We start from the raw sequence: 46,390 nt of genomic DNA, 5'->3' as shown, positions 1-46,390 counted from the left end.
CATGGTTCGCCCGCGCTGGCAACCGACGGTGCCGAAGCAGCCCGAGCCGTCGGTCAACTGGTGCGCGCTCGCATCACGGTGCAGACGTCGGACGCCGGCCCGGCGATCTCGCATGATCCGGCCGGCGAGGGTAGCGACACCTCGGTGCGCCATCAGGAGATCGACGTCCTGGCGTCGTTCTACGGCCCCCGCCAAGCAGTACGCGCAGCAGCTGGTGGACGGCCTCGGCATCCCGCAGAACCTCGAACAGCTCAAGGCCAACGACATGCAGTCGGTCGGTCGCTGAGGGCTCGATCCGCGGCGCGCCGGATCTGCTCAGCGAGCAGTGGGTTCGGCGCTATGACGTCGTGCTGAGCTTCCGCCGCAAGATCACGCGCACCTACGCCGTGCTGAACGTCAAGTCCGCCGGTGTGGAGGTGCAGACGCCCACCACCACGGCGCCAGTCAGCGTCACCCCGTAATTCCCGATTCACCCCTTCGACAAGCCCGCGCGCGCGGGCTTTCTGCATTTGGAGCGGTCCATGCCGAATACTCTGCCGGTCTCGCGGCTTATCAACGTCACGATCAACATGTCGCCGCAGGCGGCCCAGGGCGCGAATCTGAACACGGGCCTCGTGATGGGCGCGTCTTCGGTCATCGACCCGGGCGAGCGGTTCCGGGCCTATGCGTCCGCCGCGGCCGTCGGCACCGACTTCGGTCTGAGTGCGCCGGAATACCAAGCGGCCGCGCTGTACTTCAACCAGACCCCTCAGCCGCAATCGCTGCTGGTGGGCCGCTGGGCGAAGACCGCCACGTCGGCCAAGCTCAAGGGCGGCTTGCTGGCCGCTGCCGCCCAGGCCATGGCGAACTGGACCGTCATCTCGAACGGCGGGTTCAACGTCACGGTCGACGGCACCCTCAAGACCGTCACCGGGCTGGATTTCACCGCGCAGACGAACCTGAACGGCGTGGCGTCCGTGATTTCGACCGCCCTCGGCGCGGCCGCCAGCTGCGTCTGGAACGCGAACTACAGCCGCTTCGAGGTCACCAGCGCGTCGGCCGGCGCGGCACGGCCGCCGGCGGCACCATCACGCTGACGGGCAATCCGGCCGCCAACGACACGGTTACCATCGGTGGCACGGTCGTCACCTTCGTGAGCGCCAACCCGACCGCCAACCAGGTGCTGCTGGGCACGACCGCCGCGCAGACCGCCGCCAACCTGCAGGCCTTCCTGCAGGCGTCCGCCGACGTCAACCTCAGCAAGGCGCGGTACTCGACGACGCTGGGCGTGGTGACGGTCACCTACGGCGCGCTGGGCACCGCCGGAAACAGCTTCACCCTGGCCAAGTCCTCGACGAACATCACCCTGTCCGGCGCGACGCTGTCCGGCGGCGTGAACGCCTCGACGATCACCTACGCCACGTCGCCGGCAGTGGGCACCGACGTCTCGGCGCTGCTGGGCTGACCACCGGCGTCGCGTCGGCGCCGGTCAACGGCGTGGCCGCCGAGCAGCCGGTCGACGCGGTGAACGCCATGGTGACCAACTTCGGCCGCCAGTTCCTGGGCATCACGTTCGCCGACACCACGGTCACCAACACGCAGCATCTGGCGGTGGCCGCCTTCGTGGAGGCCGACCAGGCCCACCTGTATGCGGTGACCTCGCAGGAAGCCGCGGCGGTCGACCCGACGCAGACCTCGGACATCGGCTACCTGCTCAAGCAGCTCGGCTACAAGTACAGCTTCCCGCAGTGGTCGAGCACCAGCCCGTACGCGGCCGCGTCGCTGCTGGGCCGTCTGTTGACCGTGAACTTCAACGGCAACCGGACGACCATCACCCTGATGTACAAGACCGAGCCGGGGGTGGTGGCCGAGTCGCTGAACACGACCAGGCCAACGCCCTGGACGCCAAGAACTACAACTACTACGTCAACTACGACAACAGCACCGCGATCATCCAGAACGGCGTCACGCCGAGCGGGATCTTCATCGACTCGATCTACAACGCGATCTGGTTCCGCAACCGGGTGCAGACCGACCTGTACAACGCGCTGTACACCAGCCCGACGAAGATCCCGCAGACCGATGCTGGCAACCAGGTGCTGGCCACGACCATCGAGTCGTCGTGCGCCGCCGCAGTGAACAACGGCTATCTGGCGGCGGGGGTCTGGAACCAGGCCGGTTTCGGCGCCCTGAACCAGGGCGACACGCTGTCGAAGGGCTACTACGTCTACACGCCGCCGATCTCGTCCCAGTCGACGTCGGACCGCCAGGCCCGCAAGTCCGTCCCGTTCCAGGTCGCAGCCCTGGAAGCCGGCGCGATCCACTCGATCTCGCTGACCGTGAATGTCCAACGCTAAGGTGAACCATGGCCTCGTATAGCTTCAAAGACGTCTCCGCGACGCTCGTCGGCCCGACCGGCGCGATCTCGCTCGGTTACGGGTCCGCCGTCGCCGAGGAGGGCATCGACGTGGCGGCGGCCGGCGACAAGAACACCATGACGGTCGCCGCGGATGGGGAGGGCATGCACAGCCTGCATGCCGACAAGTCCGGCCAGATGACGGTGCGGCTGCTCAAGACCAGCCCGATGAACCAGAAGCTGATGGTCGCTTACGACGCGCAGTCGCTGAGCGCAGCGCTCTGGGGCAAGAACATCATCACGATCTCGAACACCGCGGTGGGCGACCTGCATGTCGCGCGCGAATGCGCCTTCAAGAAGAAGCCCAACATGAAGTACGCCAAGGACGGCGACATCATCGAATGGGTGTTCGACTGCATCAAGATCGACTCGGTGCTTGGCACCTATTGAAAATGGCAAACGAGATCGAACTGAAGGGCGTCCGCTACTCGATCGGGCGCATGGCGGCGATGACGCAATTCCATGTGAGCCGGCGCTTGGCGCCGGTGCTGGCCCCGATCGTCACGGCCTACTTGCAGCTCACCAAGGTCGACGGGCCCTTGAACGAGGCGTTGCCGCAGGTGGTCGCCGACATCCAGCCCGTTCTCGATGTGGTCGCAGCCATGAAGGACGCGGATGTCGAGTACGTGATGAACGCGTGCCTGGCGGTCGTGCAGCGCAACCAGATGAACAACTGGGCACCGGTGTTCGTGCAGGGCGGCGGCGTGATGTTCGACGACATCGAATTGCCGGGGCTGCTGCAGCTCGTCACGAAGGTGCTGGTGGTGAACCTGGGGCCTTTTATGCCAGACCTCGATATGAGCCAGCTGGAGGGTCTGGAGGAGACGCAAGCTGGCTCCGAAGCCTCCCCGGAGAGGAAGACTGGCTCCTGGCTCCAGTCCATGCTGGCCTCTGCCGGTATGAGTCACTGATCGATGGCACGCTCGGCCTCGCCGATGTCGCGCTGATGAACGACTCGCTGCAGGTGGAGGGCTGATAACCAGGCGGAAGCCGAACGACGACAGAGAGTGCAGCATGGCCGATAGCAGCACAATCCGCGAGTTCCTGGTCGGTTGGGATTTCGAATCGACGAGGCCGGCCAGAAGAAGTTCAAGGACGGCGTCGAGGACGCGACCAAGCAGACTGAGAAGCTCGACCAAGGCGAATCAGGAGGCCGGCAAGCCATTCTGCGGTTTCGGCGCGAGCTTCCTGGCCGTCGGGGCGATGGTCCAGTCGCGGCGCCCTGGATTTCGCCGGCAAGCTGGAAGACCTGCACTTCGCTTCCCGCCGTGTTGGCGCCTCGGCCAGCAATCTCCGCGCGATGGCCAATGCCGCCAAGGACGTGGGCGTTTCTGCGAACGAGGCCTGAGCAGCGTGGAAGGGGTGGCGCGCTTCATGCGCAACAACCCGGGGGCGAGTCCTTCATCCAGGGCCTGGGGTACAGACCGGAAGGCGAACGGTGAGCTGCGCGACACCGTCGACATCGTCAACGACCTCGGCAAGGAGCTGGCGAAGCGCCCGCAGTGGCTGGCGCAGAGCTACGGCAGCGAACTCGGCATCAACGAAACCCATCTGCTGGGCATGCGGAACCCCGAGTACTGGAAGGAGTTCGAGAAAGTCGCACGAGAACTTCCAGCGCAGCGGTATCGACAGCCAGTCCGACAAGGCCACGGCCTGATGAAGCAGTGGCGCGACTTCACGGGAACATCGAGGGTACGCTCGGCCCCACCGGGAAGTGGGCGGCTGGTACGGGACTCGGCGTGGTCGGGCAGCGTGCTTGCCTACTTTGCCGCGAAGTCGGCCGTCCAAAGCGCAGTCGGCGCCGCGCTTTGGCGGTTCTGCTGGCACCGGCACCGGTGCTGCGGCGGCTGCGGCCGGCGGCGCGGCCGGAAATGCTGCCGGTGCCGCGGCAAGCGCAGCGGGCGGCACTGCGCCGGTGGGGCGGCCACAAGCGCCGGCGTCCTGAGCCGGGTGCTGCCGTGGTTCGGCCGACTCTTTGGGGGTGCGGGCCTGATGCTCTATAGCCGCCGGCCACCAACGAGGCGAAGCCGAAGAGCTCGCCAAGCGGCGCGACAAGGGCCCCACGATCAGCACTGGTTCGCAGCTGGCGTCATCGGAGTTCGGTCGGCTTATCGCGAAGGGCGAAGGCGACTACAACAGCGTGAACCTGGGCAAGCGCGGAGGGTACCGGGCCGGCACCGCCGACCTGGAGAAATGACCCTGGACGAGGTCATGAAGCCCAGCGTGAGGGCAGATTCAATGCGGCGGGGCGGTATCAGGTCGTGAAGGACCGCTCCTGGAGGCGGCCAGGAAGATGGGGCTGGGCGGTTCCGAGAAGTTCGGGAAGGACGCTGCAGGACCGGCATCTTCGAGTACCTCGTCACGAGCAAACGCAGCGCCATCGGAAACTACCCTCACAGGGAAGGGATCGAGCCTAATGGAGGCCATCGGAGCTGCCGCCAAAGAGTGGGCGAGTGTCGCCAATCCCGCGACCGGCCGCAGTTACTACGACGGGGTCGGCAGCAACAAGTCCTCGATCACCGTCGAGCAGATGGAACGCAGCGCTTTCGAATACGCGTGCCGCTACTCTGTCTGGAAGGGACATCGCGGGCGCGCGAGGTGGGCTGTTGGCGAGAGACGGCGAAACCGCAGACGGTGAATTTGAGCAGAAAGACTGAGATCAAGGTGATCGGGGCGTCTAATCCGGCGCGCGTGGCTACAGAGGTCGCCCAGCGCCCAGGGGGACGTGAACGAGGAACTGTTCCGCAACTTCGAGAGTGCATCGTCATGAGTTTCCTTGACATGTGCTCGTCACCAGCAAGCAGATCGGAAATATCACGATCACGGTATCGATCGAAGAGACGGCCATCGACGAGCTGGAGGTGACGGAACACCCCGTTGCGCGCGGCGCCCGATTACGGATCACGCCTTCCGCCGGCCGGCCGAGCTGATCATGCAGTGCGGTTGTCGAACTCGGACCTGAGAGCGCTGCTCGCCAACACCCAAGTCCAGTTCGCCGCGGGGCGGCGAATGCCGATTACGTCTCCGGCGTCTACAGCCAGCTGTTGGCGCTGCAGCAGTCGCGCAAGCCCTTCGACGTGGTCACCACCAGGCGCGTGTACAACAACATGCTGCTCACGGGGCTGACCACGGTCACGGATGCCAAGACGTTCGCGGTGCTGATCGTCAAGGCTACGCTGCGCGAAGTAACATCGTCGATACCGCGGAGACGACGCTTCCGCCGAGCGAGAACCAGGTCAGCCCGGAGAAGACCGCCGAGATGCCAGAACGCGGGGACAAAGGCGGCGATTCCTGGGAACCCCGGTGCCGGGCGGCGCGGTGCCGTCGACGCAGTGGGGTAGCCCATGAACATCTATGAGGTGCCGCTTTCCCCGACGCCGCAGACATTCCTCATCACGCTGGGCGGCGTGGACTATCGCCTCACGCTGCAATATCGCGCCGTGGGTGATGCTGGCTGGGTGCTGGACATCGCAGACGCGAGCGGCAACCGACTACTGTCAGGGTGCCGCTGACGACGGGGGCGGACTTGCTCGCGCCAGTACCGCTATCTAGGGTTCGCCGGCAGCCTGTGGGTGCAGGGACTGAGAGTCGGACGATGTGCCGACGTTCGATGATCTGGGTGTCGGCAGCCATGTGTTCTGGGTCACCAGTTAGTGCTTCGGCAACACTGGTTCGGCGTTGCATCTGCAATACCCATCATTGGCGCATGCGCATATCCAGGGTGGCCGTGAGGCGGCGCCTTATGCCAGGAGAATCTCTTGCCATCGTTCTTTTTGCAGATGGGGCAAACATCCCCATCCCGCATGAACGCCAGATGTACTGCTTTGAGCCGATGGCCAGGGCATTGGCCTTGTCTCTTTCGAAGGCCGCGATGTGATTTTTCCTAACTTCAGTGGCAAAGCGCTGCTGTGCGACTTCGCGTTCTTCTGGGCTCATGCCCTTTGTTCGGGGGCGCTGCACCCTCTTGAGAGCGACGGGAGGGGGTGGTTCGACGGTGCGTTCGCGTTGTCTTCTACTGCGCGCCCGGTGGAGCAGCGCGAGCAGTATGGCCGCAGCCAGAGGGACGACGATCCAATTGCTCAGTAGCGTCATGGCGATCGTGAGGAAAGCTTAGATCAGGCTGCTTGGTTCCATGCGGTTCGGAGGGGTCAGTCCTCTTCGTCGTCGTCTGTAGCGCCTCGGCCGATCCGTATGGAAATCAGGCCTGGCGGGTAGCGGTCCATCAACTCAGAAATGAGCTCGCCGGTGCGAATGTCCTTGACGTTGGGGGGATGCCTCTGCCGTCTGCGTTGCCCCGAACGACCGCTCAAGGCGGTTGACGATCTCCGACGTGAGAGAGCGGCCCGCGTCTCGCGACGCCTGTTCGAGGCGGTCCTTGAGATCGGCCGGCATGCGGAGATTTACTTGGGGGTCACTTCTAGCCATGTGCAGAGAATAATGCATCACGGTGCTTGACATCAATGAAGCACGGTACTACATTGGCATCAATGAAGCACGGTGCTTCAAATAGCGGAGAAGGTGATGAAGGGATCGCGAGACTTGGCGTCGTCGCCGGTGCGACTGCCGGTTGATCTGAAGAACTGGCTCAAGCACAAGGCTATCGACAATGGGCGCTCGTTCAACAGCGAAGTGGTCATGCGGCTGCAGGAGAGCCGTCAGCGCGAAGAGGCGGCGAAGAACGCAGCCTGAAATGGAAAACGCCCCAGCAGTTGCAGCTGCTGAGGCGTCGGATTTGAAGTGACCCTCGGAAAAGGAACACATCGAAATGGATCTTAGCACGCAAGACCGGGAATGCAATCCCGACGCCAAGGGGAGGGTGCAGTTCGCCAGCGACGTCCTCTCAGAGGAAAGCCGATTCATGAAGGCGATCTTCGCCGCGATCTCGGAGCTGGCACCGCGCCCCGATATGACGAAGACGGTCGTTGAACTGGCCAACTGCGGCCAGTGGATCTCCGACAACCTGAACTGCAAACGTTGACTACTGGACTGACCAGGTCATCAGCAAGATGCGCGGGGTGGCAGCATGAGAACGATCCCTGTCGACTTTGCGCGGGACTTCCCTGTCTGGCAGAACAGGCCCCACTGGTTCAATGCCTCGGCGATCGAGGTCCTTCTGCCGCCGAGTAGTCTGCCGGAACAGAAGAATGGCAACCGGGCCGAGCGTCGTGCCGCCACGAAGGGAGCTCGGTGATGGAACTCCTCAAGCTCAAGATCGTGGGCACCTCGCCCCTGATGATGCACAGCGACCGCCTGGCGAACCCGCTGCTGCCGGAGACGAAGGCGCACAAGGCGCTGACCGCCAAGCGCAAGAAGACCGACGAGGACCACGTCGCCATTGCGCGGTCCGAGTTCCTGGCTGGGCTGTACTGGAGCGAGCGCGACGGCGTGTTCGTCCCGGGGCAGAACTTCGACGCGACGTTCCTCGCTGGCGCCAAGCTGCAGAAGCTCGGCACGCACTGGAAGCGCGGCGCGGTCGTGCTGACGGACAAGGCGAAGCTGTTGTATGACGGCCCGAGCGAGCCGGAGGCGATCTGGTGCGATCCTCGCTTCGTCGACTGCCGCGGTGTGAAGGTGGGCACCGCCAAGGTGATGCGGTACAGGCCGTTCTTCATCGAGTGGGCTTGCGAACTGGAACTGGCCTTCAACCCGGACGTGCTGAACGAGGAGGAGGTGCGCAAGGCAATCGCCGACGCAGGCGCGTTGATCGGCGTCTGCGAGTACCGGCCCCGATTTGGGCGGTTCAGCGTTCGTTACGCGTGAGGGTGATCATGAGCGAAATCACTCTCTATCCGGTGTGGCGCCAGGCCGTGAAGGACTTCATCGACGCGGGCATTTCCGATGGCGACATCCTGCCGCATTCCTGGCTGGAAGAGCGCTTCGGGATGAAGGCGCTGGACGATGACGACGTGCTGACGCCGGCGGCGTTCCAGGATCGCCAGTTCGCATGGCTGCGCAACCTCGAAGCCTTCCGGGCGCAGTTGCTGGAGAAGCATCAGATCTTCCTGCAGAGCGTGCACGGGCGCGGCTATCGCGTGGTGCCGGCGCGCGAGCAGACGGCGGCCGCACAGGAGAAGTTCGAACGCGAGGCCACCAAGGCTTTCCGCCGGGCGGCCACCACGCTCAAGAATGTTCGGTTGGATGAGCTGTCCGACACCGAGCGGAAAGAGAACACCGACGCGATCGCGAAGCTGTCCATGCTGCGCGGGATGCAGCGCGGGGCGTTGGAGTAGGGCTGGCTTAGGCTAGGCACGGCCCGGCGGGGCCTGGTAAGACATGGGCTGTCAACAGCGGGGTGCGCCTTCGACGAGGGCGCACTTCGATGGTGAAAGCCATCTAAGGCTCGACACGGTTTGGTAAGGTCCGGCAGGCCCCGGAACGGCAACGCAAGACTTGGTCGGGTATGGCGTGGGCTGCGAATGCAGCGGGTAGGCGGTTCTCTGAGCCGTCCTCCCGGTGCGCTTGCGCATCATATGGCACCGGCGTGGCGCGGCAAGCTTTGGTTAGGTCCGGCCTGCCTCGGCCCGGTTCGGCGCGGTGCGGTATGGGCAGTACGGCGGCTCCCTTCGGGGAGCCGTTTTCATAGGGGACTCGAATGACGCAGCAGTACCTCCGCAAGGCTTCCCTCATCATCGGCGAGGACGGCGGCAAGGCCATCGACCTGTCGTCGCTGCGCTTCCAGTTCGACATCCGGCGGGGGGACATGCAGACCCCGAACTCAGCCCGCATCCGCGTCTACAACGTGGCGCCGGAGACAGCCAACCGCGTGCGCGATGAGTTCACGCGCGTGGTGGTGCAGGCTGGCTACGAGGGAAACTACGGGATCGTATTCGACGGAACATTGATTCAAGCCCGGTACGGCCGCGAGAATGTCACCGACAGCTGCTTGCATCTCACGTGCGCTGATGGAGACCGGCCGTACAATTTCAGCGTCGTGAGCGCAACGCTTGCGGCGGGCTCCACGACCGATGACCACGTCAATGTGTGCCTCAGGTCGATGGAAAACTATGGCGTCGGAACAGGCTACATCGCGCCTGCGGTTGGCAAGCCGCTGCCGCGCGGCAAGGTGATGTTCGGGATGGCCAAGGACTTCCTGCGGCTGGCGGCCAAGACGACGTCGAGCGTCTGGTCGATTCAGGACGGGAAGCTGAACATGTACCCGGAGACGGCCTACATTCCGGGCGCGATCCCGAAGATTACCCCCAGCAGCGGCCTGGTCGGTTTCCCCGAGCAGACGCGTAACGGAGTGTCGTTCCGCATGCTGCTAAACCCCAGCATCAAGATCGGCCAGATCATTGAACTCGACAACTCGACTATCCAGCAGTACGAGTACGGCCTGTCGCGGGCCGAGCAGGTGGACAACGCGCGCATTCAGCAGCAGAACGGGCTGCAGGGCGCCGGCTTTTACTATGTGATGCGGGCCGATCACGTCGGTGACACCCGCGGCAATGCATGGCACACCGAAGTGCTGTGCATCGCAGCGGATGGGACGGCGATACCGACCTTTCAACTTGAAAATAGCTCGACAATGGGTGTAACCGCGCCCGTCCCGAACGCGATCAAATCGTGGGTCTAGCGCTTCTTGCGCGCGTTGGCGGAGAGCGCTGTGATCGTTGCCGAGCCGTCTTCCCGCACATCGGCTTTGTGCAGGGCTTCAAGGGGGGCTGTGAATGATTCGGCATGCGGCACGACGGTGAACAGCATGTTTTCGATGGTCATCCCCCAGCAGCCAACCTCGTTGGGGCCGTCCTTGCCCCGATAGAACATGAAGCGCCGCATGTCCTTGGCATTGACCAAGGGCAGATCGCACTTTCGCTTCAGATAAAAGATCCCTTTGCTTTCCAGGCGCGTCTGTTGCCCTACGGCGGACTCGCCGCTGGGCGTGATCAAGGCCTCCTCGGCCAAAACCGGCAGCGCGACCAGCGCGGCCACAGCGAACGCAAGCTTCCTCATTCAGACCTCACCATGGATAGACGACAACGATCGGACGATCAGGAGACCGCCATGCGGGCGGCCTTCGACGGGCTGCGAAGCGGTCTCTGGACGGCGATGCCCGGCATCATCCAGTCCTTCGAGGCTTCCGCCGACCGGCCGCCAACCGCGACCGTGCAGCCGGCCATCAAGATCCCGATCCGTGGCGCCGACGGCACGATCACCAGCGTGGCACTGCCGCTGCTAGTGGATTGCCCGGTGCAATTCCCATCAGGTGGGAATTGTACGCTCACGTTCCCGGTGGCCCCGGGCGACGAGGCACTGGTCGTTTTCAGTAGTCGGTGCATCGACGCCTGGTGGCAGTCGGGCGGTATTCAGGAACAAGCCGAGCTGCGCATGCACGACCTGTCGGACGGGTTCGTGCTGCTGGGCTTCCGGTCGAAGCCGCGCGCGCTCGCCAGCGTGAGCACCAGCACCACCCAGCTGCGCAGCGACGACGGCGCCACCTACGTGGACCTGGACCCGGCCGGGCAGGTCGTGAAGGTCAAGGCGCCGGGCGGCATGGTGCTCGACACGCCGACCGTGACGGTCACGGGGGTGATGACGGTGGAGAACGCCGAGGGCGCGCCGACTGCCTTTTCGATTAGCGGCAAGACGCAGTTCACGGGCCAGGTCTGGGCGAACGGCCGGCGTATCGACGAGACGCACGAGCACACGGGCGTACAGCACGGCACCGACACATCCGGCCCGGTGGCCTAGGAGTCCGCATGCGATACCGGAAACTCGACGCCGACGGCGACTACGTCTTCGGCAACCAGCAGGCGGACTTCTACGTGAACAGCCCCGACGCGGTCGCCCAAGCAGTCGTGACGCGCCTGCGGCTGTGGCAGGGCGAATGGTTCCTGGACACAACCGCCGGCACACCTTGGAACCAGGTGCTGGGCAAGTACGCCGGCGGCACGTATGACGCCACGATCCGGCAGCGCGTTCTCGGCACGCAGGGCGTGCAGGCGATCACGGATTACTCGAGCACGGTGGACAGCGAGGCGCGCACGCTGACCGTCTCGGTCACGATCAATACCATCTACGGCACCACCCCGGTGCAGGTGACGCTCTAATGACCATCACGACGACCGCGCCGACGATCGACGAAAGCGGCATCACGGCGCCGACCTACGCCGACGTGCTTGGCTACCTCAAGTCGAAGTACCAGGGCATCTATGGACAAGACACCTACCTGGAGGAGGACAGCCAGGATGGACAGATGCTGGCGGTGTTCGCCTCGTGCATCAACGACGCGAACTCGGCCGCGATCTCTACCTACAACGGTTTCTCGCCGGCCACGGCGCAGGGCGCGAACCTGTCCAGCGTAGTCAAGATCAACGGCCTGCGGCGCAATACGCCGAGCAACTCGACGGTCGACCAGATCATCGTCGGCGTGGCGGGCACCGTGATCACCAATGGCGTGACGCAAGACGCCAATGGCAACAAGTGGGCGCTGCCGACGGCGGTAACGATCCCGCCGAGCGGCACCATCACCGTGACGGCGACCTGCCAGACGGCCGGCGCGGTGCAGGCTGGGGTCGGCGCGGTCAACCAGATCGCGACGCCGACACTGGGTTGGCAGTCGGTCACCAACGCGAGTGCCGCCCAAGCCGGCGAGCCAGTCGAAGCCGATTCCCAGCTGAAGGCGCGACAGGCCACGTCGACGGCGCTGCCGTCGCGGACGGTCCTGGAGGGGACGGTCGGGGCGGTGTGGGCGGTGCCAGGCGTGACCCGCATGACGCCCTATGAGAACGACACGAGCGTCGTCGATGCCAATGGCATTCCCGCCAACAAGATCTACCTGGTGGTGGAGGGCGGCGACGCCACGGCAATCGCCCAGGCCATCGCCGCCAAGAAGGGGCCTGGCTGTGGCACCTACGGTACGACGACCATCTACGTGACGGATGCCTACGGCATCGCCCACCCGATCAGCTTCTACCGGCCGACGTACGACGCCATCACCTGCGCGATCACGTTGAAGGCGCTGGCCGGCTACACGTCGACCGTCGGCGCGGCGATCCAGGCCGCGGTGGCCGCATACATCAACTCGGTGGTGATCGGCGGCGCGCCAAGTGGCTTCGTTGAATGGGATTCCGCTCTGGCGGCCGCGAAGACCGTGGCTGGCAGCAGCACGTTCCGCATCACGTCGCTGACGCTGAGCGGGCCCGGCGGCGTCGGCGCGCCGGACGTGCCGCTGGCCTTCAACCACGCCGGCCAGGCGACACCTGCGAGCGTGACGATCACGGCGACATGACATGGCACAGGCATCCGACTACACCGCGCTGATCACCACGCAGCACGCGGACAAGCCGAAGTTCATGGCCATGGTGGCCGTGGTCGCGCAGTGCTTTTCCGACCAGATCAATGTCATGCAGTCAATCCCGGCGGCGTTCGACCTGGACAATGCCGTCGGGGTGCAGCTCGACGCCGTCGGCCTGTGGGCCGGCATCAGGCGGCAGGTCCGGACGCCGCTGAACGTCTACTTCTCGCTCGACACCGTCGGGCTCGGTTTCGACCAGGGAAATTGGCAGGGGCCGTTCGATCCCAGCACCGGCCTGACGTCGCTCGACGACGGGACGTACAGGACGCTGATCCGCGCCAAGATCGCGGCGAATAGCTGGGACGGAACGGTGCCCGGCGCCGCTGGCGCCTACGCGAACCTGTTCGCTGGGTCGGCCAGCAACATCTTCATCCAGGACAACCAGGACATGACGATGACGGTGGGTGTGTCGGGGGAGATCCCGAGCGCGCTGCTGCGCGCACTGTTCTCCGGCGGCTACCTACCGCTCAAGCCGGAAGGGGTGCTTGCCAACTACGTCGTGCCGTCCGCCAACAATACGCCGCTCTTCGGGTTCGACGTTTCCAACCAGTACATCGCCGGCATGGACGCCGGCTCGTGGGCGGTCCCCGCCTGACCTCACTGCTGCCACACAAGCCGCCTTCGGGCGGCTATTTCTTTTCCGGAACCCTAATGCCCATCCAGAACGACTTTCTGCCCTTCGCTGCAGGGGCGGGCGCCAACGTGCTGACGCAGGCCCAGTACGCGGCGCTCACCTCCCTGATCGCCAACGGCTTTTCTGCCGGCGTCGCGCCCTCGGCGCAGCTCAACAAGGTCTGGCGCCAGAGCAGCATCATGACGGCGGTCCTGGCGCAGTTCATCGTTGCCAACACCGGCCAGACGGCCATCGACGATGGCACGACCGCGACGCTGCTGGCCAATCTGGCGACGGCGATCTCGGTGACCGCGCGCCAGAATCCAGTTCTGGCCGACACCGGTGCGGCGAACGCCTATGTAGTGGCCAACCTGGCCGCCTTCTCGGCCTACCCGACGTCGTCCGGGTTGACGCTCGACGTGTCGATCGCCAACGCGAACACCGGCGCGTCGACGCTCAACGTCGACGGACTGGGCGCAAAGCCGATTCTGGGGCTCGGTCTGCAGCCACTTCAGGGCGGCGAGCTGCCTGCGAAGGGCGTCGCATGCCTGCTGTACGTCGTCGCGTCGACCGTCAACGGTGGGAACGGCGCCTGGGTCGTGATGGAGTGCACGGGCGGCGCGCAACAGGTGACCCAGGGGACGCAGAGTAATCACGCTGTGACCGTGGCGCAAGCGGCCGGCGTCGTTGGCCAGGCGCGCAATCTGAAGGTGAACAATGCCGTGGCCTCTGCGACGGCGGCGCTCACGGCCGACGAGATCATCGTCGAGACCGCACTCGGCGGCGCGCGCTACTGCCTGCCGAACTTCAACAAGACCATCAACCTAGCCGCCACCGGGGCCGGCGGCATGGACACTGGCACTGCGCCGGCCTATGGGTACGTGGCGCTCTACGCGATCTACAACCCATCCACCGGGGCGAGCGCGCTACTGGCGGTCAACGCGACCTCTGCGGTCGCCCCCAGCGTCTACGGGGGCGCGAACATGCCGACCGGCTACACCGCATCGGCGCTGGTATCCGTGTGGCCAGTGGATGGCAATGGGAAACTCGTAGCGGGTGCCCAGCTCGATCGCGAGGTGTGGATCCCGGAAGTGGCGATCCTGACGACCTCCACGGTTGCGTCGACGCCGACCTCCGTTTCCGTCAGTACGATCGTCCCTCCGAACGCGCGAGCAGTGCGCGGGACCATGGTCGTCAACAACAACACGGTGAATGGCGGTAGCAATGCCTCCTTCGTTGGCAATGCGCAATCCGTGGGGTCGATCCGCATCGGTACGACCGCGCCCGCGTCGGGTGCGGGCGCGGCATATTCCTTTAGCGGCCTGCCGATTCTCGTGAGTCAAACGATCTACTACACACTCACCAACGTTTCCGGCTCCGGGACGCTGTACGGGTTCATCTCTGGCTATTCGATCTAGGAAGGCGCCATGCTCAACGTCCAATTCTCCGACGGCACGCAGTCGACGATCGTGTCGTACTTCGCGTCCCCGCAAGACAGTTCGGTGTTCGCCAACCTGGGCGAGGTCGATGCGAGCGACGCGCGGTGGGCCGCATTCTATGAGTCGCTGCCAGAGTTGGCGCGGTCTGGGATGCCGGTGCCGACCAAGTAGCCGGCTGATTCGAACGACACAAGCCGCCTCCAAGCGGTCTTCTCATGCCCGCGTCGAGCGGGCTTTTTCATTTTCGGGGGTCAAATGTCCGAACCAATCAGCGGCACCGTCGCAACCGGCGCAGCTGTCAGCGCCACCGCCAAACTCTTCGGCCTGCAGATCGGCGCCGGCGCCGTCGCAGCCGCGCTGGGCTTCATGGTGCTCTGGCCGAAGACGAAGCGGGAAGGGTTCGCCCGGCTCGTCTCGTCCGTCCTGGCGTCGATCGTCTTCGGCCCGGCGCTGGTGGCCTACGTCAATGCCAAGGCGCCGGATCTGTTCACGTCGGCGCGTGCCATGGGCGTGACCTTCGGCGTCCCGCCGGAATTCGGCGTGCTCTACGCCAGCGCGCCGTTCCTGGTCATCGCCGGCCTGCCGGCCTGGTGGGTGATCGGCGCCGTCGTGCGGTGGTTCGAGAAGCGCCGGGGCAAGGACATCGGTGAGCTGATGGCCGATGCCCGGCAGGAGCTGACGCCATGACGACTCCTGTCGCTCCCGAAACGAAGCCTCGCCGCGGACTGGTCGCAATCGTCGGCGCAGTCGCCGCTGCTGCACTGCTGGTGGTGGTTCCCAAGAACGAAGGGACCGTGCTGACGACCTACCGAGACATGGGGGGCGTGCTGACGTACTGCACCGGCGCCACCGAGGATGCTCAGTGGGGCAAGACCTACACGCCAGACCAATGCCGGGCTCAGCTTGACAAGGATCTGGAGCTGCATGCCGAGGGCGTCATGGCCTGCGTGCGCGCGCCGCTGACTGACGGTCAGAAAGTCGCCTTTGTCGACACCGCCTACAACATCGGCGTCTCCGCCTTCTGTGGCAGCAGCATGGCCAGGAAGGCGAATGCCGGCGACATGGCCGGCGCTTGCGCGGCGCTGTCGCTGTGGGTCAACGTCAATGGTAAGCCGGTGCGCGGCCTAGTCAATCGACGCGCCCTGGCGCGCGAGTACTGCGAAGGCCGGCGCGCCGTCTGAGCCGTCCCCACATCACCTGAGAGCCCCGCCTTGCGGGGCTTTCGCATTCCTGGATCCCTATGGCTGATCGCTTGGACTTTCAGATTGACCAGGGCGCCGATTGGAACGTCCAGCTGGTTCTGCAGAACGACGACAGAACGCCGCTGAACCTGACCGGCTGCCATATCTACCTCAAGTGCCGCGCGTCGCAATCGAGCCCGACTGCGCTGATCGACCTCTCGACGAAGGCGGGGACGATCACGCTTAACGGGCCCCTGGGCCAACTGAACTGGACCGTGCCTGGCGCGTCGACAGCGCTCTATTCGGGGCAACCGTACGCCTTGCCGCAGTTCGGGGCGATGCCGTTCGGGGTCTATGACCTTTTCGTCGAGACGCCTGGCGGCGGCCTCATCAAGTACCTCTGCGGCCAGATCCTGCTGGCGCTGAGCGAGACCCCTCCATTCTGATCACCGGAGCTTTGCATGACGGTAATTCTGGCAAGCACGCCCGGCCTGCAAGGGCCGCCCGGTGTTGGCATCAATCCACGCGGCGCGTGGTCGGCGACGACCACCTATGCGATCAACGACTGCGTGACCTACAACGGGTCGGCATACACCGCCCTGACGCCGAGCGTCGGCGCCGAGCCGGACATCACGCCACTGCAGTGGAATCTGCTCGTCGCCGCTGGCCAGCTCAGCCCGGCGGCCCAAGCGTCGGTCGCTGCCGCCCAGGCTGCCGCAAACATCGTTACGGCGTCGCTGTCGATCTCCGGGCAGAAGGTGGGCATCGTTGGCGTTGGTGACAGCATCTCGGCGATCGCCTACTCGGGCCTGACCAACTGGCTGCGCGACCTGTGCTACCTGAGCGGTCAGACGTATCGCTACCGCTACGGCGCGGACTTCGCTGTGTCCGGATCCACCGCCGAACAGGCGCTGGCGACTCAGATGCCGCAAGTTCTGGCGATGAACCCGTTGCCCAATGCGTGCGTGATCGCCTGCGGTTCGAACAACTACGGATCGAGCGCGACGATCGCGAGTGGCTTCGCAGCAGTGACGACCATGATCGAGCAACTGCTGGCGGCCGGCATCCAGCCGATCTTATGGACCGTGCCGCCGCGGGGCAATGTGTCGGGCAGCCAGGCCGGAATCAACAGCTGGAACGCGCTGGTGTACCAGATGCAGGCGCAGTACGGCTTCCCGCTGGTGGATTGCAACGCGGCGTTTCAGGATCCCAACAACCCGGCGTACCTCAATGCGGCGTACACCTTCGACGGCACGCACCCGACCGTGCTGGGTAGTGGCGCCCTGGCGGCCTACGTCTTGGCCGATCCGAAGTTCACAGCTCGCGCGCGCAAGGATGCACCGCCCTGGCTGGTCACCACCAACTCGGACGCGAACAACCTGCTGACCAACGGCCTGTTCAACTCGGCGAGCAACAGCACGACGGTGGCCGATGGTGTCACGCTCGCCAATGGCGTATCCGGTCTGCTGGTCAAAGACTCCCTGGCCATGGGCAACTGGCAGCGCTTCACGCGCCCGGCCAACGCTGGCGCAGTGGGCGCCTCTTCCGTGGCGTTCGGCGGCGTCGTGGCGGGAAGCGTGATCGAGGTCTGCTGCCGCCTGCGAGCCAGTTCGCCGGCCGTCACCTGGGGCACAACTGACGCCATCACCGGCCCGTTCACCCAGATGCTGGGCGTCGCCTGGCAGAACGCGAACTGGAGCCAGACCATCGGCACCGCCTACCTGCGCCAGACGAACACCGGCGCATCCGAGGTCGGTGTCATCTGCGAACGCCTGCTTGTGCCGGCCGGCGCCGCCAACGTCTCCGTTCTGATCGGCGCCTCGAACGCGGGCGGCAATACGCAGGCGATCTCCGTCGACATCGCCCAGTTGTCGTTCCGGCAGATCTCGCCGCCTGCTGTCTGAGCTGCACTACCTCGACCACAAGCCCCGCCGCGTGCGGGGCTTTTGTATTTCTGGAGGGCCTATGCCGATAGTCCAACACCTCATCGATGCCGCGAAGGGCAAACACCCAATCTCCGCCGCGCGCTCCGGGCACTGGCCGGCGGTGCGCGAGCAGCACCTGAAGCTGCAGCCGGTCTGCGCGGTGTGCGGTGGCAAGACGAAGCTGCAGGTGCACCACATCCGGCCGTTTCACCTACATCCGGATCTCGAGCTGGACCCGAACAACCTGATCACGCTCTGCGAGTCGGGGGAGGGCGGCGTCTCCTGTCACCTGCACTTCGGCCACCTCGGAAACTTCCGCAGCTTCAACGTGGACGTGGTGGCCGACTCGGTCGAGTGGCGCAACAAGATCCAGCATCGCCCGCAGCCATGATCCGCGCCGCAGCGCTCGCCGTCCTGCTGCTGCCCGGCTGCGCGGTGGTCGAGCACGTTCAGGTCGTGCCGCTGGTCGACCAGAGCCTGCACGTCAGCTGCTGCCGCGCCTTCGTCGAGATCCCGCCTTCCACCCAGATCACAGCCACCTTCGACCGCGCCGGCCGCCTCGTGATCGGCACCAGCTGGATTTTCTGAGCAGTCCCATCCCGCCGCACCAGCGGCATTCACCTGTAAGAGGAACGTCACATGAAGAAGCTGATGCTGCTGTGCGCGGTAGGAATCGTCGCGCTCGTCTCCCTGGCCGGCTGCGCCGGCGCGCCCCAGGCCGCCGCCGCCTTCCAGGCCCAGGTCGTGAAGGCCTGCGCGGTCGTGCAGCCGACCCTGCAGTCGGTCCAGGCCATGACGGTCGACGATCCGGCCAAGCAGGTCATCCTGGCGCAGCTGGTGAAGGACAACGGCGCCGTGTGCGCTGCCGGCGCGTCGGTTGACGCCTCGAGCGTGCAGTCGCTGGTGAACACGTCGGTGCCGGCCGCCATCCAGGTCGTGGGCCTGCTGCCGCTCGACCCGGCCGCGCGCAGCGGCGTGCAGATCGGGCTGATGGCGTTCCAGGTGGCGCTGTCTGCCGCGCTCGCGCAGTACGCCGCGCCGGCGGCGAGTTCGACCCCGGCGCCGGCCAGTGCTCCGGCCGTGGCCGGCGGGGCGACGTCGTGAGCCAGTTCCTGACCAAGCTGGTCATGGAGAATGTCACAGACCAAGATGACGGTCTGTGGCAACTGGTCGAGCCGCTGGTCTACCAGTCGGACGTGGCCGGGCAGACCTTCGAAGTGCCGCCCGGGTTCGAAACCGATCTGGCGTCCGTGCCGCGGCTGCCGGTGGTCTTCCTGCTGGCCGGCGGCACGTCAAACGAGGCGGCCGTGGTGCACGACTTCCTGTACACCATGCACCCAGTGCCGCGCGCAGTGGCGGATGCCGTGCTGCGCGAGGCCTCGTCGGTCACCGGCGTCCCGGCCTGGCGCCGGTGGCTGATGTACTGGGGCGTGCGGCTGGGCGGTGGGTCGCACTGGGAGCCGGACCAGGCGCGGGCCTAGGGCTCAGGACGCATCTTCCGGTACGGTAGCACGCGCCGCGCCTTCTCCAGCACCCGCCGGTGCTTGTCCTGGGCCTCTTCCCAGGTGGGCGAGCAGAAAATCCTCAGGTCGGTGCCTTGCTGAATGCAGGTCCAGAACTGTGGTGGCCCGGGCTGCATGGGCGACGGATTCCCCGGGAAGTAGGTGCATACCGTGACGTTGTGCTCGGGAATCTTGTCTTCCAGCCGGAAGGCCTTCCCTGGGCCGCTGACCCATTTGATGTGCACGGTGAGATCTTCGACGCGCACGGGCCGGCCAGCCTCATCCAGCACGTAATAGCGGTAGCCGTCGGAGTCGCTTGGCGGGGGAGGCGCGGAGGGCTCGGACATGGGACGGCGATTCGTATACTGTATGGATATACAGTATAACGCGGAGCCAGCCAATGAGTGTGAGCCGGATGCGATGGCCACTTCCGGGGCATCAAGCGGTAGGCGTTCACACGGGAATGGCAGAAAAACCCACACCCCCCTGCCTATTTCCTCTTGCTGCAGCCCCCAGCAAAATGCCTGAAACCCTTGTGGCGGAAAGCAGTAGGAGTCGAACCTACCTGGGAACGGCTGACGCCCCCAACCGGGTTTGAAGCCCAGAATGCCTGTACATCGATACAGTGGTATGGCCTGTATGCCACGGAAACGTGGGCCTTCCAGGGGTGCCAGATGCTGTATATGCAGACAGTATTTGATGGTGCTACGGCAGAAAATCCCACACCCCTATTTGCTCTTTCCGATCTTGCTGACGGCATCTGCCAGGCGGTCCGTAAGAAGGTGTGCATATCGCTTTGTGGAAGCGGGAGTCTTGTGCCCCAGCACGCCTCCGACGGTGTAAAGGTCCACGCCGCCGTTGATCATCTCCGACGCCGCGCTATGCCGTAGATCATGGAATCGTAGATCAGGATACCCCGCCTTTGTGCGGGCCTTGACCCATTCGTCCTTGACCTTCTGGGGCTTGATCGTGAACCGCACGCTCCTTGCGATGACCGCTATCCGACGATGGATCGGAACGATGCGCGGCCGGCCGTTTTTCGTCCGCACAAGAGAGTACCCGTCCCTGGTTACCGCGGCGCGCAAAATCTCGCTCAGGCGCATGCCGGAATAGAAGGCCACCCTTATCGCGGCGCGTACCTCACGATGTGAGCATGCTCTTGCGATCTCAAGCATCGTGCGCCGGTCTTCGTAGATGTGCCGCTCGTTATCGAAGTTGGGTATTACCATGCGACCGGTCTCGTCGTGCTCGATCAAGCCCTTTTTGTACGCATACTTGATCGCGGCGCGGACATAGCCCAGGACATTGCTTATCGATTTGTCCGCGAGCGGCTTTTTCCTGGTGCCATTGTGATCGACGTTCGAGCGCAAGTAGCTCGTGAAGCGGATCGACCAATCATAGAGGTCCATGGCGTCCTGCCCCTCGTACTCTGGGGCATACTTCTCCATGATTTGAGAGCGCGAACTCAAGTCCTTCCAGCTGGCGCCCTTGTCGGTGAAATGGAGCTGCACACATTCGCCGATCGTGACGGTGCGCTTCTTGACGCCGGTTTCTAGGGCGTAGACTTCGGCATCCCACTGGCGGCCAAGCTTGTCCGCTTCTGCCGCAGAAACTCCCGCAGGGATAATCTTTGTCTTTCTGATTCGCTTGCCTTCGATGGTGCGCTCGAACGTCCACCTGTAGCGCCTGCGTCCATTTTTGGTGATGGTTTCGATTGGCATGATGCGAGGTACTTGTAGAGAGAATCGAGGTCGTAGACGTAGGTTTTATGCCCGAGGCGAAAGCGCTGAATGATGGAGCAGCCTCGGTCGATTCGGCTGATGTTCTGGTATGGAATGCCCAGGATCGCCGCTGCTTCCTTGGCGCTCACACGTGTTCCATTCTGAAGGTTCATTTGACTCCCCAGCTTCTGCGGGTCAATTCGATGATGCGTGCTGCTGCTTCGGTCATTGCTGAAAGGGCTGCGGCCGCGTCTTGGCCGCGATGTAGAGCGGGTGCTTCGGGCTGCCGTCCTGGTTCAGCCCGAGGTGATTGAGCAGCTTCCCGCGGCCGCACATCCGGACGATGCGCAGGACCTCCGCCGCGCGCGCCGGCGCCGCCTTGTGGGCGCCCCAGGCGCAGATGACCATCGCGCACCGGTCGATCGCGTCCATGATGGCGCCGTCGTTCTGGTCCGCGCGTTCGCCCAGCGGCGCCGGGTGTGTCAGCAACCCATCCGGGTCGGTCGAGCGCAGCGGGAAGAGGTTGACCACCTCCAGGCGGCCGTACTTGCCGGCGATCGCGCGCTGCAGGCAGCGGGTGATGGTCGGGTCGTCGACCTGGTGGTCGGCCGTCGACGGGTTGAGCATGATGAAGCCGAGCGCCGGCCGGCTGCTGTCCCACTCGCGCCAGAGGCGGTAGCGGTATTGCTCGCAGTCCGAGAGGATGGCGCCGGCCTCGCCGACGAGAGTCTGGGTGATCAGGCGCTTCATGCTAGGATCCTTCGAACCATTAGGAGACAGCGATGACTGCGACTATTGCCCCCGGCACCCAGCCCGTGACCGATGGCGTCACGATGACGGTAGCGTTCAGCGTCGCGGATGCCGGTGCTGTGCAGCATTTCGGTATCTCGTACGAGGCGCTCCGGGACCATTTCGGCGCGGCCAGCAATGAGCCCCGCGACATCTCGGCGGCATTCGAGCGAGGGAAGGCCGCGATCGTCGGCAAGGCGGCCAATATGATGCGAGCCGGCCAGCGCAGTACGAGCCGTATCCTGCTGAAGACCGAGAACTTCTAGGTTCAGCATTTCGCATCCTCCCTGAACTCCACCACCCATACCCAGGGATTCGCTTCCCAGGCGTCGGGGCCATTGAGGCTGTTCCAGAGCCAGCGGTACTGCTCGCGCGGAGTCGCGCTGTAGGGATAGTCGGGGATAGACCCGTGGCCGCCGGCGCAGCCCTCGGCCCGGCAGTCAGCCTCGCTGATGTCCTGCAGCCGCTCAACTCGCACGCCGGTGACCTCGAGCAGGATGCGCGAGGCCCAGCGGGGCATGTGGATTGATGGCCTCCAGCCTTGACGCAGGTTGTCCTCGGCGTCCATGAATTCCGGGGGAGGGCCGCCGTCGGCTGCGTACTCGCAATACTTCGGCGAGTGCGGGTCTTCCGGGCGATCCTCCCAGTCTCCATCCCACATCGGGCCTTGCCAAGTCTCGCGCACCCACAGGCGGTCGCCGGGCTGGCCGTACGGGCAGCCGAAGCGGGGCAGAATCTCCCCAATCAAGTAGTCCCGAGGCCCGCTGAATGACCGACCGCCGTACAGCACCACGCAGTCGTCGCCGCCGCGCAATTCCGGCTGCGGCTTCACCACGCGCCGCGTCTGCGTCTTCCGGCCGTCGAGGACGGCGCGTACCATGGCGCCAGAAAAGAGAATAGGGAGTTCACGCATGGCAGGCATCCTGAGTTGGATCGAAGCGCATCCTGCACTGGCTGGATGGGTTCAGGCGGTGGCATCGGTCGCGGCTATCTGGTGGGCCGGGCATACCAGCGTCAGGTTGCAGCGCTCCGACAGGCAGCACGCGCGCAAGACTCTTGGCGAAGCGGTGCAGAAGATTGCTGAGGCTGCGCGCGACACTGCCGGGCATGTCATCAAAGAGATCCCTGATCGTCAGGCCGTATACGACATCGCCCAGGGCAACAAGCATTTTGACCAGCAGGTTCTCGTGCAGATTGACCGCAGCGTGTCGGGCATCCCTCTGCACGAGCTCAACACCGCGAACCTCGTGACTTTTGTCATCATGCTGGGGTCGCTGACCCGGCAACTGGAGGAGCAGGTGGCGGCGGCGCTGGAGTTCCATCGCGAAATGGACGCGGCGCAGTTTGAAGCCTTCTTCAAGGCGCTCAAGCAGATGCGAACTGCCATCGAAGACATTCGAGGCAAGATCGAAACCGAGGTGAAAAATATTCACTAACATCAAGCAGCCTCCGCCTGTTGCGCAACGGAGAGCGCAATGGCCACCGGGCGCACCCAAACCGGCGTGGCCGACAACATGAATGTCTCGCCAGTCTCGGCCAGCAGCAGCGTGGTGCCCATGACTTCGGCGATCGCCTGGGCGGCATCCGGCGGCACCGCGTTGCCGATGCGCTCGCGCCAGGCCTGGTCGCTCTCGCCGTCCAGCTTGAAGGCCTTGGGGCCAAGCATGGCGGCGCGGTTGTGCGCGTCGAAGGTATCGATTTCCCGCTGTACCTTCGGATCCGGCGACCACATCTCCTCGGGGTCGATGAGGCTTTGCAGAGCCGCCAGCTCCAGCGTGGTGAAGGGGCGGTGCCAGGTTCCATCCAGGGCGCGGATGACGGCTACCAGCTTGTCGTTGGCCAGGGGCAACCGCGGGTCAGCGACCGACCATCGCCCGTTGTCATGACCGGCAGCTGCCGAAACAGCGCCGCTGTGCTGATCCCAGCCGACCACGCCGTAGTGACCGCCGGTCAGGTAGGCGTCGCCGCGCTCGCGGCGCATGCCCGGGCGCGGGTCGGCCACAGCAAATGCACCCTGGCCGGTGTCGCTGCGCGCGATGACCGTGCCGGCCGGCTCGCCGTAGCCGGTGACGCGGTACTTGCCAGCGCCTTCGAAGCCGGTCGAAGCGCGCGGATCCTGGACGCACTGCCCGGTGCCGTGTGCACTGGTAACGGCGCCAGCAGCCTGCTGCCACGGCACGATCCGGAATTCGTTGTTGTGCTTCGGTGTGCCGTCATGGCGTGGATCCGCGACGCTGAACGTCCCCTGTCCGGGATTGGTCCCGGCCGTGATGGCGCCAGATGCTTCACCCCAGCGGAGAACCCCGTACTGCTGGTATTGGGCCGCGCCGGCCACGTGACGCGGATCTGCCACCGAGAACGCGCCATTCGTCGGCAGTGATTCGCCTGCGACGGTGCCTGCCGGTTCGTGCCAGTCCACGACGCCCAGATGGCCGCCGCGGCGTTCGGGCAGGATCAGGTAATCGCTCAGGTAGCCGTCCTGAACCGCCAGCTTGTTCAGGCTGCGCCAGTCGCTGCCGGCCTCGACAAAGGCCAAGCGCACCCACGTCTTCCACTGCAACGCTGGCACGCGGTGCATCGGGCCGCCGGCAGTCGCTCCGGGCAGCGGCATGCGGCCGAGCACTGTACCGACGCCTTGCAGGCGTCGCACAGGCGGCTCGTACAGGAAGGCCGGTACCTTCGCGGTGTGCCGCGCGACCAGGAGGAACCGTTTGCGGCTCTGCGCCAGCCCGCCAATCACACCACAGTCGTGCGTGGTCTCGTTCACCGCGTAGCCGTAGTGCCGCAGGATCTGGCCGATCTGGTCAAGCAGGTGCCGGCCGCGCGTAGCCAACCGTGGCACGTTCTCGAAGACGATCAGCTCGGGCGGGTCATCCTTCCATGCCTCGCACATCAGCCATACGCAGCGCAGCGTCAGTTCGTTCAGCGCCTGGTACTTTGGCGTGCGACTCAGTGCCTCGGACAGGAGGCCTGACGCGCCTTTGCACGGCGACGAGATGAACACGCAATGCGGCCGCTCATTACCGGCGGCGCGCCGGATGTCGACCGGCGTCGCTTCGCGCCAACCGGCCGGGGGCTCCTTGTCCCAGAAGGCGGTGTACTGCTGTCGCGTGAACAGGTCCATGACCGTGCATGGCACGCCCACGAGCATCTCGAAGTCCCGAGCCGCAGCCGGATCCACATCGATGCCCCCGATGCAGCGCCAGGTCGCGATCATGTTGCCAACGCGCGAGGCAGCCTTCTTGAAGCCCTTGGCACCGCCGCCAAGGCCGCAGCAAAAGCCGAACGTTCTATACTCGCGCCGGATCATGCCCCACCTCCTTGAAGCACTGCTGTGCTAGCCTTCGCCCCTCTATAAAAAGAAGGGGCAGCAATGTTGATCAGCCGGATCTGGGTCGGGCTAGCACTCGCGAGCGTGGCAGTAGGGTGCGCAGCGCAGCAGCGCGATCCGCGCCCAATCGGGCAGATTCGTTGTACGCCGCCGAAGCCGGTGTACCCGTCGGGCGCCAGGGCTGACCGGGTGCAAGGGCGCGCGGTGGTACGGATGATGATCGGCACCTCAGGGGAGGTGGACTCGGTCATCATCGAAGAATCATCCGGCGATGCAAGGCTCGACGGCGCAGCAGCAGCAGCGGTCGCAAAAATGCGCTGCACTGCGGCCGATTCCGAGACGCAGCGAACTCTGCTGCCCGCTACGGCAAGCCAAGCGATCGCATTTGAGCTGTCGGATTTGCCGGAGAAGAAGTAACGGCGAAAGATCATGCTGCATCTCCCTCGCGCACCCAGCCCTTGCCGGTGTGGCGGATCTTTCCGGCCTTGCGCAGGGCCTGCAGGCGGCGGTCCAGAATGCGCCAGCCATGAATGTCGCGCCACTTCGGGAGGCCGCGCGCCTTGTTGTCTTCGTCCGCGATGCGCTCGCATTCCTTCTTGACGTTCCGCTGGTAGATCGAGTTGAAGTCGATCGGGCTGCCAACGATGGCGGCGATGATCAGGGCGTCGAGCTTTTCGTACTTGGTCTTGGTGGTGGTCATGCTGCGTCTCGCATCCGTTTCAGAAGATCGGCCTCGGGCCCGAAGTTCACCCAGCGGCTGAGCGCCTGGAAGGGGCTCTTCGCCGCGGCCCGGTTGATCGCTGCCGCCAGCCGTTCCAGCTCGAGCACGCGCGCCGCGGTGAGGACCGCCGACTCGCGGCCGATGGCGAGCAGCTGCTGTGCTTCGTCACGCTGGCGCTCGGCGGTGGCCACGCGCTGGTGCAGGTCGTTGATCAGGGTCTGGTCCATGGTCAGCCTCGCGCCAGCATGCAGAGGTCCGAGAAGCGTCGCAGGCTGGCTTCCCAGCCGCGCAGCTCGCCGGTGCCCACGATGCGCGTCGGCCGCTCGCGCAGCTCTTCCGGCGCCGGGATGAAGAACATCCGCGTCTTGCCGTCGACCATGCGGCGGACCTGGCCAGCCTCGAACAGCTCGGTCAACATCTCGCGCGCCTGGTCGGTCGGCCGATTGAACAGGTGGCCGATCTGGGTGGGCGTGTAGCGCTTGCCGGCGTTCTCGCGCAGGTGCGCCAGCACGTTGGTGCGGGTGAAGTGGCGGGGGAGCTGCATCAGTGGCCCCCGCGCGTGGCCAGGATCTGCTCATCCAGCCACTGCTGGACCTCTTCCTCGACCCAGCCGCTGGCGCGGCCCATCTTGATGGGCCCGGGGAAGGTGTGCGCCTTGATGCGGTCGTAGATGGCTGTCTTGCCCAGTCCGACCATCTGGCGGACTTCGGGCATACGGAGGATGCGGCGTTGTGGTTGGGTGCTCATGCGAAATGCCTCCCGTGGAGCTCGTCCAGCTTCTCGACCTGGTCGCCGCTGAGCTTCGTCACCTCGCCAGCGTGCATGCGCGTCGCCAGCGAGCGCACGAAGCTCTGTTCCGAGGTGTTCAGGTCGTCGGTGCCGAGCAGCCCTTCCAGGCGCTGGATCATGGTGGTGGTGGTGACCATCACGCCGCCTCCCGCACGGTGCCGACCTGGTGGTCCTGGACCCAGAAGGGGGTGATCCCCTCGGGCAGCCCCGTCGGCATGCTCTTGAGGCTCATGAACACCAGCGCCGTGTCGATCTCGCCGGCATCGGCCAGGTCGGCCAGCCACCAGAACAGCCGGTCGCGCTCGGCGCCGATCAGCACGTCCGCGCGGTCGAGCACCAGCAGGCGCAGACCGGTGAGCTTGCCGATGGCGTAGGCGATCATGGCGTCCGCGCGCCACTGCTCGGATTCGGACAGCAGGGCATAGGGCCGGCCGTCGCCGGCGGTGATGGTCATGTCGCGCTCGATGCCGACGCGGAACCACTCGGACAGGTTCGCCGCGGCCGCCAACTGCTCGTTGATGGGGCCCAGGGCCTCGGCCAGCAGGTCGGCCGGGATGCCGCTGGGGCCCAGGGCCTCGGCCAGGGCGTCCCAGGCAACCACGTCGGCGTGGTGCTGGCCGGCCTTGCGGGTCAGTTCGGCGGCCTCGCCGGCGGCGCGCTGCGCCGCGCGCGCGGCGGTCAGTTCTTCGCCGACGCCCTTGATGGCGTCCTGCAGGGTCTTCAGCTCGCCCTCGATCTTCCCGCGTAGCTCGGGGTCATCGCCGGCGTCCGCCGCGGCGTCCTTGCGCAGCAGCTCGGCCTGGTTCGCGGCCGCCGCGGCGGCGTCGCGCTCAGCGGTGCGGCTCTTTAGGGCGTTCTCCAGCACGGTCAGGCTGCGCTCGTACTCGGGCAGCCGGCCGGCGGCGTCCGGGTCGGCCTGGGCGGGCGCGCGCTGCGCCAGCTGGCCGGCCAGGTATTGCAGCAGGGCGCCGCACTCCGGGCAGGTGCACGACACGCCGGCCTGCTTGCCGCCGGCGGCGGCGCGCAGCGCTTCCACCTTGGGCAGGAAGGCATCGCGCTCAGCCAGGGCGCGCGCGACGGATTCTTCGGCCTTCGGCAACTGGTCGGCCTTGGCCACCAGCCCGGCGATCTTCTCGGCGCGCTGCCGGCGCTGCTGCTCGGCAGCGTCCATCTGGCCCAGCTGGCGCTGCAGATCGCCGGCGTCGCCGGTAGCCTCCGCGATCTCTGCTTCGAGCTCGGCGATCGCAGCGGCGGCATCCTGGGGCGCCGGGCCGCCGGCGGGGACCGGCGCGGTCCAGTCGGCCGCCTTCACGGCGCCGTAGTTCTCGTTCGTCAGCGCGCGCCAGGCGCCCTTGGCGGCTGTGGCCTTGGTCTGCGCTTCCTTGGCGGCCGCGTCGAAGCCGGCGCGCACCAGCGGCAGGACCGCCTCGATCTTCTTGGCGTCGCAGCCGCGGGCGGCCAGGCGCTCGCGCACCAGGTCGGTCCCCAGCTTCAGGCCCATCAGGTCGAAGAGGAACGCGCGGCGCGCCTTCTCGTCCAGGCTGGCGAAGCGCTGGGCGTCCAGCACGTAGGCCAGGCGCGGATCGTCGGGGAGCCCGTTCTTGGCCTTGCCGGAGGGCAGGGGCACGCTGTTGGCCTGGGGGCCGACCGAGACGACGATCGAGCCCGTCTCGGCGCCGTCGTGGAGCAGCTGGCCGTAGTCCTTCTTCAGGCCAACGCGCACGCTTTCGCCGGCCAGCGCCAGGCGGACGGCTTCCTGGATGCTGGACTTGCCGGCGCCGTTCTGGCCGCAGATCAGCGAGACCGGCGTGGCCGGGATGATGTCGGCGGCCTGGATGCCCAGGAAGTTGCGGATGTGGATGGCGGTGATCTGCATGATCGGCTCACCCTTCCTGTTCCTCGGTGCTCTTGAGCACCTTGCGCTTGCCTTCGTCATCCATGGCGCTGACGACGCCGTTGGCTTCCAGCTGCTCGATCAGGCGTGCCGCGCGGTTGTAGCCGACCTTGAAGCGGCGCTGCACCATGGTGATGGAGACCTCCTGCGACTCGACCACCAGGGCTTCGACCTCGGCGTAGAGCGGGTCTTCGGTGCCGCCGGACTGCTCGTCGTGCCAGGCCTTCCAGCCCTTGACCCAGGCGATGCACAGCGGGCCGGCCATCGTCGGGCAGTCGCTCTCAGCCTTGCCTTCCCGCGCGGCTTCGTAGCCCTGCTTCTGGGCGGCATCCAACTCTTCCTGCAGCGGCTGATGCTCGATGCCAATAGGCCGCCATTCGGCGTCGACTACGTTGTCATCTGCGCCTGCGGCGGCGTCCGGCATGCCGTCGCCGTCCTGGTCGGTGTATTCCTTGCCCAGGTCCAGGCCGCGCTGGTCGGACTCGCCGCGTACTTCATCCATGCCGCCGGTGTACTGCGAGCCGTCGCCGCTCAGCACGAGCAGGACGGCCTGCCCCTGGGCCTCGGCCAGCTCATGCAGCGCGCTGACCGACTTGCCGAACTTGATCAGCACCTGGGCGCCATCCTTGATGGTGATCTTGTCCAGGTCGCCCTGGACCACCGTGCGGCCGTTGGCGGCGATCAGGTGCGCGGCCATCTTCACCGAGGCGTCGACGCGGCTGCGCAGGCGGTCGAGGATGTCGTCCTGCTTCTTCTGCGACAGCTTCGCCCACGTGTCCGGCAGCATCTTCAGTTCGAGCACCAGGGCGCTCAGCAGATCCTTGCCGAGCGTGGTGGCGGTCATGTTCAGGGTCTCGCGCATTTCGGGGGAGTGGCTCATTTCGGTGTCCTGTCTCGGGTGCGGTGTGCAGGCCCGACTAGGGCCTGTGCTGGCTCGTTGTGTTTGGGGCGGCTAGATGTGGCAGTCGACGACGGTGATCGTGGTGTCGTCCGGCAGGCCGTCCAGCAGCTCGTTGACCTTGCGGTTCCAGTCGCTCTCGCTCGCGTGGTCGTTGGAGAAGCCGAACCAGCCCATGTCGCCCCTGGCGATCCACTCGCCGTCCTTGAGCACGGCGTACAGCACGGTGGCGCCGTCACGGGCCTGCTGGATGTATTGGTCGCGCGGCGTCAGGTACTCGTCGACGCCATCCCACGGATTGCCGAGTGCCTTGGCGACGGCCTTCATCACCTCCTGCGCGTTGTAAGCGTCGCGCGCGGCCGCGATGTCGCCGGCGTGCAGGACGTCGCGCACATGGTCCCAGGTGAGCCACGTCTCGCCGTTGCTCGCGGCGGCAGCTGTAGCCCACCGATCAGCCGCCTTCTGCCCAGCTGCGTCGCGCATGCCGTCGAAGTCGATGTCGCCTTTGCGCACCACGTCCGCGCGGCCCGGGCCGTCGTCAGCGCACGAACCAAGCGCGCCGCGCTTGCCCAGCAGGCCCGCGCGCCCGGCCTTCAATTTCAGGAAGCCCGACCAGCGACCGCCGATCGTCCACCAGTCCCATTTCTTGTTGGGGTTGGTGCGGTCGACGGCCTTGATGAGCTTCCCGTCCTTGACGACGGCGTAGCCGTACATGTGGGAGGCCTGATCGCCTTGGGTTTCAGCTTGGCTTTCGTCTTCGATCGTGCGCTCGCCGAGGCCGTAGTAGTCCAGGGCACCCTCGAGCGTTTCGCCTTCGTCGATGGCGCTCTGTACGTTGGCTGTGATGTCGACGTTCTGCACGAACTGGTCGTTCGTGCCGGTGCATTCGAACTCGTGGAAGGGCTGCAACTGCTGTTCGACGTTCTCGCCGATCACCATCACTGCGAAGTGGCTCATCTTTCTGTCCTGTCTCGGTTGTCTCGCGGGCCGCGCCTCAGCATTCGGCGGCGCGGCGCTGGTCTTCCTCCCGCGCTACAGCCGTCCGCGCGGGCAGTCGCTTTCGCTGGGTGTTTAGTCGGCGTTCACCGGGGTGCGCGAGCGCCGCGTCGTCTGGGCTGCAGCGGCCGGCTCGGCGTCCGCCGGCGGGGCCAGCTCGCGCATGCGGCGCGCGGCCACTTGGTTGAGCGCGGCCTTTTCCTTCTCGTCGGCCACGTCGCGGATCAGGCTGCGGGCGTAGTCGAGATCCTCGACGGACTTCGCGCCCAGCAGCTCGCGGTTCACTTCCTGGAAGGTACGGGCGCCGGCGGCGTCGGTGGTCGTGCCCGGGTCGCCTTCGTCGGGCGGCAGCAGGTCGTCTTGCTGGCCGGACTCGGCGGCGCTGGCCGGTTCTTGCTCTTCGGCGGCAGTGGTGGTGGCCGGTGCGTCGTCTTGGGCCTCGACCACCTCCGCGCGCTGTGCCGGCTGGGCGGCGGCCTGGCGCGCCGCGCCGCGCAGCTCGTTGACCGAGGCGGCGGGCACCGTGTACGAGCCGTCCGGGTTCAGGTCGATGATTTCCTGGGCTTCCTCGACCGACTGGAGGCCCATCAGCAACTCGGGGGCGTAGAGCTTGCCGAAGAAGCTGGCCGTGCGGTAGCGCAGCATGACCTCGTCCATGGTCTGCCACTTGCTGCCAGTCTTCGTGTACCAGCCTTCCTTGACGGCCATCTCGATGGTCACCGGCGGCGATTCCAGGCGCTCTTGCGTTTCCCGCTCGATCGCCCAGGCGACGCACACCTTGTCGATGATGTCGACCTTCTTGGTGACCATGCTGCGGTTGCCGTTCTCCCACACCGTCTCGGTGCGCTCGACGGTCTTCTTGCCCAGCGCCTTGATGTCGAAGCGCAGCGGCGAGAAGCGGCCGCAACCATTTACCGCAGCGATGATCCACTGCGACGACCAGGACGGGCGGCCCTCGACGATGTAGAGGTTCTGCATCACCATCAGCGGGTCGGCGCCCATGCGTTGCGCCATGTTGAGCGCGACGACGGCATTGGCCAGGGCGTTCGGGTTCTCGCGCGATTCCTTCACGTTGCCGTACTTGTCCAGCTTCTCAATCACTTTCCGGTAGGCGGCGGGCACGAGGGTGGACGAGGCGAGCAGGTTGGCGGCGCGCTGCATCAGCTCGAAGGACTGCGAGGTGGCGAAGCCCATGGTGATCACGGGAGCGGGCTCGCGCACGGCAGGCGCGCGCATTTGTTCGAGGGTGGCGGTTGCGGCGGACATAGCGGTGGTCTCGGTCTGGAAGCGGGTGATCAGGACTTGTAGGGGCAGGTGGCGTGGCGCGGGCAGTACTTCGCCGAGCACAGGAAGGACTTGCCATTGCCGTAGAAGGCGCCGGACTGGATCAGGCGCGAGGCATGCTGCAGCAGGCCCGGCTGGTCCTCGGTGCCCAGCAGCGCGGTGCGCGGCGATTCGATCTCGCCGGTGCCCACGCGCTGGCCGGCGGCCGTCTTGCCGGTGTTCATGCCGACGATCTGCGCCGGTGCGCTGATGGGGATGCCCATCGCGTGCTCGGCCAGCAGCTCATAGACGCCCAACTGCGGCCCGTGGCCGGCGGTGACCGCCACGCCATCGGTGCCGACGGCGCGGCCGCCCGTCTTGAGGTCGCTGATGCCGGCGCCGGCCTCGGTGGTGCGCACGCGGTCGGTGGTGCCGGTCAGCGCGAGGCCCAGCTCGGGGATCTCCAGGCGCTCGCATTTCACCTCGACGCCGATGTAGTGCTGGCGCGGCGCGATCTCGACGCAGTAGCGGGTGTGCAGGGCCAGTGCAATGCGCTCGGCGGTGGCCGGGTCGCTGTCCTCCCAGTCGACCTCGGCATCCTTGTCGTGGATCGAATCCACCACGGCGGCGGCCGCGTCGTCCGCGGTGATGGGCGCGCCGTCCAGCACGGCCTGATCGAAGGCGGCCGTGCCGGCGTGCACCGCGGTGCCCAGGTGCGATGCGCCGCTCGACGGCATGCGCATGCCCAGGATGTGCTTGGCTTCAAAGCGCGCCGGGCAGTCGAATAACTCTGCCAGCGAGCTGGCGCGGATGGTGACGATGTCCATGGTGGTTCCCTCAGTGGATGCGAATCAGCTCAGGCTCACCGCTGGCAAGCCAGCGGCCGGTAACGTGGAAGCCGGCGGCGCGCTGCAGCTGCACCCAGGCCTCCCAGGTGATGTCGGGATTCATACGGTCCTCACGTGCTTGGCGGGACGGACCGGCGCGGCCGGCGCGTTCGTGGCGAAGAAGTAGGCGAGGGCGACCACCACGATCACCGCGACGGTGACCATGTTCAGCCGGCGGTTATTGCGCGCGATCTTCGCGGGGTCGTGGCGAGGGGTCACAGGTCACTCCCGAAGTCGGAATCCGGGACGATGACGACCGTGCCGCGGATCTGGTGCGTGGTGCCCGGGCGGCAGATCTCCCAGTACAACTGCGTGGCCTTCTCGTTGACGGGCAGGCCCTTCGGGTGGCCGAAGTCGTCGACGATCATCACGTGCGCGCGGTCGCGCAAGCGCACCACGTCCAGCGCGTCAGCGCCGATGCGCAGGCGGATCTGCTCGATCGTGCGCGGGCCGTCCAGCGTCACTTCGGTGCCGTCGGCGTGGATGACCTTGCGGATAGCGGCGTTCATGCTCGCTCTCCGGTGGCTTTGGCGATGGCCGAGAAGGCGTCGTAGCCCTCATGCCAATCCTTGCCTTCAGCCTGAAGATTGCGAGGCTGACCGTTCTTAGATGCGTAGTAGCCGCGCGAAAACTCTGGGTCGTAACGGAGGCGGGAATTTGCGCTATCGGCCAGTGCCTCAAGCAACTCCGGCGCGGCGGCCATCAGCTTGGCTTTCGCGCTGGCGCCTTCGGTGTTCGCGGGCACTTCCGCGACCAGAAAACCGGCGCCGCTGTCTGCCGTGCGCTTCTCGCGGATCAGGTTGCTGCAGGCCTCCCAGGGGCCGAACTTGGCATTAGCCATGGCTCAAGCCCTCCCTTCCGTCAGGAACTCGATCGCCAGCCGCTCGAATTCGGCAACCGACATGGCCGTGAAGAAGTCGACCAGCTCGGGGCCCTGGCTGCCGTCGGCGTTGACCATGCGGATGCTGGCCGCGATGAAGGCGGGGGCCTGGCCGGGCCCGGGGGTGGTGAACTCGCCGATGACCGACCACCACTCGCCGGCGGTCAGGACCACGGCCGATTGCTCGTCGGCGCGCGGAAGGCGCGGCGCGGTGGCCGGTGCGAGGAAAGCCGGCGCAGGCTGGCCGGCGGCGCGCTGGCGCGCCTCATAGGCGTGCTGGTACGCGGCGGCGGTGGGAACGGCATTGGGCATCTCTGTCTCCAGCGAGCCGCTGCGGATGTGAGCGGCGTGGAACAGAGTTTAGATCGCTAATCTAAGAAAGTAAAGAAAGCTAAACCAATTTTTGTTTAGACCCCTCTACCGTTGGGTGTAGCTTTGGGGGGGCAGCGCGGAGAGCATCTTGTGGGCGCAGCTGGCCTAGACTGCTTTGATGCGAGGGAAAAGGGGGACGAGCATGGACCCAGACGACGTGATCCGCAGGTTCGAAGAGCTTGCGCTCGACGACGACCAGGATCTGGACGTGGATGACGCGATCGCTTTGCTGGCGGCGCTGCTGGCCGATGACGCGATCGAGGGGAAGGAGAGGGCGGCGCTAGAGCAGGTAGGGGCTACGCTCTACCGCGTGGGGCTGAATGAGCGGGTGATTGCGGCAGCGAAGCGGCGGCGGTAGGCAACAAAAACCCGCCGGGTGGCGGGCTCGATTAGTCTGCACTATGGCGCATCCTGAGGTGAATCTTCATCGCCGAACTCAAGCACAGTCTGCTTGGGCTTGAGTGGAAGATCAGCAGTGGCGATTGCCTCGATTCCTAGCCTTGCCGCTTCGCCGGCCATATCTTCGTCGTCCGTGTATATCGTCTTCACGTTGTGCTGGCGCGCAATAGCAAGAATCTGTCGATCAACCTTTACGCCCTGCCAGGGCGCTTTGGAGGAGCCTTTTTTCTTGCCCGAGGCGATTGCACCGCGGAAGATAAGCGACGCTTCGAAGGCGGCAACTTCATCGAACGGGAGAATTCGGATAGATCCACGCTTCTTGAGCGCGTTGACGACGTCGCTAGTAGCCACGTCCGCACCGCAGAGGAATTCTGCCCAGGCGGGCGATGGTACGCCTATGACCGTTCGAGCGTTGACAATATCTTGGATGAGCCCAGCGATCTTCTCGTACGCGGGGTCGTTTTCAGAAAGACTAGATACGGAAATTAGAATGTTAGCATCGAAGATAATCACTTAGTCCCCTCGCATTTTTTTCCATTCTTCTATCGGGTCCTTCTTCGATGCCCAGCCATTGCCTTTGATCGCTCTAAGCTCGGCGAGCACTACATCGAGCGGCACATCATCGATTTCTTCGTACGATTGAATGTAGAGCATATCGAGCTCCCATTCTCCGTTCGCATAACGTATCCATTTCCCTTGGCCATGGAATCTCAGGGGGGATTCTAGGTAGTGACGCGAGAGTTCTTTCGCATTTGCCTTTCCGCGGATCTCGGCTCGGAAGGTACGTCCCTCTTGATCCTGAAGCAGCACAGGAATGGTCTCGTCACGCCCACCAATCTTAATGACGGTCCCATCGATCGTCGTCGGTTGCTGAATGGTATGCGTCTCAGCTACTGGGAGTTTCCTGCCCGGGAATTCAAGGATCTTCCCGCCGGCATTCGGGCGCGAGAGCGTGCCAACGGCGTTGTCTTGTCGAAGCAGCCGGTCGATGGCCTTGAAGGCCTTCTGAGCATCAGGGTCCGGATCGCCAGTCTTCACGCTCTGAAGGCGCTGGTAGACCTTGGGGAAGGCGGGTTCCTCGATAGCCACCTGAACGATTGCGCTGCCCTTCTTGAGCTTTTCGAAGTGCACGCGCTCCTCACTTCCATAGAGCTGCGCAAGCTGCGCGAGGTACTCCGCGAGGCGCGACATCGGGAGTGTCTCTGGGGTAAAGCTATCAATTCGGAAGCTGAGTCTTTCTCGCGTGTCCATGGCGCCCTCTCCCGGGCCGGTCTGCACCGACCGATGTGCGGTCTCATGCATCTTGTGTTGTCCTATTCTGACATTTTGGCAGGTATTGGCCGTCGTGGTTGACGTTCGTCACGTTGGCCACGCAATTTCAGTTCGTGCCGCTAGGCATCGCTCCATCAACAGGTCGCGCCAGATGCTCGTGCTGCCTGCAGCGATGGCGATAGGCCCCGGCAACCTCAATTCTTGGCAGGCTTGTACGGCTTGAGCTCACCATTCATGGCGTCGGCCATCACTGCGGAAATGACGGCGGTCCCGGGATTGCGCATAGTCTCTGTCTTCACGACCTGGCCGCGCAGCTTGACCTGGCCCTTGATGAACTCGCAAGGAGCCTTGCACGAGAAGACGTTGGTTACCGCGCCGTCTGTGATTGAAACGCTATGCGTTCCATCCTTCTCCCCGAGATAGCGAACCATCAGGAGGGAGTTTGCGGTTCTCCCAGAGCGCCGCTCATCCTCGCTGACAGCAGGCTCGTAGCCGTATTCGCCGTCCTCTTCCATCGAGTAATTGTGGGTTGGTCTGGCCGGTGGCGGGGGAGGCGGGGGCGCTTCGGCGACTACCGGCTGCTGCACTGCGGTCGTCTTGGGGGCTTGGCTCTGCTCATTGCTTTTCCCGCAGGCCGCCAGCGCGGCGGCCGCGGCAAGAGCTACGGCGATAGAGGCCAGCTTCTCATCGCGCATGTTATTGATCTCCCCTGTGTCATTTAGCCCATAAGCCTATAGATCGACCTCGGGCCATCACTACCCTTCCGATCGGTGGTTCAATCCGGCACCCAGGCCGATGCCTTGACGATGGCCTCGATGAAGTCGAGCTTCTCGATGTCGCCGTTCGGAATCTTCACGATGCCGTGCTTCTGGTTGACCGACAGGAAGCTGGTGTAGCCGTCCCGCGCGAAGCCCAGGATCTTGATCATCACGCGGCCGTCCTTGGACTTGACCAAGACCTCATCGCCGTTCGTGACCGCGTGGTTGGGGGCAGCCACGACGAATTCACCGTCCTTGATCCGCGGCTCCATCGAGTCGCCCACGCAGCGTAGGCCGTAGGCATCCGGGTCCGAGCTGAAGAATTGCAGGTACCCGTCGCCGTGGCCGACCGGGTACTCCATGTCGCAGAAGTGCCCGTTGTCGCCGAGTTGTGCCATCGCCACTACCGGAATTTTCCTGATGGAGCTTGCTGGGATCGGAATGGGGTTCCAGTCATCGTTGTGCTGGATGGCGGCCTTCTTGGGCCCCTTGTCCATGACGATCCAGACGGCGTTGTATCCGTAGGCCTCCTGGATGCCGACGGCGTACTCCAGCTTGATGGACTTGATCTGCCCGCTCAGCCATTGGCTGACCGCGCCCTTCGTGACGCCGGCCGCCTTCGCCAGCGCAACTGCTTCGGCGCCGGTTTCGTCCAGGATCGTCTGTATTCGCTCGCTCAAGGTCATTTTAGAAATCTAAACGAATGTTGGTTTAGAGGGCTTGATGCGCGTGGTTTAGGGTTCTATACTTCGTGGCATGAACGCACGCGAACTCATCCAGGCCCTAGGTGGGCCGCAGGCTGTCACCGCCGAGACCGGTCTCAGTAAGGGCCGGATTTCGCAGTGGCAGACGAGCAACCACATTCCGCGCCCGTGGGTGATGTTCCTGCGCGCCCGGTTTCCGAGGGCCGTCGATTGGGCGCGGCTCGAGCTGGCAGAACGCGAGCCGCCAAAGGTCGCGCGAAAGCCGGGCAAGCCCCGCGCCACCGCCCACGAAGCCCACAGCGAGGCCGCGTGATGAAGAAGGGCGCTGTCACCGCGACCATCTGGTGGGCCAAGGTCCGAGCTCGCCAGCTGGGCGAGTCGCAATCGGCGGAGAAGGGGACCGGATTGCCTGACCGAATCCGAGCGTTTCGGCGTCGCTTCCCGCTCGTCTCGAGGCTCATCGCCGGCCAGCTCGGTGCGTTCGTCGTGATCCTCACCTTCTGGGCGGCGGTGTGGGTGATCGACTGGCTTCCGTGGCCGAAGGGGTGAGGCATGAACAGCAATATATCCCCCAATTGGACGCTGGGCGCCGGCCGAAGGAAGTTCGTCGCGGCGCGCCGCCCAGCACCAGTGAGCAGGGCTGACGGAAGCCGGCTGTATGAGCCTCGCGGGTGCTCAGCCGGGATTCTGATCAGCGCGAAGCCGATCAAGGTCAAGGTCGAGGCCAGTGCAATCGCGGCGTTCTGGGAGGCAGCTGATCGGCGGAAAGCCGGCGTCGAGCCGGGCCGAATCCCAAGCTCGCCCGCTGGGCGGGCCGCAATCAGCGAAGAAGGAGGCCGAATTGCTTGATCCGATTCAGGGGCTCCGGCGCGCGGATAAGTCGGTCTCAGCGGACATAAATCTTCGCATCGCATGCCGGGCAGATCCAATAGGGAACTGCGACGTATGCGCTTGTGGGCTGGTATCGCAAGACGACCTTCGACTTTTGAGGCCCATCGAAACACCGCTGGCAGACATAGTGCACGGGCTCCGTGACCGATGGTTCTCCGGCCTCGCCCGGTACTGGCTGAGCGTCCGCCCGGTAGACGAAGGAGCCTTGAGTGATCTCGAAAAGCGCATAGCGACGGCGATCGAGCAAGGTTTTCTCCAGTTCTCGCAGCTTCTGGCAGGCCTCGAAGTGATCCTGTTGGAGGGCGAGAAGCTGGGCGTTGTGCGAGAAGAGAGCATCTTGGGCCTTGAGCAGCTGTTCGTTCATCTGACTGATGACCGCCGCGAGCTGGTTGGCGTCCCGGATCCCAATGGCGGCCCGGCCGACGTCCTTCGCGATGGTGATTGCTGTCGCGGCACCGCTGAGAAGTGAGAAGTCCATGCATCCCCCTGTTGTGGGCAGTTGAGAAGGTGAGAGAGCTCAATTCTTCCACGGCTGAGGGGATGCGCCACATAACCGCCGCGTGGGGTTTCCCCACTGGCATTTGATAACGGGCCCGCAAGGGTCCGACCGGGGAATGAACCATGCCGCGCACGCAGCAGGTATCGCTTTGTGACCACCCGGCGCTCGCGCGCGCCGGCAGCCGGTGGCATCCATTTCCCATGTCTTCCTTTTCCTGGCCGGGCGTCGTGGCGCGCCGGCTCTGCTGTCTCGTTGGGATGAATCGTATGGAAACCGCAATGCACTTGGGAGCAACGCGATGAACGTTGCGGAACGGAACGAGATTGTGCTAAGGGGCCGCATCTCCCAGAGGACACAAGCCGCTGTTGCCGCTGCGATCGGCATGGACAAGACGAACTTCTGTCGCTGGCACAACAACAGCGGGCATGGACTTCAACTCACCAAGGTCTGCGAGATGCTGGCCGCGAACGACATCGATCTTTCCAAGCTTGCCGGCGAGTACGACGGGCTCGGGCAGCCGGCCCAGGACATGGTGACCATCACGCGCGCGCAGTTCGAAGCGCTGCGCACGCTGGCCGAGATCGGCATGAAAGGGATGGAGGGGGCGTGATGCGGATCTACATTGCCGGCCCGATGACGGGCATGCCCGACCTGAACTTCCCGGCCTTCCACGCGGCCGCCGGCGCGTTGCGCGGAGAGGGCTATGACGTCGTGAACCCCGCCGAGATCAACGCCGACCCGGCGGCCGGATGGCTTGAGTGCATGCGCAAGGACATCCGCGAGCTGGTGACGTGCGAAGCCATCTACTTGCTGCCCGGCTGGGAAGGCTCGCGCGGCGCGCGGCTCGAGGCCAGGATCGCCGAGGGGCTGGGCTTCAAGATGATCTTCGCCGAAGTGGCGCGAGCTGAAATGGAGGCGATGTGATGGACGACCTGTATCACGGCTGGGTGCTGGTGGTGCTGATCCTGATGGTCGCAATCTCGATGGGGATCGGACGATGAACGTGTGCTGCAACTGCGGCCGGCGCGGCCATATAGCGGCGGACTGCCCATGGAACCGCTTCGTGCGGATTGCGAGGCCGTCATGACCTTCACCCTGGACGCCTGGCAGATCCTGGCGATTGTGCTGCTGTCCGGCGCCTCGGGCGCGGCGGCGATGGTGCTGTTTGTGGCCTGCTACGCCGCGCGCCGGCAGGAAAGGGGGCTGGAATGAACTGCAAGCCTGGAGACCTGGCCTACATCATCCACGCCATGTGCCCGCAAAACCTCGGCCGCGTGGTCGAGGTCGTCCGCGATGCCGGCGATCACTGGCTGCTGGGCCACATGTGGGTGGTGCGCGCGTTCTCGCCGCTCCAGGTCGTGACCGAGCGCGGCGGCTACACATTCCAGTCGGAATTCGCGGATACCCCGGACGCTTGGCTGCGACCGATCGCGGGGCTTCCGGTCGAGGCGGAAGAGGGCGCGGAGGTGGTGGCGTGAGCACCATCCCCGACCCCAAGGAAGAACTGCTCGACCGGTTCTATGTCGAGAACGGTCCCTGCTGTGCTGGCTGTGACTGGTGGCGATGGGCCAACAGCTTAGTCGGGGAGTGCCGCAAGTCTGCGCCGGTATCCGGGGTCGTCAGGTTCGCAATGCTCGGCATCCAGGCTGCAAGCCTCACCCCGGACCCCGGCCACATCATGACGCCGCGCGAACACCACTGCGGCGATTTCAAAGACGAATTCGATTGGGGCAGTCTGCCATCCGCATACCTGCGGAAGATCGGACGCGAATTGGTGAAGCCATGAGCGAGAACAGCATGATCAAGGCGCATACGCTATCCGGGAAGGAGCTAGACCACTGGGTCGCCATTGCCATGGGATGGCATCGCCGGCCAGGCCGGGAAGGCGGCCCCTGGGAAGATTGTGACATTTGGGCTGGCCCGGACGACAGGCTTGCCTTCGCGCCAGCGGATTTGTTCCACCCCTCGACCGATGTGGGATTCACAGGCCGCCTCGTGCTCGCCGAGCGGCTGAGCGTGACATCGCCCAAGTCGCCCGTTCACCGCAACGGCGGCCCACTCAATGGGTGGGGCGAGGCCGGCAGTTGGGGCGCCTGCAGCTGGCACGCCGGCGTCGACGGAAAGAGGGCATTCGGCCGTCACGAGACGGAACCCAGCGTCGCCATCTGTCGTTGCCTTGTGGCGCTGAAGCTGGGGCGAGAGTTCGAGGGCAGCACGGCCCAGAGGGCGGCCGGGGATGTCTGAGTCTACCGGCCGCGAACGGCCTTCATTCCGGCGCGGGAAAGAGCGTGTTGATCAGCGTCCTCCCCGCGGCCACGACATCGTCCGCCGACATGAAGTGGGAGCTGCCATTGTCGTTCTGGATCGGCTTGCTCACGGGGTGACCGTTGCGCGAGTCTCGATACCTGATCCATCCCGTACAGAAATCCTCACCAGGCTTCTGCTCGAGAATGACCTGGATACCCCGGTAAGTGGTGAGAGTGATATTAGCCATGCTGGCCTCCCTGTTGTGGAGGCATCCTAGCATGACACTCGACCACTGCTACCAAGGCGACTGCCGCGATGTCATGCGCGATCTGATCGCCGCCGGCGTGCGCGTGCAGTGCATCGTGACCAGCCCGCCGTACTGGGGCCTGCGCGACTATGGCGTCGGCGGCCAGCTCGGCCTGGAACCGACGCTGCGCGAGTTTCTGGTCAACATGGTCGAAGTGTTCGACCTGGCGCGCGAGCTGCTCGCGGACGGCGGCACGCTGTGGCTGAACATGGGCGATGGTTATGTGCCGTGTCGGGATTCGCGCGTGAAGTCGAAGGACGTCACCGGCCAGCCCTGGCGCCTCGCCTTCGCCCTGCAGGACGCCGGCTGGTGGCTGCGCCAGGACATCGTCTGGCACAAGCCGAACCCGATGCCGGAGAGCGTGCGCGATCGCTGCACGAAGGCGCATGAGTACTTGTTCCTGCTGACGAAGAGCGAGAAGTACTTCTACGACTTCGAGGCCATGCAGGAACCGGTGAGCGGAGGTGCCCACGCGCGTGGCAACGGCGTGAACCCCAAAGCCGTACCGAGCGGCTGGGACACGGCGGCCGGCGGCCACCGCGAGCTGAAGGGGCGCTACCCGGGCACCGGCGTCGGCTTCGGCCGCGGATATGACAAGGTGGCCAAGCCTCGCGCGAAGCAAAACGCGTCTTTCTCGGCAGCCGTCGCGGAGCTGGTGACGACCCGCAACCGCCGTAGCGTCTGGACGATCCCGACGCAGGCTTTCGACGGTGCCCACTTCGCCACCTTCCCCGAGGCCTTGGTCGAGCCCTGCATCCTGGCCGGCAGCCGCCCTGGTGACATCGTGTTCGACCCGTTCTTGGGCTCGGGCACAGTGGCCAGTGTCGCGCAGCGCCTCGGCCGGCGCTGGCTCGGCGCCGAGCTTAACCCCGAATACATCGCCCTGCAGGCTGAGCGCACGCGCCAGCCGGGGCTGGTGTTGGAGACTGCAACGTGAACTCCGACCAACCACCACTGACACCCCCCGACTGCGACCTCCGCGACTTCCAGTTCATGCCGCTCGACGTCGTGCGCCTGCGCGACAGCGACATCGCGGTCATGGTCTCCGGCGAAGAATTCCGCAGCGCCGTGATGCTCTGGTGTGCCTCGTGGCACCAGGTGCCCGCCGGCTCGCTGCCGAACGACGACCGATCCCTCGCGTCCCTCGCCGGCTATGGCCGCGCCGTCGGCGAGTGGCTGAAGGTCAAGGAAGGCGCTCTGCGCGGCTGGATCGAATGCTCGGATGGCCGGCTCTATCACGCCGTTGTGTGCGAGAAGGCGCGCGAGTCGTGGGACTCGAAGCTGCAGCATGCCTACGACAAACTGGTCGACCGTCTCCGGAAAATGAACAAGCGGCGCGAGGAATCCGGGCAGCCTTCCGTCGTCTGTCCGCCGTTCGACATCTGGAAAAGCACCGGACGTCCGATGGAAAGCCAGCTGCTTTCCGCCGGAAATGAACCTGCGTTCCAGCGGAAAGAGGGCAGCGTTCCGGCGGACGGCCCCCGGAACGATTCTGGACGGATTGCGGACGACGGCGGCGAACTCGGGGCCCCCGTCGAAGGTGATGCATCGCAAGACGCACTTTCCGGAAATTCCGCCGGAACGGACGACGTTTCCGCCGGAAACGCAGAGGACTTCCAGCGGAAAGCTGGCGAAATTCCGCTGGAAAATCGTCTTAAGGGACAGGTAAGGGAAGGGACAGGTAAGGGAGAAGTAAAAAAGAAAAGCGGCGGCGTAGGTAGTTCGAACGTGGTAGGCCCTGTGGACAACTCGGAATCGCCGCCGCCGCTCTCCGCCGATGAGATCGGGGAGGCCCTGTTGCGCCTGGAGGCCGAGCGGGGCAAGACCGTCGCCCTGACCCCGCGCGCACGCGAGGCGTTGCTCCGGATTGCCGAGCGCCGCATCGCCATGCCGGTGTTGCTCCGGGCTCATGCCCTCGCGCGTGCGCGAAGGGATGCCGACAGGGACAGCTCTGCGGTGAACCCGGGCTTCCTCGAGCCGTTCGTCGACGAGGCGCTGGCCGGCGACCGCGGTGGGCCACCAGGCGCGGACTGGGACGCCACGACCGATGGCGTGCTGGCCAAGGCCGGCGAGCACGGGCTGAGGCAGGGCGCCGACGAGCCGTGGCTCTGGTTCCGTCTGCGGGTGATCCAGGCCTCGGGCGACCAGCGGCTAATCGAGCGCGAGGTCAGCAAGGCCGAGCGCATGAACCCGAACGAGTTCGAGCGCGTGCACGTGCTCATGTACGGCGTGGCGCCGGGACAGGTGGCCGCAGCATGACGACGCAATCGCTCTTCGCCGACGGCCGCGCACTGCGCCGCGTCGTGTTCGCCGTGCCCGGGCAGCCGGTCGCCAAGGGTCGGCCCAAGTTCTCGCGCCAAGGCGGTTTCGTGCGGACCTACACCCCCGAGCCGACGGCGCGCTACGAGAACCTGGTCAAGCTGGCTGCCACCCAGGCCATGGCCGGTCGCCCGCCCATCGAGGGCCCGGTCGAGCTCTGGCTCGACATCGAGCTGCAGATCCCGGCCAGCTGGTCCAAGAAGCGCCAGCAGCAGGCCATTGCCGGCCAGATCGCGGCGACGAAAAAGCCCGATGCCGACAATGTTCTGAAAGCGGTCAAGGACGGCATGAACGGCATCGTGTGGGTCGACGATGCCCAGGCGGTCGAGTACCGCATCAGCAAGCGCTACAGCGCCTCGCCCGGGGTGCGCGTGAGCGTGGAACAACTGCCGCTGCAAGCGGCGTAGACGAACGAGGAACGAGACTTGACGGGGGAAAAACCAGTGGACGCAGTGTTCAAGACGACTGGGCAGGCATTGCACGCCTCGTACCTGATTCTTTCCGAGCCCGCGATCGAGAAGAGCGCCTTCCGGGCGGCGCTGATTCGGGCCATGGAGGCCACACCGAAGCTCACCGCGCGCCAGGGCGAGTGGCTCGACCAACTGCGCGGCACGCCGTCCGGCCGTGTCAACTTCGAAGGGCTCACGATGCTGGAGATCCGGGGGCAGTGCTGCCTCGTGACTTCCGCGGTGGACAGCCGGCTGCCGACGGCCGAGCGCGGCGTCATCCTGGCGCGCTTCGCCTACGGCGAGCAGAAGGGGGAGGGCATTCAGGCCCTGGTGCGCTTCTGCCGGCGCAGCTGCGGCATCAGCGCTTTCGCGCCGGTGTACCTGCTGATCGCGCGGCACTACGCGCCAAAGGTCCGCAAGGAAGGGCTGTCGCTGCGGGACATCGCCGAGAAGCATGGGCTGAGCAAGCGCGCCGTGGACACCGCCGCGCGCTGGATGGCGTCGCATTTCGCTGCGCTAGAGCTGCTGGCGATGCAGCGGCTGCAGGCCGTGTTTCTGGCCGATGGCCTGGTCGAGATGGCGGAAGATCTGGGTACGCTTCCGGCCGCGCCGGCGCCGCGCTCGCCCAGTCGGCGTGCGGTTTCCCGCAATGCCAGGCTGGACGCGGCCGAGGAGGCGATTTCTGCTTGACAGAGCGGGACACAGCACCTACATTTTTGCCAGACTCAGCCGAACTACACCCGAAGCCCGCCTTGTGCGGGCTTTTTGCATTGGGGCTCGCCATGTTCCTGCCGACCTACTGGTACCTGCTGTACGGCGTCTGGGTGCAATCCTGGTGGCCGAACTGCGACGGCTAGCTCCCCTCGTTCCCGTCTGTCTCCTCCACCGCTCCCCGCAGTGGATTGCCCGGCCAACCGCCGGGCTTCTTTCTTCCGCGTCCCGCATTTTTCCCGCCTATGAAAAAGCCCGACCAGCTCGCCATCGTGTACCGCGCGGCGGCCGACCTGGTCCGGTATGAGCGGAATGCGCGGACGCACAGCGCGGCCCAGATCGAGCAGCTCAAGGCTTCCCTGCGGCGCTGGGGCTGGACCAATGCGGCCCTGACCGCCGGCGACCAACTGCTGGCCGGGCACGGTCGGCTGGAAGCTGCCACGCAGCTGTGGGCCGCTGGCGAGTCCATCCGCCACTGCCCGGTGCCGGGCGAGGTGCCCACGGTCGACCTGTCGCACCTGGACGCCGACGAGCGCCGGGCCTACATCCTGGCCGACAACAAGCTGGCGGAGAACGCTGGCTGGGACGTTGAGCTGCTGGCCGCCGAGTTGGCGGACCTGCGCGATGCGGACTTCGACCTGAGCCTGATCGGCTTCGACGCGGGTGAGCTGGCTGAGCTGCTGGACCCCGGTGAGCCCGGGCCCGGTGGCGCCGGCAAGAGCCTGGCCGACCGGTTCATGGTGCCGCCGTTCAGCACGCTCAACGCGCGCGACGCGGCCTGGCAGGAACGCAAGGGCGTCTGGCTGGCGCTGGGTATCCAGTCCGAGCTGGGCCGCGACGCGCCGGCCTACGCCAAGGCCTCCGAGCACCAGAAGGCGGACAGCGGCGCGCCGGCGCAGCACCGGACCAGCATCTTCGACCCGGTGCTGTGCGAACTGGCCTACAGCTGGTTCTGCCCGCCGGGCGGGATCGTGCTGGATCCGTTTGCCGGCGGCAGCGTGCGCGGTCTGGTGGCCTCGCGGCTGGGCCGGCAGTACGTCGGCATGGAGCTGCGCGCCGAGCAGGTAGAAGCGAACCGCGGCCAGCTGCACCTGGTGCGTGTGGAAGACCCGGCGCCGGCCTGGCACGTGGGCGACAGCCGGCAGATCGGCCGGCGCCTGGCCGACCTGGAGGCCGACTTCGTGTTCTCTTGCCCGCCCTATGCGGACCTGGAGCGCTACTCGGACGACCCGGCCGACCTGTCCACGATGGACTATCCGGCCTTCCTGACCGCCTACCGCGAGGTGATCGCCGGCGCGGTGGGGCAGTTGAAGCCCGACCGCTTCGCCTGCTTCGTGGTCGGCGACGTGCGCGAGAAGCGCGGCACCGGGCCCTACAGGAACTTCGTGGCGGACACGATCGAGGCCTTCCTCGATGCGGGCATGGCGCTGTACAACCACGCGGTGCTGCTGACCGCCCTGGGCAGCCTGCCCATCCGGGCCGGCAGGCAGTTCAGCGCCAGCCGGAAGCTGGGCACCGCCCACCAGCACGTGCTGGTATTCGTGAAGGGCGACTGGAAGCGGGCGGTGGTCGCCTGTGGCGATGTGGAGATTCCGGACGAACTGTTCCCGGAGGCGGAGGAGTAGCCACTGGCGCGCGCTGCGCGACTGTCAGCTACAGGGAGAAAATGATGATTATCCATCCCGCACAAAAGAGGGCGAAGGATGTCAGGATCGGGAAGGCGAGCGAAGGGTGCAAGCCTCGCTTGGCGATCCCCAATATGAGTTCACCCTGAGTCTCGACATCCTGCGGAAATCGGCCAATTTCATGGCGAAGCCTTGCAAGACCTCTCACGAGTCCCAAAAGCGTCACGGCAAGGCCCACGGCGAATAGAACGCACGTGAATCGAAACCAGAAGTCCCACTTGAGACGATCCAGGGCAATTAGCGCGCCAAAGGCAGCGAG

69 protein-coding genes and 3 pseudogenes (1 of these 72 cut by a window edge) are annotated in these 46,390 nt (G+C 65.4%); 43 read left to right on the top strand and 29 right to left on the bottom strand.

Going from position 1 to position 46,390, the window contains the following annotated elements:
* Position 1 precedes the first annotated feature (1 nt).
* The 8 genes and pseudogenes from BKK79_RS42445 to BKK79_RS36135 form a co-directional block, all read left to right on the top strand.
* A pseudogene (locus BKK79_RS42445) lies at positions 2-461 on the top strand (phage neck terminator protein); the annotation flags it as partial.
* A 60-nt stretch (positions 462-521) separates the two neighbouring features.
* A pseudogene (locus BKK79_RS42440) lies at positions 522-2,336 on the top strand (DUF3383 domain-containing protein).
* A gap of 8 nt (positions 2,337-2,344) precedes the next feature.
* Positions 2,345-2,785, top strand: coding sequence for a phage structural protein (locus tag BKK79_RS36155; protein ID WP_071040219.1), 441 nt, complete (start codon positions 2,345-2,347; stop codon positions 2,783-2,785).
* 2 nt (positions 2,786-2,787) lie between these two features.
* Complete coding sequence (locus BKK79_RS40860; protein ID WP_071040218.1) at positions 2,788-3,306, top strand: phage tail assembly chaperone; 519 nt, start codon at positions 2,788-2,790, stop codon at positions 3,304-3,306.
* The gene (locus BKK79_RS42435) at positions 3,264-3,371 is read left to right on the top strand and encodes a DUF6889 family protein (protein ID WP_442873313.1); all 108 of its coding nucleotides are present in this window, start codon (positions 3,264-3,266) and stop codon (positions 3,369-3,371) included. Before BKK79_RS40860 ends, BKK79_RS42435 begins: the two co-directional genes overlap by 43 nt.
* Before the next feature lie 1,807 nt (positions 3,372-5,178).
* Positions 5,179-5,325 (top strand): hypothetical protein, encoded by a 147-nt coding sequence (locus BKK79_RS41810; RefSeq protein WP_232346410.1) that lies wholly within the window; start codon positions 5,179-5,181, stop codon positions 5,323-5,325.
* Between the two features lie 114 nt (positions 5,326-5,439).
* Positions 5,440-5,736: a phage baseplate protein gene (locus tag BKK79_RS42185; RefSeq protein WP_335582928.1), complete on the top strand. Its 297-nt coding sequence runs from the start codon at positions 5,440-5,442 to the stop codon at positions 5,734-5,736.
* 3 nt (positions 5,737-5,739) lie between these two features.
* A pseudogene (locus tag BKK79_RS36135) lies at positions 5,740-6,049 on the top strand (phage baseplate plug family protein).
* 42 nt (positions 6,050-6,091) lie between these two features.
* Here the strand turns inward: BKK79_RS36135 and BKK79_RS40855 are convergent.
* Both BKK79_RS40855 and BKK79_RS42430 read right to left on the bottom strand, forming a co-directional pair.
* On the bottom strand, positions 6,092-6,331 hold the full coding sequence (locus BKK79_RS40855; RefSeq protein ID WP_157128613.1) for a hypothetical protein: 240 nt from the start codon (positions 6,329-6,331) through the stop codon (positions 6,092-6,094).
* Between the two features lie 291 nt (positions 6,332-6,622).
* Entirely contained in the window at positions 6,623-6,820 is a 198-nt protein-coding gene (locus BKK79_RS42430; protein WP_084085720.1) for an Arc family DNA-binding protein, read from the bottom strand.
* Between the two features lie 96 nt (positions 6,821-6,916).
* Here BKK79_RS42430 and BKK79_RS39690 point away from each other — a divergent pair, with 96 nt between their 5' ends.
* The 4 genes from BKK79_RS39690 to BKK79_RS36120 all read left to right on the top strand — a co-directional run bounded on the left by BKK79_RS39690 (position 6,917) and on the right by BKK79_RS36120 (position 9,968).
* Positions 6,917-7,084, top strand: a complete 168-nt coding sequence (locus BKK79_RS39690; protein ID WP_084085590.1) for an Arc family DNA-binding protein — start codon at positions 6,917-6,919, stop codon at positions 7,082-7,084.
* 501 nt (positions 7,085-7,585) lie between these two features.
* A complete protein-coding gene (locus tag BKK79_RS36130; RefSeq protein ID WP_071040213.1) occupies positions 7,586-8,155 on the top strand; it encodes a hypothetical protein in 570 nt (189 codons plus the stop codon).
* A gap of 47 nt (positions 8,156-8,202) precedes the next feature.
* Complete coding sequence (locus tag BKK79_RS36125; protein WP_198173376.1) at positions 8,203-8,625, top strand: hypothetical protein; 423 nt, start codon at positions 8,203-8,205, stop codon at positions 8,623-8,625.
* A 362-nt stretch (positions 8,626-8,987) separates the two neighbouring features.
* Positions 8,988-9,968, top strand: a complete 981-nt coding sequence (locus BKK79_RS36120; protein WP_071040212.1) for a phage protein — start codon at positions 8,988-8,990, stop codon at positions 9,966-9,968.
* On the opposite strand, the gene BKK79_RS36115 is transcribed toward BKK79_RS36120, so the two are convergent.
* Positions 9,965-10,345 (bottom strand): hypothetical protein, encoded by a 381-nt coding sequence (locus BKK79_RS36115; protein WP_071040211.1) that lies wholly within the window; start codon positions 10,343-10,345, stop codon positions 9,965-9,967. The genes BKK79_RS36120 and BKK79_RS36115 overlap by 4 nt on opposite strands.
* 12 nt (positions 10,346-10,357) lie before the next feature.
* On the opposite strand from BKK79_RS36115, the gene BKK79_RS36110 reads away from it, so the two are divergent.
* From BKK79_RS36110 to BKK79_RS36045, 14 genes are all read left to right on the top strand, one after another.
* Positions 10,358-11,083, top strand: a complete 726-nt coding sequence (locus BKK79_RS36110; RefSeq protein WP_071040210.1) for a Gp138 family membrane-puncturing spike protein — start codon at positions 10,358-10,360, stop codon at positions 11,081-11,083.
* A gap of 8 nt (positions 11,084-11,091) precedes the next feature.
* Positions 11,092-11,442 carry a hypothetical protein gene (locus BKK79_RS36105; protein WP_071040209.1) on the top strand — a complete coding sequence of 117 codons (351 nt, stop codon included), beginning with the start codon at positions 11,092-11,094 and terminating at the stop codon, positions 11,440-11,442.
* Positions 11,442-12,623: a baseplate J/gp47 family protein gene (locus BKK79_RS36100; protein WP_071040208.1), complete on the top strand. Its 1,182-nt coding sequence runs from the start codon at positions 11,442-11,444 to the stop codon at positions 12,621-12,623. Before BKK79_RS36105 ends, BKK79_RS36100 begins: the two co-directional genes overlap by 1 nt.
* A gap of 1 nt (position 12,624) precedes the next feature.
* A complete protein-coding gene (locus tag BKK79_RS36095) occupies positions 12,625-13,284 on the top strand; it encodes a DUF2612 domain-containing protein (RefSeq protein ID WP_071040207.1) in 660 nt (219 codons plus the stop codon).
* A 56-nt stretch (positions 13,285-13,340) separates the two neighbouring features.
* Positions 13,341-14,720: a hypothetical protein gene (locus BKK79_RS41800; protein WP_232346403.1), complete on the top strand. Its 1,380-nt coding sequence runs from the start codon at positions 13,341-13,343 to the stop codon at positions 14,718-14,720.
* Between the two features lie 9 nt (positions 14,721-14,729).
* The gene (locus tag BKK79_RS36085) at positions 14,730-14,912 is read left to right on the top strand and encodes a hypothetical protein (protein ID WP_071040206.1); all 183 of its coding nucleotides are present in this window, start codon (positions 14,730-14,732) and stop codon (positions 14,910-14,912) included.
* An 84-nt stretch (positions 14,913-14,996) separates the two neighbouring features.
* Positions 14,997-15,428, top strand: a complete 432-nt coding sequence (locus tag BKK79_RS36080; RefSeq protein ID WP_071040205.1) for a hypothetical protein — start codon at positions 14,997-14,999, stop codon at positions 15,426-15,428.
* Positions 15,425-15,922 carry a lysozyme gene (locus BKK79_RS36075; RefSeq protein ID WP_071040204.1) on the top strand — a complete coding sequence of 166 codons (498 nt, stop codon included), beginning with the start codon at positions 15,425-15,427 and terminating at the stop codon, positions 15,920-15,922. Before BKK79_RS36080 ends, BKK79_RS36075 begins: the two co-directional genes overlap by 4 nt.
* Positions 15,923-15,981: 59 nt before the next feature.
* Entirely contained in the window at positions 15,982-16,368 is a 387-nt protein-coding gene (locus BKK79_RS36070) for a hypothetical protein (protein ID WP_071040203.1), read from the top strand.
* Positions 16,369-16,383: 15 nt separating this feature from the next.
* Positions 16,384-17,826 carry a GDSL-type esterase/lipase family protein gene (locus BKK79_RS36065; protein WP_071040202.1) on the top strand — a complete coding sequence of 481 codons (1,443 nt, stop codon included), beginning with the start codon at positions 16,384-16,386 and terminating at the stop codon, positions 17,824-17,826.
* 61 nt (positions 17,827-17,887) lie between these two features.
* Positions 17,888-18,238: an HNH endonuclease gene (locus BKK79_RS36060; protein WP_071040201.1), complete on the top strand. Its 351-nt coding sequence runs from the start codon at positions 17,888-17,890 to the stop codon at positions 18,236-18,238.
* The gene (locus tag BKK79_RS36055; protein ID WP_071040200.1) at positions 18,235-18,435 is read left to right on the top strand and encodes a hypothetical protein; all 201 of its coding nucleotides are present in this window, start codon (positions 18,235-18,237) and stop codon (positions 18,433-18,435) included. The genes BKK79_RS36060 and BKK79_RS36055 overlap by 4 nt, the downstream gene beginning before the upstream one ends.
* Before the next feature lie 51 nt (positions 18,436-18,486).
* The gene (locus tag BKK79_RS36050; protein WP_071040199.1) at positions 18,487-18,951 is read left to right on the top strand and encodes a hypothetical protein; all 465 of its coding nucleotides are present in this window, start codon (positions 18,487-18,489) and stop codon (positions 18,949-18,951) included.
* Positions 18,948-19,328: a DUF1353 domain-containing protein gene (locus tag BKK79_RS36045; RefSeq protein WP_084085574.1), complete on the top strand. Its 381-nt coding sequence runs from the start codon at positions 18,948-18,950 to the stop codon at positions 19,326-19,328. The genes BKK79_RS36050 and BKK79_RS36045 overlap by 4 nt, the downstream gene beginning before the upstream one ends.
* On the opposite strand, the gene BKK79_RS36040 is transcribed toward BKK79_RS36045, so the two are convergent.
* The 3 genes from BKK79_RS36040 to BKK79_RS36030 form a co-directional block, all read right to left on the bottom strand.
* Complete coding sequence (locus tag BKK79_RS36040) at positions 19,325-19,696, bottom strand: hypothetical protein (protein WP_071040198.1); 372 nt, start codon at positions 19,694-19,696, stop codon at positions 19,325-19,327. The genes BKK79_RS36045 and BKK79_RS36040 overlap by 4 nt on opposite strands.
* A 381-nt stretch (positions 19,697-20,077) precedes the next feature.
* A complete protein-coding gene (locus BKK79_RS36035; protein ID WP_071038603.1) occupies positions 20,078-21,070 on the bottom strand; it encodes a tyrosine-type recombinase/integrase in 993 nt (330 codons plus the stop codon).
* Positions 21,071-21,295: 225 nt separating this feature from the next.
* Entirely contained in the window at positions 21,296-21,820 is a 525-nt protein-coding gene (locus tag BKK79_RS36030) for a DUF1643 domain-containing protein (protein WP_071038602.1), read from the bottom strand.
* A 32-nt stretch (positions 21,821-21,852) separates the two neighbouring features.
* Between BKK79_RS36030 and BKK79_RS36025 the strand changes: the two genes are divergently transcribed.
* Positions 21,853-22,125, top strand: coding sequence for a DUF1488 family protein (locus BKK79_RS36025; RefSeq protein ID WP_071038601.1), 273 nt, complete (start codon positions 21,853-21,855; stop codon positions 22,123-22,125).
* Between the two features lie 2 nt (positions 22,126-22,127).
* Here the strand turns inward: BKK79_RS36025 and BKK79_RS36020 are convergent, their stop codons facing one another.
* Positions 22,128-22,772: a hypothetical protein gene (locus tag BKK79_RS36020; RefSeq protein ID WP_071038600.1), complete on the bottom strand. Its 645-nt coding sequence runs from the start codon at positions 22,770-22,772 to the stop codon at positions 22,128-22,130.
* Between BKK79_RS36020 and BKK79_RS36015 the strand changes: the two genes are divergently transcribed.
* Positions 22,771-23,295: a hypothetical protein gene (locus BKK79_RS36015; protein ID WP_071038599.1), complete on the top strand. Its 525-nt coding sequence runs from the start codon at positions 22,771-22,773 to the stop codon at positions 23,293-23,295. The genes BKK79_RS36020 and BKK79_RS36015 overlap by 2 nt on opposite strands.
* A gap of 2 nt (positions 23,296-23,297) precedes the next feature.
* Here the strand turns inward: BKK79_RS36015 and BKK79_RS36010 are convergent, their stop codons facing one another.
* Positions 23,298-25,169: a DNA cytosine methyltransferase gene (locus BKK79_RS36010; RefSeq protein WP_071038598.1), complete on the bottom strand. Its 1,872-nt coding sequence runs from the start codon at positions 25,167-25,169 to the stop codon at positions 23,298-23,300.
* Positions 25,170-25,232: 63 nt separating this feature from the next.
* On the opposite strand from BKK79_RS36010, the gene BKK79_RS36005 reads away from it, so the two are divergent.
* Positions 25,233-25,607 (top strand): TonB family protein, encoded by a 375-nt coding sequence (locus tag BKK79_RS36005; RefSeq protein ID WP_071038597.1) that lies wholly within the window; start codon positions 25,233-25,235, stop codon positions 25,605-25,607.
* Between the two features lie 10 nt (positions 25,608-25,617).
* Here the strand turns inward: BKK79_RS36005 and BKK79_RS36000 are convergent, their stop codons facing one another.
* From BKK79_RS36000 to BKK79_RS35940, 14 genes are all read right to left on the bottom strand, one after another.
* Positions 25,618-25,890 (bottom strand): hypothetical protein, encoded by a 273-nt coding sequence (locus BKK79_RS36000; RefSeq protein WP_071038596.1) that lies wholly within the window; start codon positions 25,888-25,890, stop codon positions 25,618-25,620.
* Positions 25,887-26,138 (bottom strand): hypothetical protein, encoded by a 252-nt coding sequence (locus BKK79_RS35995; RefSeq protein WP_071038595.1) that lies wholly within the window; start codon positions 26,136-26,138, stop codon positions 25,887-25,889. The genes BKK79_RS36000 and BKK79_RS35995 overlap by 4 nt, the downstream gene beginning before the upstream one ends.
* Positions 26,139-26,140: 2 nt before the next feature.
* Complete coding sequence (locus BKK79_RS35990) at positions 26,141-26,455, bottom strand: hypothetical protein (protein WP_071038594.1); 315 nt, start codon at positions 26,453-26,455, stop codon at positions 26,141-26,143.
* Positions 26,455-26,658 carry a helix-turn-helix transcriptional regulator gene (locus BKK79_RS35985; RefSeq protein ID WP_071038593.1) on the bottom strand — a complete coding sequence of 68 codons (204 nt, stop codon included), beginning with the start codon at positions 26,656-26,658 and terminating at the stop codon, positions 26,455-26,457. The genes BKK79_RS35990 and BKK79_RS35985 overlap by 1 nt, the downstream gene beginning before the upstream one ends.
* On the bottom strand, positions 26,655-26,837 hold the full coding sequence (locus BKK79_RS35980; RefSeq protein WP_071038592.1) for a hypothetical protein: 183 nt from the start codon (positions 26,835-26,837) through the stop codon (positions 26,655-26,657). The genes BKK79_RS35985 and BKK79_RS35980 overlap by 4 nt, the downstream gene beginning before the upstream one ends.
* On the bottom strand, positions 26,837-28,576 hold the full coding sequence (locus tag BKK79_RS35975; protein ID WP_071038591.1) for an AAA family ATPase: 1,740 nt from the start codon (positions 28,574-28,576) through the stop codon (positions 26,837-26,839). The genes BKK79_RS35980 and BKK79_RS35975 overlap by 1 nt, the downstream gene beginning before the upstream one ends.
* Positions 28,577-28,583: 7 nt before the next feature.
* Complete coding sequence (locus tag BKK79_RS42095; protein WP_157128487.1) at positions 28,584-29,474, bottom strand: DNA translocase FtsK; 891 nt, start codon at positions 29,472-29,474, stop codon at positions 28,584-28,586.
* Between the two features lie 72 nt (positions 29,475-29,546).
* The gene (locus tag BKK79_RS35965; protein ID WP_071038589.1) at positions 29,547-30,449 is read right to left on the bottom strand and encodes a hypothetical protein; all 903 of its coding nucleotides are present in this window, start codon (positions 30,447-30,449) and stop codon (positions 29,547-29,549) included.
* 114 nt (positions 30,450-30,563) lie between these two features.
* Positions 30,564-31,754, bottom strand: a complete 1,191-nt coding sequence (locus BKK79_RS35960) for a hypothetical protein (protein WP_071040255.1) — start codon at positions 31,752-31,754, stop codon at positions 30,564-30,566.
* Between the two features lie 29 nt (positions 31,755-31,783).
* Positions 31,784-32,578 carry a RecB family exonuclease gene (locus BKK79_RS35955; protein WP_071038588.1) on the bottom strand — a complete coding sequence of 265 codons (795 nt, stop codon included), beginning with the start codon at positions 32,576-32,578 and terminating at the stop codon, positions 31,784-31,786.
* A gap of 120 nt (positions 32,579-32,698) precedes the next feature.
* Positions 32,699-32,857, bottom strand: a complete 159-nt coding sequence (locus BKK79_RS40850; protein WP_157128486.1) for a hypothetical protein — start codon at positions 32,855-32,857, stop codon at positions 32,699-32,701.
* On the bottom strand, positions 32,854-33,147 hold the full coding sequence (locus tag BKK79_RS35950; RefSeq protein WP_071038587.1) for a hypothetical protein: 294 nt from the start codon (positions 33,145-33,147) through the stop codon (positions 32,854-32,856). Before BKK79_RS35950 ends, BKK79_RS40850 begins: the two co-directional genes overlap by 4 nt.
* Positions 33,144-33,479: a hypothetical protein gene (locus BKK79_RS35945; protein WP_071038586.1), complete on the bottom strand. Its 336-nt coding sequence runs from the start codon at positions 33,477-33,479 to the stop codon at positions 33,144-33,146. The genes BKK79_RS35950 and BKK79_RS35945 overlap by 4 nt, the downstream gene beginning before the upstream one ends.
* Positions 33,480-33,482: 3 nt before the next feature.
* Complete coding sequence (locus BKK79_RS35940) at positions 33,483-33,830, bottom strand: hypothetical protein (RefSeq protein WP_071038585.1); 348 nt, start codon at positions 33,828-33,830, stop codon at positions 33,483-33,485.
* 202 nt (positions 33,831-34,032) lie between these two features.
* On the opposite strand from BKK79_RS35940, the gene BKK79_RS35935 reads away from it, so the two are divergent.
* On the top strand, positions 34,033-34,248 hold the full coding sequence (locus BKK79_RS35935) for a hypothetical protein (RefSeq protein ID WP_071038584.1): 216 nt from the start codon (positions 34,033-34,035) through the stop codon (positions 34,246-34,248).
* A gap of 41 nt (positions 34,249-34,289) precedes the next feature.
* Here the strand turns inward: BKK79_RS35935 and BKK79_RS35930 are convergent, their stop codons facing one another.
* From BKK79_RS35930 to BKK79_RS35915, 4 genes are all read right to left on the bottom strand, one after another.
* Positions 34,290-34,802 (bottom strand): type II toxin-antitoxin system VapC family toxin, encoded by a 513-nt coding sequence (locus BKK79_RS35930; protein ID WP_084084957.1) that lies wholly within the window; start codon positions 34,800-34,802, stop codon positions 34,290-34,292.
* Positions 34,803-35,540 carry a hypothetical protein gene (locus BKK79_RS35925; protein ID WP_071040252.1) on the bottom strand — a complete coding sequence of 246 codons (738 nt, stop codon included), beginning with the start codon at positions 35,538-35,540 and terminating at the stop codon, positions 34,803-34,805. It abuts the gene before it with no gap.
* A 215-nt stretch (positions 35,541-35,755) separates the two neighbouring features.
* Complete coding sequence (locus BKK79_RS35920; RefSeq protein ID WP_071040251.1) at positions 35,756-36,256, bottom strand: hypothetical protein; 501 nt, start codon at positions 36,254-36,256, stop codon at positions 35,756-35,758.
* An 80-nt stretch (positions 36,257-36,336) separates the two neighbouring features.
* Entirely contained in the window at positions 36,337-37,005 is a 669-nt protein-coding gene (locus BKK79_RS35915) for a S24 family peptidase (RefSeq protein ID WP_071040250.1), read from the bottom strand.
* Between the two features lie 70 nt (positions 37,006-37,075).
* Between BKK79_RS35915 and BKK79_RS35910 the strand changes: the two genes are divergently transcribed.
* Positions 37,076-37,336, top strand: coding sequence for a hypothetical protein (locus BKK79_RS35910; protein WP_071040249.1), 261 nt, complete (start codon positions 37,076-37,078; stop codon positions 37,334-37,336).
* Positions 37,336-37,572 carry a hypothetical protein gene (locus tag BKK79_RS35905; protein ID WP_071040248.1) on the top strand — a complete coding sequence of 79 codons (237 nt, stop codon included), beginning with the start codon at positions 37,336-37,338 and terminating at the stop codon, positions 37,570-37,572. The genes BKK79_RS35910 and BKK79_RS35905 overlap by 1 nt, the downstream gene beginning before the upstream one ends.
* A gap of 337 nt (positions 37,573-37,909) precedes the next feature.
* Here the strand turns inward: BKK79_RS35905 and BKK79_RS35900 are convergent, their stop codons facing one another.
* The gene (locus BKK79_RS35900; RefSeq protein WP_071040247.1) at positions 37,910-38,392 is read right to left on the bottom strand and encodes a hypothetical protein; all 483 of its coding nucleotides are present in this window, start codon (positions 38,390-38,392) and stop codon (positions 37,910-37,912) included.
* A gap of 319 nt (positions 38,393-38,711) precedes the next feature.
* On the opposite strand from BKK79_RS35900, the gene BKK79_RS35895 reads away from it, so the two are divergent.
* From BKK79_RS35895 to BKK79_RS35875, 6 genes are all read left to right on the top strand, one after another.
* A complete protein-coding gene (locus BKK79_RS35895) occupies positions 38,712-39,023 on the top strand; it encodes a hypothetical protein (RefSeq protein WP_157128612.1) in 312 nt (103 codons plus the stop codon).
* On the top strand, positions 39,023-39,337 hold the full coding sequence (locus BKK79_RS35890) for a DUF4406 domain-containing protein (RefSeq protein WP_084085600.1): 315 nt from the start codon (positions 39,023-39,025) through the stop codon (positions 39,335-39,337). Before BKK79_RS35895 ends, BKK79_RS35890 begins: the two co-directional genes overlap by 1 nt.
* 159 nt (positions 39,338-39,496) lie before the next feature.
* A complete protein-coding gene (locus tag BKK79_RS42015) occupies positions 39,497-39,625 on the top strand; it encodes a hypothetical protein (RefSeq protein WP_257787588.1) in 129 nt (42 codons plus the stop codon).
* Positions 39,622-39,891: a hypothetical protein gene (locus BKK79_RS35885; protein WP_071040244.1), complete on the top strand. Its 270-nt coding sequence runs from the start codon at positions 39,622-39,624 to the stop codon at positions 39,889-39,891. The genes BKK79_RS42015 and BKK79_RS35885 overlap by 4 nt, the downstream gene beginning before the upstream one ends.
* Positions 39,888-40,199 carry a hypothetical protein gene (locus BKK79_RS35880; protein ID WP_232346407.1) on the top strand — a complete coding sequence of 104 codons (312 nt, stop codon included), beginning with the start codon at positions 39,888-39,890 and terminating at the stop codon, positions 40,197-40,199. Before BKK79_RS35885 ends, BKK79_RS35880 begins: the two co-directional genes overlap by 4 nt.
* Positions 40,196-40,657: a DUF2591 family protein gene (locus tag BKK79_RS35875; protein ID WP_071040243.1), complete on the top strand. Its 462-nt coding sequence runs from the start codon at positions 40,196-40,198 to the stop codon at positions 40,655-40,657. The genes BKK79_RS35880 and BKK79_RS35875 overlap by 4 nt, the downstream gene beginning before the upstream one ends.
* A 22-nt stretch (positions 40,658-40,679) precedes the next feature.
* Here BKK79_RS35875 and BKK79_RS35870 read toward each other — a convergent pair whose 3' ends face one another.
* A complete protein-coding gene (locus BKK79_RS35870; protein WP_157128610.1) occupies positions 40,680-40,907 on the bottom strand; it encodes a hypothetical protein in 228 nt (75 codons plus the stop codon).
* Positions 40,908-40,938: 31 nt separating this feature from the next.
* Between BKK79_RS35870 and BKK79_RS35865 the strand changes: the two genes are divergently transcribed.
* The 5 genes from BKK79_RS35865 to BKK79_RS35845 all read left to right on the top strand — a co-directional run bounded on the left by BKK79_RS35865 (position 40,939) and on the right by BKK79_RS35845 (position 46,071).
* On the top strand, positions 40,939-41,904 hold the full coding sequence (locus tag BKK79_RS35865; protein WP_071040241.1) for a DNA-methyltransferase: 966 nt from the start codon (positions 40,939-40,941) through the stop codon (positions 41,902-41,904).
* Positions 41,901-43,226, top strand: coding sequence for a DUF1376 domain-containing protein (locus tag BKK79_RS35860; RefSeq protein WP_071040240.1), 1,326 nt, complete (start codon positions 41,901-41,903; stop codon positions 43,224-43,226). The genes BKK79_RS35865 and BKK79_RS35860 overlap by 4 nt, the downstream gene beginning before the upstream one ends.
* A complete protein-coding gene (locus BKK79_RS35855; protein WP_071040239.1) occupies positions 43,223-43,693 on the top strand; it encodes a RusA family crossover junction endodeoxyribonuclease in 471 nt (156 codons plus the stop codon). The genes BKK79_RS35860 and BKK79_RS35855 overlap by 4 nt, the downstream gene beginning before the upstream one ends.
* 36 nt (positions 43,694-43,729) lie before the next feature.
* Positions 43,730-44,425 (top strand): hypothetical protein, encoded by a 696-nt coding sequence (locus tag BKK79_RS35850; protein ID WP_157128609.1) that lies wholly within the window; start codon positions 43,730-43,732, stop codon positions 44,423-44,425.
* A gap of 266 nt (positions 44,426-44,691) precedes the next feature.
* Positions 44,692-46,071 (top strand): ParB/Srx family N-terminal domain-containing protein, encoded by a 1,380-nt coding sequence (locus BKK79_RS35845; RefSeq protein ID WP_071040237.1) that lies wholly within the window; start codon positions 44,692-44,694, stop codon positions 46,069-46,071.
* Between the two features lie 28 nt (positions 46,072-46,099).
* Here BKK79_RS35845 and BKK79_RS35840 read toward each other — a convergent pair whose 3' ends face one another.
* A protein-coding gene (locus BKK79_RS35840; RefSeq protein ID WP_071040236.1) for a hypothetical protein crosses the window boundary here: on the bottom strand, positions 46,100-46,390 show its 3' portion. Its footprint extends 72 nt past the window's final position; 291 of the gene's 363 nt are visible here — the last part of the coding sequence; its start codon lies off the right edge, out of view; its stop codon occupies positions 46,100-46,102.

Origin of the sequence: Cupriavidus sp. USMAA2-4, assembly GCF_001854305.1 — a bacterium.
In the GTDB taxonomy this organism is placed as follows: domain Bacteria; phylum Pseudomonadota; class Gammaproteobacteria; order Burkholderiales; family Burkholderiaceae; genus Cupriavidus; species Cupriavidus malaysiensis.
This window is presented reverse-complemented; position numbering and strand designations above follow the sequence as displayed.

What these genes read in the sequence shown, in the direction of transcription:
- BKK79_RS36155 (WP_071040219.1), top strand. Translation starts at nt 2,345, where the DNA reads ATGGCCTCGTATAGCTTCAAAGACGTCTCCGCGACGCTCGTCGGCCCG.
- BKK79_RS40860 (WP_071040218.1), top strand. Translation starts at nt 2,788, where the DNA reads ATGGCAAACGAGATCGAACTGAAGGGCGTCCGCTACTCGATCGGGCGC.
- BKK79_RS40855 (WP_157128613.1), bottom strand. Translation starts at nt 6,331, where the DNA reads ATGAGCCCAGAAGAACGCGAAGTCGCACAGCAGCGCTTTGCCACTGAA.
- BKK79_RS42430 (WP_084085720.1), bottom strand. Translation starts at nt 6,820, where the DNA reads ATGGCTAGAAGTGACCCCCAAGTAAATCTCCGCATGCCGGCCGATCTC.
- BKK79_RS39690 (WP_084085590.1), top strand. Translation starts at nt 6,917, where the DNA reads ATGAAGGGATCGCGAGACTTGGCGTCGTCGCCGGTGCGACTGCCGGTT.
- BKK79_RS36130 (WP_071040213.1), top strand. Translation starts at nt 7,586, where the DNA reads ATGGAACTCCTCAAGCTCAAGATCGTGGGCACCTCGCCCCTGATGATG.
- BKK79_RS36120 (WP_071040212.1), top strand. Translation starts at nt 8,988, where the DNA reads ATGACGCAGCAGTACCTCCGCAAGGCTTCCCTCATCATCGGCGAGGAC.
- BKK79_RS36115 (WP_071040211.1), bottom strand. Translation starts at nt 10,345, where the DNA reads ATGAGGAAGCTTGCGTTCGCTGTGGCCGCGCTGGTCGCGCTGCCGGTT.
- BKK79_RS36110 (WP_071040210.1), top strand. Translation starts at nt 10,358, where the DNA reads ATGGATAGACGACAACGATCGGACGATCAGGAGACCGCCATGCGGGCG.
- BKK79_RS36105 (WP_071040209.1), top strand. Translation starts at nt 11,092, where the DNA reads ATGCGATACCGGAAACTCGACGCCGACGGCGACTACGTCTTCGGCAAC.
- BKK79_RS36100 (WP_071040208.1), top strand. Translation starts at nt 11,442, where the DNA reads ATGACCATCACGACGACCGCGCCGACGATCGACGAAAGCGGCATCACG.
- BKK79_RS36095 (WP_071040207.1), top strand. Translation starts at nt 12,625, where the DNA reads ATGGCACAGGCATCCGACTACACCGCGCTGATCACCACGCAGCACGCG.
- BKK79_RS41800 (WP_232346403.1), top strand. Translation starts at nt 13,341, where the DNA reads ATGCCCATCCAGAACGACTTTCTGCCCTTCGCTGCAGGGGCGGGCGCC.
- BKK79_RS36085 (WP_071040206.1), top strand. Translation starts at nt 14,730, where the DNA reads ATGCTCAACGTCCAATTCTCCGACGGCACGCAGTCGACGATCGTGTCG.
- BKK79_RS36080 (WP_071040205.1), top strand. Translation starts at nt 14,997, where the DNA reads ATGTCCGAACCAATCAGCGGCACCGTCGCAACCGGCGCAGCTGTCAGC.
- BKK79_RS36075 (WP_071040204.1), top strand. Translation starts at nt 15,425, where the DNA reads ATGACGACTCCTGTCGCTCCCGAAACGAAGCCTCGCCGCGGACTGGTC.
- BKK79_RS36070 (WP_071040203.1), top strand. Translation starts at nt 15,982, where the DNA reads ATGGCTGATCGCTTGGACTTTCAGATTGACCAGGGCGCCGATTGGAAC.
- BKK79_RS36065 (WP_071040202.1), top strand. Translation starts at nt 16,384, where the DNA reads ATGACGGTAATTCTGGCAAGCACGCCCGGCCTGCAAGGGCCGCCCGGT.
- BKK79_RS36060 (WP_071040201.1), top strand. Translation starts at nt 17,888, where the DNA reads ATGCCGATAGTCCAACACCTCATCGATGCCGCGAAGGGCAAACACCCA.
- BKK79_RS36055 (WP_071040200.1), top strand. Translation starts at nt 18,235, where the DNA reads ATGATCCGCGCCGCAGCGCTCGCCGTCCTGCTGCTGCCCGGCTGCGCG.
- BKK79_RS36050 (WP_071040199.1), top strand. Translation starts at nt 18,487, where the DNA reads ATGAAGAAGCTGATGCTGCTGTGCGCGGTAGGAATCGTCGCGCTCGTC.
- BKK79_RS36040 (WP_071040198.1), bottom strand. Translation starts at nt 19,696, where the DNA reads ATGTCCGAGCCCTCCGCGCCTCCCCCGCCAAGCGACTCCGACGGCTAC.
- BKK79_RS36035 (WP_071038603.1), bottom strand. Translation starts at nt 21,070, where the DNA reads ATGCCAATCGAAACCATCACCAAAAATGGACGCAGGCGCTACAGGTGG.
- BKK79_RS36030 (WP_071038602.1), bottom strand. Translation starts at nt 21,820, where the DNA reads ATGAAGCGCCTGATCACCCAGACTCTCGTCGGCGAGGCCGGCGCCATC.
- BKK79_RS36025 (WP_071038601.1), top strand. Translation starts at nt 21,853, where the DNA reads ATGACTGCGACTATTGCCCCCGGCACCCAGCCCGTGACCGATGGCGTC.
- BKK79_RS36015 (WP_071038599.1), top strand. Translation starts at nt 22,771, where the DNA reads ATGGCAGGCATCCTGAGTTGGATCGAAGCGCATCCTGCACTGGCTGGA.
- BKK79_RS36020 (WP_071038600.1), bottom strand. Translation starts at nt 22,772, where the DNA reads ATGCGTGAACTCCCTATTCTCTTTTCTGGCGCCATGGTACGCGCCGTC.
- BKK79_RS36010 (WP_071038598.1), bottom strand. Translation starts at nt 25,169, where the DNA reads ATGATCCGGCGCGAGTATAGAACGTTCGGCTTTTGCTGCGGCCTTGGC.
- BKK79_RS36005 (WP_071038597.1), top strand. Translation starts at nt 25,233, where the DNA reads ATGTTGATCAGCCGGATCTGGGTCGGGCTAGCACTCGCGAGCGTGGCA.
- BKK79_RS36000 (WP_071038596.1), bottom strand. Translation starts at nt 25,890, where the DNA reads ATGACCACCACCAAGACCAAGTACGAAAAGCTCGACGCCCTGATCATC.
- BKK79_RS35995 (WP_071038595.1), bottom strand. Translation starts at nt 26,138, where the DNA reads ATGGACCAGACCCTGATCAACGACCTGCACCAGCGCGTGGCCACCGCC.
- BKK79_RS35990 (WP_071038594.1), bottom strand. Translation starts at nt 26,455, where the DNA reads ATGCAGCTCCCCCGCCACTTCACCCGCACCAACGTGCTGGCGCACCTG.
- BKK79_RS35985 (WP_071038593.1), bottom strand. Translation starts at nt 26,658, where the DNA reads ATGAGCACCCAACCACAACGCCGCATCCTCCGTATGCCCGAAGTCCGC.
- BKK79_RS35980 (WP_071038592.1), bottom strand. Translation starts at nt 26,837, where the DNA reads ATGGTCACCACCACCACCATGATCCAGCGCCTGGAAGGGCTGCTCGGC.
- BKK79_RS35975 (WP_071038591.1), bottom strand. Translation starts at nt 28,576, where the DNA reads ATGCAGATCACCGCCATCCACATCCGCAACTTCCTGGGCATCCAGGCC.
- BKK79_RS42095 (WP_157128487.1), bottom strand. Translation starts at nt 29,474, where the DNA reads ATGAGCCACTCCCCCGAAATGCGCGAGACCCTGAACATGACCGCCACC.
- BKK79_RS35965 (WP_071038589.1), bottom strand. Translation starts at nt 30,449, where the DNA reads ATGAGCCACTTCGCAGTGATGGTGATCGGCGAGAACGTCGAACAGCAG.
- BKK79_RS35960 (WP_071040255.1), bottom strand. Translation starts at nt 31,754, where the DNA reads ATGTCCGCCGCAACCGCCACCCTCGAACAAATGCGCGCGCCTGCCGTG.
- BKK79_RS35955 (WP_071038588.1), bottom strand. Translation starts at nt 32,578, where the DNA reads ATGGACATCGTCACCATCCGCGCCAGCTCGCTGGCAGAGTTATTCGAC.
- BKK79_RS35950 (WP_071038587.1), bottom strand. Translation starts at nt 33,147, where the DNA reads ATGAACGCCGCTATCCGCAAGGTCATCCACGCCGACGGCACCGAAGTG.
- BKK79_RS35945 (WP_071038586.1), bottom strand. Translation starts at nt 33,479, where the DNA reads ATGGCTAATGCCAAGTTCGGCCCCTGGGAGGCCTGCAGCAACCTGATC.
- BKK79_RS35940 (WP_071038585.1), bottom strand. Translation starts at nt 33,830, where the DNA reads ATGCCCAATGCCGTTCCCACCGCCGCCGCGTACCAGCACGCCTATGAG.
- BKK79_RS35935 (WP_071038584.1), top strand. Translation starts at nt 34,033, where the DNA reads ATGGACCCAGACGACGTGATCCGCAGGTTCGAAGAGCTTGCGCTCGAC.
- BKK79_RS35925 (WP_071040252.1), bottom strand. Translation starts at nt 35,540, where the DNA reads ATGGACACGCGAGAAAGACTCAGCTTCCGAATTGATAGCTTTACCCCA.
- BKK79_RS35920 (WP_071040251.1), bottom strand. Translation starts at nt 36,256, where the DNA reads ATGCGCGATGAGAAGCTGGCCTCTATCGCCGTAGCTCTTGCCGCGGCC.
- BKK79_RS35915 (WP_071040250.1), bottom strand. Translation starts at nt 37,005, where the DNA reads ATGACCTTGAGCGAGCGAATACAGACGATCCTGGACGAAACCGGCGCC.
- BKK79_RS35910 (WP_071040249.1), top strand. Translation starts at nt 37,076, where the DNA reads ATGAACGCACGCGAACTCATCCAGGCCCTAGGTGGGCCGCAGGCTGTC.
- BKK79_RS35905 (WP_071040248.1), top strand. Translation starts at nt 37,336, where the DNA reads ATGAAGAAGGGCGCTGTCACCGCGACCATCTGGTGGGCCAAGGTCCGA.
- BKK79_RS35900 (WP_071040247.1), bottom strand. Translation starts at nt 38,392, where the DNA reads ATGGACTTCTCACTTCTCAGCGGTGCCGCGACAGCAATCACCATCGCG.
- BKK79_RS35895 (WP_157128612.1), top strand. Translation starts at nt 38,712, where the DNA reads ATGAACGTTGCGGAACGGAACGAGATTGTGCTAAGGGGCCGCATCTCC.
- BKK79_RS35890 (WP_084085600.1), top strand. Translation starts at nt 39,023, where the DNA reads ATGCGGATCTACATTGCCGGCCCGATGACGGGCATGCCCGACCTGAAC.
- BKK79_RS42015 (WP_257787588.1), top strand. Translation starts at nt 39,497, where the DNA reads ATGACCTTCACCCTGGACGCCTGGCAGATCCTGGCGATTGTGCTGCTG.
- BKK79_RS35885 (WP_071040244.1), top strand. Translation starts at nt 39,622, where the DNA reads ATGAACTGCAAGCCTGGAGACCTGGCCTACATCATCCACGCCATGTGC.
- BKK79_RS35875 (WP_071040243.1), top strand. Translation starts at nt 40,196, where the DNA reads ATGAGCGAGAACAGCATGATCAAGGCGCATACGCTATCCGGGAAGGAG.
- BKK79_RS35870 (WP_157128610.1), bottom strand. Translation starts at nt 40,907, where the DNA reads ATGGCTAATATCACTCTCACCACTTACCGGGGTATCCAGGTCATTCTC.
- BKK79_RS35865 (WP_071040241.1), top strand. Translation starts at nt 40,939, where the DNA reads ATGACACTCGACCACTGCTACCAAGGCGACTGCCGCGATGTCATGCGC.
- BKK79_RS35855 (WP_071040239.1), top strand. Translation starts at nt 43,223, where the DNA reads ATGACGACGCAATCGCTCTTCGCCGACGGCCGCGCACTGCGCCGCGTC.
- BKK79_RS35845 (WP_071040237.1), top strand. Translation starts at nt 44,692, where the DNA reads ATGAAAAAGCCCGACCAGCTCGCCATCGTGTACCGCGCGGCGGCCGAC.